The organism is Lysobacter xanthus (assembly GCF_047159895.1).
The window spans coordinates 56,141-111,127 of sequence record NZ_BAAGAB020000002.1 but is presented as its reverse complement, the minus strand read 5'-3'; the positions used below and the strand labels follow the sequence as shown (position 1 = coordinate 111,127).

Below are 54,987 nucleotides of genomic sequence, written 5' to 3'. Positions count from 1 at the left end.
GTCGACACGGTCGGCGCCGGCCGGGATCACGAGGCTGCCGCCCGTGGCGAGGTAATCGCCGTCGGCGACCGTCGCCGTGCCGTCCGCGGTCGACCAGTCGAAGGCCACGCCGCCCGCGCCAGCCGGCGCGGTCAACGCGATCGTGAACGTGGCGAGCGTCGTGCCGGCATCGCCCTCGGTCGCGCTCGCATCGGTGATCGACAGGCTCGGCATGACCGGGCCGGTGCACGAGCTGATCGGGCTCGCGCTCGAGCGCGGCAGCGCCGGTGCTGCGGAGAAGTCCGTGCTGTTGGCGTCGGTGTCGACGCAGTCGTCGACGCGCTTGACGGCCTGCGCGTTACTGGCCGGACTCGGTGCGGCGCCGGCGCCTTCGAAGCAGGTCGTTGTACCGAACCCCACCAGGTCGGCGCGGCCCGCGGGGCACGCGCCCGACAGTGGCGCCGTCGAGTTGACGAGCGCGACCTTGCCCGACGTGCCGGACATGTTGATCGAGCCGGCGACGTCGAAGACGGCGACCGGGGCGCCGACATTGGTCGCCGTATTGTCGAACTGGCGCACCAGCAGGTAGCCGCCCGCGGGGATCGTGCCGCTCAGCGGTGTGACCTGCCACGACGTGCCCGAGGCCGAGGCGTACTGCACCGACCAGCCGGCGACGCTCTGCGGCGACGACGTGACGTTGTGCAGTTCGATGTAGTCCGCGCGATAGGCGGCGTTCGAATTGCCGCCGCCGCCGTAGACCTGGCTGATGACGACCTGGGCCTGCGCGCTTCCGGCCACCAGGGCCAAGAGGCCCAGGCCGAACGCCGCGAGGCGTCGACGACTGCGATGCATGCTGTCTCCCCACAGTGGTGGAGGCCGCGTCCCCCGGGTCCGCCGCGGGCCTCTCCCATGGCGGGGGCGACGCGCGGTCGCCGGGGCCTCCTGCCCATGCGGCGGGCCCGTCCGGGGCCCGTTCCCGGCCAGAGCCGGGCGAAGCGGCCGGAATTGTGCCCCGATTCCGTTGCGAAAGTGTGACGCCTGTCGGGGCCGCTCCGCGCATCGGCTACGCTTCCGCACCGGCTACGAGGTCCGAGATGAGCGTCCACAACAACGAGCGCCCGCTGGAGAGCGGGGTCCACACCGACCTCGAGGGTCGCCTGACCTACGGCGGCTACCTGCGGCTCGACCGCCTGCTGTCGGCCCAGGAACCGCTGTCGGACCCGCCCCAGCACGACGAACTGCTCTTCATCACCCAGCACCAGGTCAGCGAGCTGTGGATGAAGCTCATGATCCACGAGCTGCGTGCGGCGGTCGGCTTCCTGCGTGCGGACGACGTCGGCGCCTGCCAGAAGGTCTTCGCGCGGGTGAAGGCGATCCTCCGCCAGCTCACCGAGATGTGGACGGTGCTGGAAACTCTCACGCCGGCGGACTACATGAAGTTCCGCGACATCCTCGGGCCGTCCTCGGGCTTCCAGTCGCTGCAGTACCGCGCGATCGAGTTCCTGCTGGGCAACAAGAACGCCGCGATGCTGAAGGTCTTCGCGCACGACGCCGAAGCGCACGCGATGCTCGACGCCGCCCTGCATTCGCCGAGCCTCTACGACGAGGCGTTGCGCTTCCTGGCGCGCCACGGGCATCCGGTGCCGGCGCGCAACCTCGAGCGGGACTGGGCCGTCACCCACGTGGCCGATCCCGACCTGCTGCCCGTGATCGAGCGCATCTACGAGGATCCGTCCACGCACTGGGCGGCCTACCAGCTCTGCGAGGACCTCGTGGATCTCGAAACGCAGTTCCAGCTCTGGCGCTTCCGCCATATGCGCACCGTCATGCGGATCATCGGCTTCAAGCGCGGCACCGGCGGCTCGTCCGGCGTGGGCTTCCTCAAGCAGGCGCTCGAGCTGACATTCTTCCCGGAGCTGTTCGAGGTACGCACGCGCATCGGCGTCGACCTGGCGCCGTGAGGCGCTCCATCACGGGCAGCCGACCCGCGGCTGCTAAACACTGCTGCAGTGCAGCACCGTCGCCGGTTTGACGCCCCGCTCGGCGTTCGGACATTCTCGGCCGGTTGCATGCTTCCGCAGCCCCCGATGCGGCGCCATCCCATCTCGTTTCAAGGAATCACCGAATGAGTGCGCAAGTTCCCGACGCCGCCGAACCGATGGGCCCGCCGCTGCACGCGGCGGGCGGCCCCCCGACCGATCCGCCCGAGTTCCCGCAGGTGATGGGCCAGCCCCGTCCGCTGTGGATGCTCTTCATGACCGAGTTCTGGGAGCGGTTCGCGTTCTACGGGATGCGCTGGGCGCTCACGCTCTACATCGTGGCGCAGTTCTTCGACGGCAACCCCGCGGGCGAAGCCCCGGCGGGCCGCCTGTACGGCGCCTACCTCGCGCTGGTCTACGCCGGTGCGATCTTCGGCGGTCTGGTCGCCGACAAGCTGATCGGCTACCAGCGCTCGATCCTGCTGGGTGCCGTGATCATGGCCGCCGGCCTCTTCATGGTGGCGCTGCCCAACGAGACCATCTTCAAGTTCGGCCTCGCGACGATCATCGTCGGCAACGGCCTGTTCAAGCCGATCATCTCGACCCTCGTCGGCAAGCTCTACAGCGCGGGCGACGAGCGCCGCGATTCGGGCTTCACCATCTTCTACATGGGCATCAATGCTGGTGCGTTCATCGCGCCGATCCTGACCGGCATCCTCGCCGACAAGATCTTCGGCACGCCGGACATGCCGGCCTACCGCGTGGTCTTCATCACCGCCGGCATCGGCATGCTGATCAGCCTCGTGTGGTTCTGGTTCGGCCGCCACCAGCTGCGCGGCGTGGGCCTGCCGACGGCGGGCAACGAGGGCATGGGCAAGGTGCTGATGGTCGCGATCGGCGCGCTCGTCGCGATCCCGGTCCTGTATTTCCTCCTCACCATCCCGGCCAAGACGCTGCAGTGGTACGTCCTGATGCCGATGTTCGTCGCGCTCTGCGGCCTGCTGATGGTGGAAGGCATCAAGAACGGCGGCGTCGCGCGCAACAAGGTGATCGCGATGCTGATCATCTTCCTGTTCAACATCGTCTTCTGGATGTTCTTCGAACAGGCCGGTTCGAGCTTCAACTTCCTCGCCGACAAGATCGTCGACCGCCAGTTCGGCAGCTGGGAATTCCCGGTGGGCTGGTTCCAGTCGGTGAACTCGATCGCGATCATCACGCTCGCCCCGATCATCGCCTGGATCTGGATTCGCCTAGGCCGCGCCAACCCGTCGATTCCGCGCAAGTTCGGCCTCGGCATCCTGTTCAACGGCCTGGCCTTCCTGCTGCTGATGTTCGCGCTGTCCTCGCTGGTCGACCCGGCGACGATGAAGATCCCGTTCTGGACGCTGTTCTCGGTCTACGTGATCCAGTCGATCGGCGAGCTCTGCCTGTCCCCGATCGGCCTGTCGATGGTGACCAAGCTGGCCCCGCTGCGCCTCGTCGGCTTCGGCATGGGCGGCTGGTTCCTCTCCACCGGCATCGGCAACAACCTGTCGGGCCTGTTCGCCGCCGAGGCGAGCGGCGAGGGCGGCATGACCACGGCGTCGGCGCTGTCGGCCTACACCCAGGGCTTCTGGATCCTGATGGCCTGCGGCGTGCTGCTGTTCCTGATCGCGCCGCTCGTGCAGAAGCTGATGGCCGGCGTGAAGTAAGTCGCTTCGGCGAGATGAAAAAGGCGGCCTCCGGGCCGCTTTTTTCTTTGAGGTTACCGCGCGCCGAGGTCGGCTTCCGCCTGCAGTTCCAGTTCGTCGAGCCGGTCGAGCAGCCGGAACAGCACGTCGCGCTCGGCGGCCGGAATACCGTCCAGCAGGCGGCGCTCGAAGGCCAGCGCGAGCGGTGCGATCTCCGCGTGCACCGCGCGTCCTGCTTCCGACAGCCGCAGCACCGAGCGGCGGCGGTCGTCGCCGTGCGTCTCGCGTTCCACGCGGCCGGATTCGGCCAGGCTCGCCACGGCGCGGCTCACCGCCACCTTGTCCATCGCGGTTCGCTGGGCGACTTCGCCGGCGGAGAGATCGGGATAACGGCCGAGCACCGCCATCACCCGCCACTCGGTGACGCCCAGGCCGAAGCGCTCGGAATACATGCGCGCGATCGCACCGCTCACCCGGTTGCTCAGCACCGACAGCCGGTAGGGCAGGAAATGCTCGAGGTCGAGGGTCGCGGCGTCACGGTCGGGGCTCATGCTGCGTCGCGCCTTGCAAGTAGTTTCATCTGAAACTATAAAGCCTTGGCCATGCGCCGCAAGTCCGGCGCCTCCCGATCGACTTCCGCGAGAACCCCCATGAGCGCCCAGCCCAACCTCGGCATGCAGGTCACCACGTTCGATAACCCGATGGGCATCAACGGCTTCGAGTTCGTCGAATTCGCCGCCCCGGAAGGCCAGGGGGGCGCGATGCGCGACTACCTCGAGCGCCTCGGCTTCACCGCCGTCGCCAAGCACCGCGACCGCGCGATCACCCTGTTCCGCCAGGGCGGGATCACGTTCCTGCTCAACGAGCAGCCCGACTCCTTCGCATCGAAGTTCGCCGCCGAGCACGGACCGTCGGCCTGCGGCTTCGCCATCCGCTTCCAGAAGCCCACCACCGAAGTCCTCGCGCACGCCACCGCGCACGGCGGCGAGGAAGTGGACTTCGACGGCGCCGTGCGCGCGCTGAAGATCAAGGGCATCGGCGACTGCATGCTCTACCTGGTCGACGACGGCGTGGATCCGTACGGCGACTACGTCTTCGACGAAGGCGTGGAGCGCAACCCGAAGGGTTTCGGCCTCACCTTCATCGACCACCTGACGCACAACCTGTTCCTCGGGAACATGCAGAAGTGGTCCGACTACTACGAGCGCCTGTTCAACTTCCGCGAGATCCGCTACTTCGACATCAAGGGCGCCAAGACCGGCCTGCTGTCCAAGGCGATGACCGCGCCCGACGGCATCGTGCGCATTCCGCTCAACGAATCGTCCGACGAGCGCAGCCAGATCAACGAGTACCTGCGCGCCTACAACGGCGAGGGCATCCAGCACATCGCGCTGTTCACCGACGACATCTATTCGACCGTCGAGGCCATGCGCGAGAAGGGCATCCTGTTCCTCGACACGCCGGACACCTACTTCGACGTCATCGACCATCGCGTGCCGAACCACGGCGAGGACGTCGAGCGCCTGCGCCGCAACGCGATCCTGATCGACGCCGACCTCGAGACGAAGGAACGCAAGCTGCTGCAGATCTTCACCCAGAACGCGTTCGGCCCGATCTTCTTCGAGATCATCCAGCGCAAGGGCAACGAGGGCTTCGGCGAAGGCAACTTCCAGGCGCTGTTCGAATCGATCGAGCGCGACCAAATCAAACGTGGTGTCCTCTGACGCCGACGCAGCCTCTCGAAGCGATTCGAATCGTGCGCCCTCGGCTGCACGAGCAGTGAACTGCTAATGGATCAACACATCGACATGACGATTGAATCCACCGGCTACCAGTCCGGCTTCGGCAACGAATTCGCCACCGAGGCGCTCGCGGGCACGCTGCCGGAGGGCCGCAACTCGCCGCAGCGCGCTCCGCACGGCCTGTATGCCGAACAGATCTCCGGCACTGCCTTCACGGCGCCGCGCCACCAGAACCGGCGCAGCTGGTTCTACCGCATCCGGCCCGCCGCCATGCACGGCCCGTTCGAGCGCTACGAAGGTCGGGCCGCATCGACGCTCCACAACGACTTCGACACCGGCCCGGTCAGCCCCGACCAGATGCGCTGGAACCCGCTGCCGATGCCGGGCGCCGAGGCGGCGGTCGATTTCCTGGACAGCCTGTTCACCATGGCGGGTAATGGCAGCGCGGCATCGCAGTCCGGCGTCGGCGTGCACCTGTACGCCTGCAACCGCGACATGCAGGGCCGCTGGTTCTACGACGCCGACGGCGAACTGCTGATCGTGCCGCAGCAGGGGCGCCTGCACATCGAGACCGAATGCGGCGTGCTCGATGTCGAGCCGCAGGAGATCGCGATCATCCCGCGCGGCATCCGCTTCGCGGTGTCGCTGCCCGATGGCGCCGCGCGCGGCTACGTCTGCGAGAACTTCGGCGCCTTCCTGCGCCTGCCCGACCTCGGCCCGATCGGCAGCAACGGCCTCGCGAACCCGCGCGACTTCCTCACGCCGAACGCCGCGTTCGAGGATGTCGAAGGCGACTTCGAACTCGTCGCCAAGTTCCAGGGCGTTCTTTGGCGCGCGTCGATCGGTCATTCGCCGATCGACGTGGTCGGCTGGCACGGCAGCCACGCACCGTGCAAGTACGACCTGCGTCGCTTCAATACCATCGGCTCGATCAGCTACGACCATCCCGACCCGTCGATCTTCCTCGTGCTGACCAGCCCGAGCGATTCGCCCGGCGTCGGCAACATGGACCTCGCGATCTTCCCGCCGCGCTGGCTCGTCGCCCAGGACACGTTCCGCCCGCCGTGGTTCCACCGCAACATCGCGAGCGAGTTCATGGGCCTGATCCACGGCGTGTACGACGCCAAGGCCGAAGGCTTCGCGCCCGGCGGCTGCTCGCTGCACAACTGCATGACCGGCCACGGCCCGGACGCGGCGACGTTCGAGAAGGCGTCGGCCGCGGACCTGTCAAAGCCGGACGTCATCACGGACACGATGGCCTTCATGTTCGAGACGCGGATGGTGATCCGCCCGACGCAGCAGGCGATCGATGCCGCGCACCGCCAGCGCGACTACCAGGCCTGCTGGGCCGGGCTGCGGAAGCACTTCGTCGCGCGCTGACGCTTCGCGACGGGTTCACGGCCGCCGGCTAGGCTGCCGTGGCCCTTCCGCGGAGCCGCACATGAAGCCGATCGCCCTGTTGACCGTCCTCGTCGCCGTGACCGCGTGCGCCCGTCCCGAGGCCGCGTCCGATGCGCCGACGGCCTCCGGTGCCGACGCGGCGGCAAGCACGCCGGCGACGCCCGCACCCACCGCCGCGCCGGCCACGGACGCCGCGCCGTCCGCGACCCCGTCGACCGCTGGCGAGCCGCGCGGCATCGCGGTCGGCGAGCCGCACCCGTCCGGTAACGCACCGATCGACGCGGGCCCCGCGCGCTTCGACGGCTACGGCGACCTGCGCCTGGGCATGAGCGAGGCCGAAGCGCGCGCCGCGTGGAAGGGCACGCTGCAGGGCGATCCGATCAAGCCCGACAACTGCGCCTACCTGCGTCCGGCGGGCACCGCCGCGGGTCCGTACCTGATGTTCGAGAAAGGCCGGTTCGTGCGCTACGACGTGCGCAGCACCAACACCGATGCCCCGGGCGGCGGCCGCGTCGGCCTCGCCGCGGACGACATCCGGCGCCTGTACGCCGGTCGGGTCAAGGAGTCGCCGCACGAATACGTCGCGGGCGGCAAGAACCTGCGCATCGTCGACACCGCCGCCAGCGACCGCGCGCTGCTGTTCGAGGTGGACGAGCACGGCCGTGTGACAGCATGGCGCGTCGGCCGCGCCCCGCAGGTCGACTACAGCGAAGGCTGCTCCTAGGAGAACGCCATGGCATCGTCGATCGGCTGGTTCCTGCTCGCCCTGCTCCTGCTCGCGCTGGGCGGTGATTCCGTGGTCAAGGGCGCAGCGGGCCTCGCGCGCCGGTTCGGCTGGCCGCCGTATGCGGTCGGCCTCGTGCTGGTGTCGATCGCCACGTCGATCCCCGAGCTCGTCGTCAACTTCCACGCGGTCGCCGTCGGCCAGGCGCCGCTCGCGCTCGGCAACGCGGTGGGCAGCAACGTCGTCAACGTCGGCATGACGCTCGCGTTCGCCGCCATCGCGGCACCGCTCGTCGTGCGCTGGCGCTCGCTCGGCCATCTGCTGCTGGTGCTGCTGGCCGCGACCGCGCTTGTCTGGGCGATGTCGATCGACGGCCGGCTGTCGATGCTCGACGGCGCGATCCTCGTGCTCGCCTTCGTCGCCGTGATCGCCTTCAAGATCCTGCGCGGTCGTGACGAATCCGCCGAGGTGTGCGCCGAGATCGAAGGCTTCACGCAGACCAGTGACCTGCTCGCGCAGAACGTCGTGCGCATCGTGCTCGCCGCGCTGCTGCTCGGCTACGGCGCGTGGCTGCTGGTGCGCCACGCGCCCGCGGTCGGGCAGATGATGGGTCTGCGCCCGCTGCTCACCGGCCTGCTCCCGGTCGCGATCGCCACCGCGCTTCCCGAGATGGTCGCCGCCGTCGGTGCCGCGCGGCGCGGGCAGGGCGACCTCGTCGCCGGGCACGTGATCGGCTCGAGCCTCGTCAACATGCTGCTGGTGCTCGGCGGCATGGCGCTCGTGGGGCAGGGCCTTGCGATCCCCGGCTCCTTCGTGCGCTACGAGCTGCCGGCCGCGTTCGCCTTCGCGGTGATGCTGCTGCCGATCCTGCGCGGCGACATGCGCGTCTCGCGGGGCGAGGGCGCGGTGCTGGCGGTGCTGCTCGCGGCGTGGATCGCCTTCGAGGCCCTGCAGCTGCACGGCTGAGTCCGGATCGCGGCCGATATACTCGGCCGCGATGGAGACCGAGACGACGCCTCGTACGCCACGCGCGCTGCGCGTGCTGATGGATTTCTTCCGCCTCGAGGCGGCGGGCGGGCTCTTGCTGATCGCTGCGGCGGCGCTCGCGATGCTGCTCGCCAATTCGCCGCTCGCCCCGGCTTACGAGTCGATGCGCCAGCTGCCGGTGCAGGTGCGCTTCGGCGACTTCGAGATCCACAAGCCGTTGCTGCTGTGGATCAACGACGGGCTCATGGCGATCTTCTTCCTGCTCGTCGCGCTGGAGATCAAGCGCGAGGCGATCAGCGGGCAACTGGCGCGGCGTGACCAGCTCGTGCTGCCCCTGGTCTGCGCCGCTGCGGGCGTCGCACTGCCGGCGCTGATCTTCGTCGGACTGAACCGGGGCGATGCCACGGCGATGCGCGGCTGGGCGGTGCCGACCGCGACCGATATCGCCTTCGCGCTCGGCGTGCTCGCGCTGCTGGGCTCGCGCGTGCCGGTCGGCATGAAGCTGCTGCTGTCGACGATCGCGGTGGTGGACGACCTGATCGCCATCCTCATCATCGCGATCTTCTATTCGCACGGGATGTCGTTCGTCGCGTTGGGCTGGGCCGCCGTCGCGCTGCTCGCCATGGGCCTGCTCAAGCGCCTGCGGGTGACGTCCCTCGCGCCGTACCTCGTGCTCGGCGTGGTGCTGTGGGCCTGCGTCCTGAAGTCGGGCGTGCACGCGACGCTCGCCGGCGTGGCGACCGGCCTGATGATTCCGCACCTCGATCCGCGCAACGACATCGACGACGAAGTCGAGCATTCGCCGCTCGAGACGCTCGAGCATGCGCTGCATCCGTGGGTGGCCTACGCGATCCTGCCGCTGTTCGCCTTCGCGAACGCCGGGCTCGCGCTGCACGGCCTGGGCCTGTCCGCGTTGGCCGACCCGTTGCCGCTCGGCATCGGCCTCGGGCTCTTGCTCGGCAAGCCGATCGGCATCGCGGGCACCGCGCTGGCGCTGCGTGCGCTGGGTCTTGCCCAGCTACCCGAAGGCATGGATGCGCGGCGCACGCTCGGCCTCGGCCTGCTCTGCGGCATCGGGTTCACGATGAGCCTGTTCATCGCTTCGCTCGCCTACCACGACCCGCTGCGCTACGACGAAGCGGTGCTCGGCGTGCTGCTCGGCTCGCTGGTATCGGCCGTGCTCGGCTATGCATGGCTGCGGCCGGCGCTGGCGAAGCCCGTCGCCTGATGCGGCATGCGCTGCTCTTCGGTGCGACGGGGCAGATCGGCGAGCCGCTGCTCGCGCGGTTGCGGGCCGACGGCTGGCGCGTCACCGCGGTCTCGCGCACCGCGCATCGCGACGAGCCCGGCCTGACGTGGCTGCAGGGCGGCTTCGACGCGATGCCCGCGTTGCCGGCGCATGTCGATGCGGTGCTGAGCTGCGGGCCGCTCGATGCGTTCTCGCACTGGTACGCGCGCGCAGGCATCGATGCGACACGCGTCATCGCGTTCGGCTCGACCAGCGTTCGGGTCAAGGAGCACTCGGTCGACCCGGACGAGCGCGACGTCGCGCAGCGGCTGCGGCTCGCCGAGGACCGCCTGTTCGCCGCCGCGCGCGACCGCGGCGTCGCGGCCACCGTGTTGCGTCCCACGCTCGTTTACGGCGCGGCGCGCGATGCCACGCTGAGCCGCATCGCCACGCTCGCCCAGCGCGTGCGCTGGTTCCCGTTGCCGCGACGTGCGAACGGCCTGCGCCAGCCGGTGCATGTCGCCGACCTCGCCACCGCGGCGGCCGACTGCATCGCTGCGCCCGAGGCGCACCATCGTGCGTTCGACCTGCCCGGCGGCGAGACCCTGCCGTATCGCGAGATGGTGCAGCGGGTGCTGCGTGTGCTCGAGCCGCCGGCGCACCTGCTCGAGCTGCCGCTGCCGGTGTTCGAGCTTGCCATGCGCCTCGCGCGCTCGCGCGGCTTCGCGGACGTGGGCGAGGCCGCGATCGAGCGGATGCGTCGCGACCTCGTCTTCGATGCGGCCCCCGCGCGCGAGGCCTTCGGCTATGCGCCGCGTGCATTCGCGCCGAAGGCGTCCATGTTCCCGCGCGACTGAGTCAGATCTCTTCCGGCTCGACGATGATCGGCACGGCCTTCGCCCGCGCGCGGAGGGCGATGATCAGTACGCCGCCGAGCACCATCGCGCCGCCGACGAGCAACCGCGGGCCCGGGCGGTCGCCCCAGAAGACGATGCCGAGCACGATCGCCAGCACCGGCGACAGCAGCAGCCACGGCGTGACCGTTGCAACGGGATGGCGCCGCACCAGCACGTAGAACAGGCCGTGCCCGAGCAGCGAGGACACGAACGCGGCATAGGCGGCGCCCGCCCACGCGACCCACGATGCCTGCGACAGGCGCGCGATCGCACCGGGCTCGATGAAATGGCTCACCGCGAGCAGGGGCAGCACGCTGATCAGTGCGATGAAGCCCTGCTGGCTGAAGACGTCCAATCCGCGCAGGCGCTTCATGAGCACGGTGGCGAGCGCGAGGAACACCGCGGACACCAGCATCGAAATGAGCGACGCGGGATGTTCCAGCACGATCGGGTCGAAACCGAGCACCAGCACGCCCGCGAAGCTCGTGGCGATCGCGAGCCCGGTGCGCCAGGCGAAGCGCTCGCCGAGCAGGGCCCAGCCGAGCAGCGCGGTCATCGGCACGTAACTCTGCATGACGATCGCGGGCGAGGCGAGGTCGCCGGCCAGCTTGAGCGCGGTGAAGCTCAGGCCGAAGTGCAGCAGGCCCAGGCACAGGGCGATGGTGACCAGCCGGGGCCATTGCCCGGATTCCGGTCGCTTGAGGAACGGCAGGAGCGCCAGGCCGAGGATCGCGAAGCGCAGCGCCGTGAACAGGAACGGCGGGATCTCGCGCAGCGCGAGCGCCGACGTGAGGAAGTTGCCCGCCCACGCGAGGCAGATGAGTAGCACCAACCCGAGGTCACGACCGCCGAGGCCGCCCGCGCGCGTCGTCACCAGGCGATGCCCAAGCGGCGATAGAGCTTGGCGAGCACCCAGGCCGGGCCGATGAGCAGGTAGGTGAGGTCGGTCAGGAAGCTCGGCTTGCGCCCTTCGAACTTGTGGCCGACGAACTGGCCGATCCACGCGACCGCGAACACCGCCGCGGCAAGGACGGCGAGGTCGCGCGGCCCGAGCGTCGCGTACAGCGCGCGGGTGACCAATCCGAACACGAGGAACGTCGCCGCCATGCCGATCGCGATGCGCCGCGACTGGCGCAGGTAGAACATCGCGGCGCCGAACATCGCGAGGCCGGCCCAGATGCCCGGCTCGAACATCGTCGAGGGCGACGGGATGCACCACAGCAGCGCGATCACGCTCCACAGGATCGCAGGCACGCAGGCGACATGGAGGCGCTGGTTGGTGGCGTTCCGGTGGTCGTCGCTGTAGCTCGCGAACCAGCGGTCGATCGGGCGGGCGGTGGCGTTCATGGCGGACGGCGCGGCGGGCGAGCCCTCATGATGCCGCACGCGGCCGGTACCCGGCGTTGCACCGGCGGGACGCCCCGCGGCCGGCGCGACGCCGGGCTCAGCGCGCCGCGTCGGGCAGGAACAGTTCGACCTTGCCGCAGGACGGGCAGGCGTAGACGTCGAACGCCGGACGATCGACGAACCATTCGCCGAGCAGCGCTTCGCGCGCCCAGCTGCCGTCATGGAGGCGGCGTCGCGCGGTAAACCGCATGGGGCCGTGGCAGCGCAGACAATCCAGCCGGCGATCCGCCGGATCGGGCGAAGGCGCGTCCTCCCGGCGGAAGCCGGCGTCGGCAGGCGCGCCGTCGCGGCCGGTGCCGCAGGCATAGCAGAGGTCGAAGGCGTCCTCGTTGTCGGCGCCGCATTCCGGGCAGCGCCACGCCGCCACGTCAGTCGACCCGCAGCCCCGCGAGCTTCTCGAGCGCTTCCGCGTACTTCGCACGCGTCTTCTCGATCACCTCGGGCGGCAGCGACGGGCCCGGCGGCGTCTTGTCCCAGCCGATCGCTTCCAGGTAGTCCCGCACGAACTGCTTGTCGTAGCTCGGCGGACTGGTGCCGACCTCGTAGGAATCGGCCGGCCAGTAGCGCGACGAGTCCGGCGTCAGCATCTCGTCCATGACGTAGAGGCGCCCGTCGGCGTCGGTGCCGAATTCGAACTTGGTGTCGGCGAGCAGGATGCCGCGCTGCGCGGCGTAGTCCGCCGCGAATGCGTAGAGCCGCAGCGTGGCGTCGCGCACGGCTTCGGCGAGTTCGGCGCCGCACAGGCGCACCGCCGCGTCGAAGTCGATGTTCTCGTCGTGGTCGCCCACCGCGGCCTTCGTCGACGGGGTGAAGATCGGCTCGGCCAGCTTCTCCGCCTGGCGCAGGCCATCCGGCAGTGCGATGCCCGAGACCCGACCGGTGCGCTGGTAGTCCTTCCAGCCGCTGCCGATGAGGTAGCCGCGCGCGATGCACTCGATCGGCACCGGCTTCAGCCGCTTGGTCACCACCGCGCGGTCGGCGTACAGCGCCGCGTCGACACCGTCGGGCAGCACGCTCGCCACGTCGATGCCGGTGAGGTGGTTGGGCACGATGTGCGCGGTCTTGCCGAACCAGAAGTTGCTGATGCGGCAGAGCATCTCGCCCTTGCCCGGGATCGGGTCGGGCAGCACCACGTCGAACGCGCTCAGGCGGTCGGTGGCGACGATCAGCAGGCAGTCGCCGTCGGTGTCCGGCGGCAGGCGGTCGGCGGGCACGTCGAAGACGTCGCGCACCTTGCCGCGGTGGCGCAGGGGAAGGCCGGGGAGGTCGGACGTCAGCAGCGAAGGGCGCATCGGCGATCGCGGGCTCGGCCACCGGGCGGCGGCGGGCCGGGCAGTGTACGCCGGCCGCCGGCGCCCTGCAGGTACACTTCCGGCCCCGAATGGCGGTGGACCCGGGCGTGCGCACGAGCCGGTGGCTGGGCAAATCGATCGGCTTCCTGCTGGGCGCGCTGCTGTTCAAGGCCGAGCCGCCGCTGGGTGCGCTGCTGGGCCTGCTGATCGGCCATGCCTTCGATGCGGACTGGCTGCGCCTGCGCGACGATCCCTATCGCAGCTTCGGGCTCGACGAGAGCGCCGCCGACGCCGATATCGATCGCGCCTACCGCCGCCTGATGTCGCAGCACCATCCCGACCGCTTCGCCAACGCCACCCCCGCGCGGCGCGAACGCGCCGAAGCGAAGGCGCGCGAGCTCAATGCCGCCTACGACCGCATCCGCGCGCTGCGCCAGCCGCGCCGCTGACTTCCAGGAGCCGCCATGCAACCGACCGTCATCGCCCCGTCCATCCTGTCCGCCAACTTCGCGAAGCTCGGCGAGGAAGTCGACGCCGTGCTGCGTGCGGGCGCGGACTGGGTCCACTTCGACGTGATGGACAACCACTACGTGCCGAACCTCACGATCGGCCCGCTGGTCTGCGAGGCGCTGCGCAAGCACGGCGTCACCGCGCCGATCGACGTGCACCTGATGGTCGAGCCGGTCGACCGCATCGTTCCGGATTTCGCCACTGCGGGCGCCACGATGATCACGTTCCATCCCGAGGCGAGCCGGCACGTGCACCGCACCGTGCAGCTGATCCGCTCGCACGGCTGCCAGGCGGGCATCGTGCTCAATCCGGCCACGCCGGTCGACGTGCTCGACTACGTGCTCGGCGACATCGACATGGTGCTGCTCATGTCCGTCAATCCGGGCTTCGGCGGGCAGGCCTTCATTCCCACCGCGCTGGACAAGCTGCGCCGCGTGCGTTCGATGATCGATGCGAGCGGCCGCGACGTGCGGCTGGAGATCGACGGCGGCGTGAAGGCGGACAACATCGGCGAGATCGCCGCCGCGGGTGCCGACACGTTCGTCGCGGGCTCGGCGATCTTCAATGCACCGGACTACGCCGACGTCATCGCGCGCATGAAGGCGGCCGTCGACGACGCGCGGCGTCGCTGAAAAAAAGGGCCGGTGCCGTGTGGGCACCGGCCGGGGAGAGTGAGGCGTCCTGCCTCGTCGATCGTCCCTGCGATGGCCTTCGATGCTGCGCGGCCTGCATGACACGGCGATGACCGCCTGCTTCATCGTCGCGCCACCGCCGACGGGCCACACTCGAGGCATGGCGGGCGATCTCCCATGAGCGACTGGCGCCTCATCGTCAACGGCAAGGCCGCGGGCAGCGCGGCGCTGCGCGATGCGGTCGCCGCACACCGGCGCGCGGGACGGCGACTGTCGGTGCGCGTCACCTGGGAATTCGGCGATGCGCAGCGCTACGTCGAGGAAGCGGTGCGCGACGATGTCGAGCGCGTCATCGCCGCGGGTGGAGACGGCACGCTGGGCGAGGTCGCCGGTGCGCTCGCGGAGCTCGGCGATTCGCACGCCCGCATGCCGGATCTCGCGGTGCTGCCGCTCGGCACGGCAAACGACTTCGCCACCGCCGCCGGCATTCCCACGGACCTCGACGAGGCCTTCGCACTGGCGGGTTCGCCGGCCGCGCACGTCGACATGCTGCGCGTTCACAGCGGCCATCGCGTGCGCTGGTGCCTGAACATGGCCACCGGCGGCTTCGGCACGCAGGCCACGGCCGATGCGCACGACGGCCTCAAGAAGTATCTCGGCGGCCTGACGTATCTGCTCGGCGGCCTGCGTGCACTCCGCAGCGCCGAGCCGCATCCACTCGAGGTGCGCGGCCCGGGCTTCCGCTGGCAGGGCGACGTACTCGCGATCGCGATCGGCAATGGCCGCCAGGCCGGCGGCGGGCATCCGCTGTGCCCGGACGCGCTGATCGACGACGGCGAGCTCGACGTGACGGTGGTGCCCGTGCAGGAGGGCGGCGTCGGCGGTCCACTCCGGACGGCACTCACCGACGGGCGCGAAGCGGCGATCGACCAGGCCGGTGAGCGCGCACGGCTGCCTTGGATCGAGCTGTTGGCCACGGCGCCGTTCACGCTCAACCTCGACGGAGAGCCGTTCGAGGGTGAGCGCTTCCGCATCGACTGCAGGCCCGCCGCGCTGCGCCTGCACCTGCCGGTGGACTGCCCCCTGCGCCGCCCGATGCCCCCGCCCGGCAGCGCCGGCGCCAATCGCGCCCTCCCGCGCGAGCGGCTATAGTCGCCGCCCATGGGACGAGGCGATCACATGCGGTTCGAGGCGACGCACGGGTGGCGATGGCGGTCGTGAGCCGCCGCCGTCCCGATTCCGCGTGCCCAGGAAACCGCCGTGACCTCGCTCGAAACGTTCCAGCAGCAGGCCGCTGAAGGCCACACCCGCATCCCCGTCGTCCGCGAAGTGCTCTCCGACCTGGATACGCCGCTTTCGGTGTATCTCAAGCTCGCGGACGGCCCGCACACCTACCTGTTCGAATCCGTCGAAGGCGGCGAACGCTTCGGTCGCTACTCGATCATCGGCCTGCCGGCCAAGCGCGTGTACGCGTTCGCGGGCCACATGCTGGTGGTCAGCGAGGACGGCGAACTCGTCGAGGCACGCGAGGTCGAGGACCCGTTCGCCGAAGTCGAGCGCCTGCGCACGTCGCATTCGGTGCCGAAGATCGACGGACTGCCGGGCTTCACCGGCGGCCTCGTGGGCTGGTTCGGCTTCGAGTGCATCGACTACATCGAGCCGCGCCTCGCGACGGCGGGCCGCGGCAAGCCCGACGAGCTCGGCACGCCCGACATCCTGCTGATGCTCAGCGAGGAAGTCGCGGTCTTCGACAACCTCAAGGGTCGTCTGTATCTCATCGTGCACGCGGATCCGCGCGAGGAGCGCGCGTTCGCGAAAGCCAACCGCCGTCTCGACGAGCTCGTGCACCGACTGCGCCAGGGCGGGCCCGGTTATCCGGAAACGCTGCAGTCCGCCGCGCTCGACGAATCGGACTTCGTCTCCGGCTTCACGCAGGACGGCTTCATCGCCGCGGTGGAGAAGTCGAAGGACTACATCCGCGCCGGCGACATCTTCCAGGTGGTGCTGAGCCAGCGCCTGTCGGTGCCGTTCGCCGCGCGCCCGGTCGACGTCTACCGCGCCCTGCGCGCGCTGAATCCGTCGCCGTACATGTACTTCCTCGACGTCGGCGACATGCAGGTCGTCGGTAGTTCGCCCGAGATCCTGGTGCGCCTGCAGGACGGCGAAGTCACCGTGCGCCCGATCGCCGGCACGCGGCCGCGCGGCGAAACGCCGGAGCAGGACGCCGCGCTCGAGGCGGAGCTGCTCGCCGACCCGAAGGAGCGCGCCGAGCACCTGATGCTGATCGACCTCGGCCGCAACGACGTCGGTCGCGTCAGCGAGGCCGGCACCGTCGAGGTGGGCGAGCAGTTCGTCATCGAGCGCTACAGCCACGTCATGCACATCGTGAGCGAAGTGACGGGGCGCCTGAAGGACGGCTTGAGCTACGCCGACGTGCTGCGCGCCACGTTCCCGGCCGGCACCGTGAGCGGCGCGCCGAAGATCCGTGCGCTCGAGGTGATCCGCGAGCTCGAACCGATCAAGCGCAACGTCTACGCGGGATCGATCGGCTACATCGGCTGGCATGGCGACGCCGACACCGCGATCGCGATCCGCACCGCCGTCATCCAGGACGGCCGCCTGTACGTGCAGGCCGGCGCCGGCATCGTCTACGACTCCGACCCGCAGAAGGAATGGGAAGAGACGATGAACAAGGGCCGCGCGCTGTTCCGCGCGGTCGCGCAGGCAGCGAAGGGGCTGTAGCGCATGACGCCTTCGACGATGAATCGCTTTGTCATTTCGGTCGCATCGGTCGCGTGCGCGGCGCTCTGCATTGCGCCGGCTGTCGCCGATCCGTCCTCGACCGCGACCTTGCCGGGTGGACGCGTCGAAGCGGAAATCAACGTCGAAGGTGCCGTAATCCGCTACGACGGCGTGCTGTCCGAGTCGAACACCGCTCGCTTCGTGCGCGCGTTGAACGCGCAGCCGAACGTGACGACGCTGCAGGTGCGATCGCGTGGCGGCGACGCGATCCCGGCCCTGCGGATGGGCGAGGCCGTCCGCGCGAGAGACCTGACCGTCGTGGTCGACCGTGCCTGCAATTCGGGCTGCGCCAATTACCTGTTCACCCCGGCCCGGCAGCGACGCATTCTGCCCGGTAGCGAAGTCATCTGGCACAACAAGTGCCCGCAGAATACCGGGGCCGATACGCCCTACGAGCGCGTGCTGGCGGGGCAGGTCGGCAACGTCGGGGGCGTGCTCAAGCGCGGCGGTGCCGACGTTTCGCCGGATGAGCGGGACCGCCTGCTGCACGCGCGCGGCGACGAGCTTGCCCGCAAGCTTCGGATATACGTCCAGGAGTGGGCGACCCTGCATCAGCGGTTCTTCGCGGCCAGCGACGTCGATGCGCGCATCGTGTGCCTGGGCGACTACGTCGAGCTTCCGCTGCAGGGGGCATACGGTTACGCGCTATCGCAGCAGGACATGGAAGCGTTCGGTCTGTGTGGCATCGACATGCCGGCTGACTACGAGGCAGGCGTCGCGCGCGCCCTCGAAGAAGAGGGCAAGGCATCCGTGGCCGGCGTGATCCGCTTGGCCGACTTCCCTGCTCTACATCCTTCGCCGCGACGTGCGTGCGCGACGCCGTCCGCTTTGGGAATCCGCTGATGCTGTTGATGATCGACAACTACGACAGCTTCACCTGGAACCTCGTGCAGTACCTGCAGGCGCTGGGGGCCGAGGTGAAGGTGGTGCGCAACGACGAGCTGTCCGTGCCGCAGATCGACGCGCTGGCGCCCGAACGCATCGTGATTTCGCCGGGGCCCTGCACGCCGAACGAGGCCGGCGTCTGCGTCGACGTGATCCGTGAGCTGGGCCCGCGCGTTCCGCTGCTCGGCGTCTGCCTCGGGCACCAGTCGATCGGACAGGCCTACGGGGGCGACGTGGTGCGCGCGAAGACGATCATGCACGGCAAGACATCGCGCATCCGCCACGAAGGCCGGGGCGTCTTCGCCGGCCTGCCGGACGCCTACGAAGCGACGCGTTACCACTCGCTGGTCGTCGCGCGCGACACCCTGCCGGCATCGCTCGAGATGACCGCGTGGACCGAGGACGAGGCCGGTGGCTTCGACGAGATCATGGGCCTGCGCCATCGCGAGCACCCGGTCGAAGGCGTGCAGTTCCATCCCGAGTCGATCCTCACCCAGCACGGCCATGCGCTGCTGAAGAACTTCCTGGAGCGGTGAGCATGTCGATGACCCCGCAGCAGGCGCTGCAGCGCACGATCGAGCATCGCGAGATCTTCCACGACGAGATGGTCGGGCTGATGCGCATGATCATGCGCGGCGAGGTGAGCCCGACGATGACCGCGGCGATCCTCACCGGCCTGCGCGTCAAGAAGGAAACGGTCGGCGAGATCGCGGGCGCGGCGCAGGTGATGCGAGAGTTCGCGCTGCCGGTGCAGATCGCCGACCGCACGCATCTCGTCGACATCGTCGGCACCGGCGGCGACGGTGCGAGCACGTTCAACATCTCGACCGCGAGCATGTTCGTGGTGGCCGCGGCCGGCGCGCAGGTCGCCAAGCACGGCGGCCGCAGCGTCTCGTCGAGTTCCGGCAGTGCCGACGTGCTGGAGTCGCTCGGCGCGTACATCGAACTGCCGCCGGAGAAGGTGTCCGACTGCATCGCGCGCACCGGGATCGGCTTCATGTTCGCGCCGCTGCACCATCCGGCGATGAAGGTCGTCGCGCCCGTGCGCCGCGAGATGGGCGTGCGGACGCTGTTCAACATCCTCGGCCCGCTCACGAACCCGGCGGGCGCGCCCAACATCCTGATGGGCGTGTTCCATCCCGACCTGGTCGGTATCCAGGTGCGGGTACTGCAGGAGCTCGGCGCGGAGCGCGCGATGGTGGTCTGGGGCCGCGACGGCATGGACGAGCTTTCGCTCGGCGCCGGGACGCTCGTCGGCGAGCTGCGCGATGGCGTGGTGCGCGAGTACGAGGTGCACCCGGAAGACTTCGGCATCGCGATGGCCGCGAGCCGCAACCTCAAGGTGGCCGATGCGGCGGAATCGCGCGCCATGCTGATGGCGGCGCTGGACGACGAACCCGGCCTGCCGCGGGAGATCGTCGCGCTCAACGCCGGTGCAGCGCTGTACGTCGCGGGCCGCGCCGAGTCGATCGCCGACGGCATCGCGCTCGCCCGTCGTGCGATCGCCTCCCGCGCCGCGCGCGAGAAGCTCGATGCGTTCGTCGCCACCACGCGCGAGCTCGCGCGGGCATGACGACGGGTTTCGCGGCCACGCCGGCGCCGCCGTACTGGATGGTGTCGTTCACGTCGCGGCGCAGCGCCGTGGACGCCGAGGCCTACGCCGACGCGGCCGCACGCATGGCGACGCTCGCGGCTGCCCAGCCGGGGTTCCTCGGCATGGAATCGGTGCGTGGCGACGACGGCTTCGGCATCACGCTGTCGTACTGGGTGGACGAAGCCTCCATCGCCGCCTGGCGCGACCACGCCGAGCACCGCGCGACCCGCGAGGCCGGTCGCGTGCACTGGTACGACCATTTCGACGTGCGCATCGCCAAGGTCGAGCGCGCCTATTCCCGCAGGGACGATCGATGAGCGACATCCTCAACACCATCCTCGCGCGCAAGGTCGAGGAGATCGCACAGCGCAGCCGCGTGCGCTCGCTCGCCGACCTCAAGGCGCGCGCCGCCGATGCGCCGTCCGCGCGCGGCTTCGTCGATGCGATCCGCGCGAAGCATGCGGCCGGGTTGCCGGCGGTCATCGCCGAAGCGAAGAAGGCGAGCCCGTCGAAAGGCCTGATCCGCCCGGATTTCGATCCCGCGCAGATCGCGCGCAGCTACGAGGGCGGCGGCGCCGCCTGCCTGTCGGTGCTGACCGACGTGGACTTCTTCCAGGGCAGCAACCTCTACCTCGGGCTCGCGCACCGCGCCTGCACGCTGCCGATCATCCGCAAGGATTTCACGATCGATCCGTACCAGGTCTACGAAGCGCGCTTCATCGGTGCCGACGCGATCCTGCTGATCGTCGCCGCGCTCGAGGACGGCCCGCTCGTGGACATGGCGAACCTCGCGATGGAACTCGGCATGGACGTGCTGGTCGAGGTGCACGACATCGACGAGCTCGAACGTGCGCTGCAGACCGACTGTCCGCTGATCGGCGTGAACAACCGCAACCTGCGCACGTTCGAGGTCTCGCTCGACACGACCATCGAGCTCAAGCAGGCGGTGCCGACCGACCGCATCCTCGTCACCGAGAGCGGCATCGCCACGCGGGCGGACGTCGCGAAAATGCGCGAGGCGGGCGTCGAGACGTTCCTCGTGGGCGAGAGCTTCATGCGCGAGCGCGACCCGGGCGCGGCGCTGCAACGCCTGTTCGCATGAGCCTCGAGGGCCCGCGTGCGCCGGCGCAGGCGGCCGATGCGCCGCTCGTGGTCTTCGATTTCGACCACACCCTGTACGACGGCGACTCCGGCAGCCACCTGTTCGCCTCGCTGATCCGCCGCAGCGTCTGGCGGACGCTGCTGGCGCTGCTGATCGCGCCGATCGCCGGGCCGATGGTGGCGTTCCTGCCGACGCGGCGGCGCGGCATCGGTGCCTTCGTCTGGGTGGCGACGATCTTCGAGCGCGACGATTTCGACCGTCTCATCGACCGCTACGTGCGGGACCATGCCGAAGGCATCCAGGCGCGCCTGCTGCCGATCGCACTGGGCGTGCTGCATGCGCATCGTGTCGCCGGCGACCGCGTGGTCGTCGCCACCGGTGCGCCGCCGCGACTGGCGCGCGCGATCCTGGGCTTCGTCGCGCACGAGGACCTGCCCGTGGTGGGCACCGACGTGGCCCGGCGCCTCGGCGCCTACATGGCGGTGCGCCACTGCCACCATGCGATGAAGATGCGCATGCTCGACGACGCGGGCTTCGGCGGGACGGTGGAGCGCGCCTATTCGGACAGCACGGCCGACCTGCCGCTGCTGCTCGCGGCGCGCCATCCCGTGGTCGTGAACCCGAAGGCCAAGTCGGTCGACTTCTTCCGCAAACGCCTGCCGCCCGGCACGCCCGTGCTCAACTGGGGCTGCCCCGGCCGCGCGGGCGATCGCGTCGAGGCCGGCTGAGGCTCAGAACTGCAGGGCGACCCGCAGCCAGCCGGCGACGGGGGTTCCGGCGCGGCGTGCGGGGACGTAACGCCACTGGCTCACTACGGACATCGCGGTTTCCAGCGCGCGCTCCGGGCACGCCTGCTGGACGATGACCAACGCTGTCGCGGCCCCGCTTTCGTCCACCAGCACGTCAAACGTCGCCGATCCTCCGGCCGCGCCGGCGAGCCCCGGCGTCGAGGCCGGGTCGAAACCTGCGCGATAGCCTGCGATTTCCTGGGGTGCCTGGTCGGCGGCGGGTACCTCGACGGCCGTGCGATCGCTGTAGACGACCACACTGATGCCCGCCTCCGGATCGAACTGCCAGAGCGGCGCTTCGGTGGTATCGGCCGTCGCACGGCCACCGGTGCCGTCCGAAGCCGCCGCTGTCGGTGCGGGCTCGACCGCGGGCGGGGGCGTGGGCGCCTTCTCCAGCGGTGACGGTGGCGCGGGCGGCGCGGGTGGTGGGGGAGCGGGCAGGCGGATCACCTGCACCACCGGCGCCTCGTCCAGGAGGACACGGCGGAGTGGAGCAGCGGGGAGGAACAACAGCAGCGCGAGCGCCGCATGCGCGGCGAAGGCGACGGACAGCGCGGCGATGCGCAGCGGATCGGGTCGCGCGCGCACGGCGCGGTCCGGGGCGGTGTCGGCGGGCACGGCAGGTCGGGAACGGTCGAGGCGGCGGATTCTAGGCATCGGGTGCCACAGTGGCGTGCAGCCGCGGGCTTAGTCCCCGAGCAGCTTCGCGAAGTGCAGCGCGACCGCGCCGTAGCCGCAACCGCGGTAGAAGGCCTCCGCGTGCTCGCGGCTCGCCGCCGAGGTCACCTCGATGCGGGTCGCCCCGGTCTGCCGCGCGATCGACTCGACCTCGCGCAGCAGGCGACGCCCCACGCCCTGCCGCTCGCACTCCGGCATCACGACGAGCGCGGTGATCCGCGCCTGCTCATTGCCGCGCACGAGCGAGTAGCGCAGGTCCATGCCGGCAAGCCCACAGGCGTGCCCGCCGATCTCCGCGAGCAGCAGGCGCTGGCGAGGATCGGAGAGCACGAGGGTGATGCGCTCGGCCGCGTCGTCGCGACTGCAGGGATAACCGAGGACTTCGAGGAGCCGCGCCACGTCGTGCGCATCGCCCACCCGCGCGTCGCGGATGCGGATGCCGTCGGGCGCGTCCCCGTAGCCCATGGTCAGCGGGTGCCGTAGAGGACGACCGTCTTCCCGCGTGCGTGGAGCAGCCCGTCGGCCTGCAGCTTCTTCAGCACGCGTCCGGCCATCTCGCGCGAACAGCCGACCAGGCGCGAGAGCTCCTGCCGGGACACGCGGATCTGCGTGCCCTGCGGATGGCTCATCGCCTCCGGCTCCTTCGAGAGGTCGTGGAGCGTGCGCACGATGCGGTCGGTGACGTCGAGGAAGGCCAGGCGGCCGGCCTTGCGGCTGGTGTCGAGCAGGCGACGGGAGATCTGCGCGCCGATCGAGTACAGCAGCTTCGGCGCATCGGTCGACAGCCGGGTCATCAGCAGGTCGTAGAAGCGCTCGTGGCCGATCTCGGCGAGCTCGGTCGCGGTGCGGGTGCGCAGGGTCACCTCGCGGCGGTCGCTCTCGATGAACAGGCCCATCTCGCCGACGAACTGGCCGGGGCCGAAGTAGCCGAGGACCAGCTCGCGGCCGTCCTCCTCCTCGTTGATGATGCTCACCGAGCCGGAGATGACGAAATAGAGGGTGGTGGCCGAATCGCCGGGCCGGAACACGTCGGTCCTGGACGGGTAGCGGCGGCGGTGGCAGTGCGCCAGGAAGCGATCGATCGCCGCGTTGTCGGGCATCAGGGGGCTCGACGGTCGACGCGCCGCGGGCTGGTACGCCAGGTCGGGGGACATGGGCGGGGCTCGAGGGGAACTGAACCGACTATATAGACCATCACGGCTGAAGGGCCAATCCCGTCACTGTTTGCCCGTTGGCGTCCGTTCCGGGCGGGATACGGCGTCGTTCCGCGCCGTTCGTTCCCCCATCACCCCGCATGCCCCATAATCCCGCGCCTGCCTCCAGCCTCCGGGATCCACCCACGTGGTCAAGCCTCTGCCGCGCCTGCGGCTCCAGGGATTCAACAACCTGACCAAGGCGTTGTCGTTCAACATCTACGACATCTCCTACGCCGCGTCCGAGGACGAGCGCCAGCGCTACATCCAGTACATCGACGAGGCGTACAACGCCGACCGGCTGACGCAGATCCTGACGGACGTCGCCGAGATCATCGGTGCGAACATCCTGAACATCGCGCGCCAGGACTACGACCCGCAGGGCGCGTCGGTGACGATCCTGATCTCCGAAGAGCCGGTGATCGACAAGAAGGACGCGGGCAAGGAAATCATTTCCGATGCCGTCGTCGCGCACATGGACAAGTCGCACATCACGGTGCACACGTATCCGGAGACGCATCCGGACAACGGCATCGCGACCTTCCGCGCCGACATCGACGTGGCCACCTGCGGCGTCATCTCGCCGCTGAAGGCGCTCAACTACCTGATCGAGAGTTTCGAGTCCGACATCGTCGTGCTCGACTACCGGGTGCGCGGCTTCACCCGCGACATCAAGGGCAAGAAGCACTACATCGACCACAAGATCAATTCGATCCAGGACTACCTGGCGAAGAACATCAAGAACCGCTACGAGATGCTCGACGTCAACGTCTACCAGGAAAACATCTTCCACACGAAGATGCACCTGAAGGACTTCGACCTCGACACGTACCTGTTCGAGGAGAAGTCCAAGAACCTCTCGTTCAAGGACCGCCTCAAGATCGAGGCGCGCCTGAAGCGCGAGATCGAGGAGCTCTACCACGGCCGCAACCTGATCGACTGATCGGTTCGAGGCACACGCAAAAGCCGGCGCGATGCCGGCTTTTTTCGTTTGCCCCGGCGTCGCTCAGAGCCGGTAGGCGACCGTCTTCATCACCTTGGACGCCGCGGCCATCGCCTGCGGGATCGGCACGGGCAGGACGCGTGCACCGGCGGCCTCGGCATTGTCGGCATGGCGCGCCTCGTCGGCCTTCATCACCTCGAGGATCGCGCGGCTGCGCACGTCGGCCGGCGGCAGCGACTCCAGGTGGTGGTCGATGTGCGCTTCCACCTGGCGTTCGGTCTCGACCACGAAGCCGAGGTTCCAGCCGTCGCCGCGCAGCCCCGCCGCGAGGCCGATCGCATAGCTGCCGGCGTACCACAGCGGATTGAGCAGGCTCGGGCGGCTGTCGAGTTCCCGCAGCCGATCCGCGCACCAGGCGAGGTGGTCGGTCTCCTCCTGCGCCGCGTGCAGCAGCTGCTCGCGCGTGCGCGCATCGCGCGCCACCGAGGCCTGTCCGATGTACAGCGCCTGCGCGCAGACCTCGCCGACGTGGTTGATGCGCATGAGCCCCGCGGCGTGCCGACGCTCGTCGTCGTCCAGCACGATGTCCGGCTGCGCGTCGGCGGGATTGCGGCGGACGGCGGGCGGGTCACCGGCGACGGTCTCCAGCGCGCGCTGCGCGGCGTCGATCCAGCGGTCGAGGGCGGTGAGGCGGCGGGCGTGGCTGTGCATGCCGCCAGTCTAGCGACGGGGCGGTGACGCGTCGTCGAGCTGCGCGGCAAGGAACTCGACCGGATGCACCACCTCGATCCGCAGGCCGTTGCGCAGGTGGAGCCGGCAGCCGAGGTTGGCGCTCAGGACGAGAGCGGGCGCCCGCGCCTCGACCTGCGCGACAAGCGGCGCGCGGAACGTGGCGGCACGGTCCGGATCGACGAGCATCGTGCTGCCGGCGGCGCCGCAGCAGCCGTCGCCTGCGTCGAGGTCGACGATGTCGAGGCCGGGAACCTGCGCGAGCAGGCGGCGCAGCGCCGGCACGCTGCGCGCGACGTTGCGCTGGGTGCAGGGCAGGTGCAGGGCGACGCGGCCTTCGAAGCCGCGGAAGCGCAGCGCGTCGACGTGGCGGGCCAGCACGACCAGCGCGTCCTCTACGCCGGGCGCGCTGGCGACGACCGCTTCATGACAGCCGCTCGCCAACGTGACGACGCACGCCTGGCCATCGAAGGCGGCCGCGTTCGCGTGCTGCAGGCGATCCGCGGTCGAGGCATCGCCCGCGTGGCGATGGAGCGAGCCGCAGCAGCCCTGGCCGGCGGGCTCGACCAGGTCGATGCCGATCGCGTCGAACAGACGGTGCAACGCCCGCCGCGTCGGAGGCTCGTAGGCGTCGGCAACGCAGCCGACGAAGAGCGCGGCCCGCGGGCGGGTCGAGGCCGGTCCGGTCGGAACGGTGCGAACCGGCGCCGGGGGGCGGGGCAGCGGCCGCAGGCGCGCCGGCAGCAGCGGGAAGGCACGGCGGTAGGTGGCGAGCAGCCGACGCAGCAGGCCGGGCCGGGCCGCGAGCGCTTCGATCGTCCGCTGGCGGAGGCCCGCCGGGCGGCGCCGGCGCTGTCGCGCCCGCGCCTCGTGCAGCAGCGCGCCGTAGCGCACGCCGGCGGGACAGACCGCTTCGCAGCTTCTGCAGCCGAGACAGGCATCCAGATGCGCATCGCCGACGGGGCCGGGCTCGAGCGCCTCCAGCGCCCAGCCGCGCGCCAGGGCGATCCGGCCGCGGGGCGATTCGGCCTCGATCCGGCCCTGGCGGTACGTCGGGCACGCGGGCAGGCACAGGCCGCACTGCACGCACTGGTCGGCCAGCGCGACCAGCGGGTCGGCCGAGGGCGGTCGGGGCAGGGGCATGGCGCGATGCTAGCGCGGCCTTGACGCGGCTTGCACGCGGGCACGCCCGCCGGCTATGATTCCGCTTCTGTGTCACCCCGGGACCCCGGTCCCACCACAACGCGTGGCGAAGTTCGGATGCCCCGGCGTCCCAACCAACCCGACCAGGCACCCACCAAGAGTTTTGTCATGAAGACCTTTATCGCCAAGTCCGAGACCGTCCAGCGCGACTGGTATCTCGTCGACGCCTCCGGCAAGACCCTGGGCCGCCTGGCCTCGGAGCTCGCCCGCCGCCTGCGCGGCAAGCACAAGCCCGTGTTCACCCCGCACGTCGACACCGGCGACTACCTGATCGTCGTCAACGCCGACAAGATCGCGGTCACCGGCAACAAGCTGCAGGACAAGAAGTACCACCGCTTCACCGGCTACGTCGGCAACCTGAAGACGGAGTCGCTGGCCCAGGCGCTCGAGCGCCATCCGGAGCGCGTGATCGAGATCGCGGTGAAGGGCATGCTGCCGAAGGGCCCGCTGGGCCGCGCCATGTACCGCAAGCTGAAGGTCTACAAGGGTGCCGAGCACCCGCACGCCGCGCAGCAGCCGCAGACGCTCGACATCTAAGGTCCTAGAACATGGCTACCCAGCAGAATTACGGCACCGGCCGCCGCAAGTCCTCCACCGCCCGCGTGTTCCTGCGCACGGGCTCGGGCAACATCACGATCAACCAGCGTCCGATCGACGAGTTCTTCGGTCGCGAGACGGCGCGCATGATCGTGCGCCAGCCGCTCGAGCTGACCAAGAACGTCGACACGTTCGACGTGGTCGTGACGGTCGCCGGCGGCGGCATCACCGGCCAGGCCGGTGCGATCCGCCTCGGCATCGCCCGCGCGCTCGTCGAGTACGACGAAGGCCTGAAGGGTGACCTGCGCCGCGCCGGCTTCATGACGCGCGACGCCCGCGAGGTCGAGCGCAAGAAGGTCGGCCTGCACAAGGCCCGCCGCGCCACGCAGTTCTCGAAGCGCTAATCGCGCTTCACCGGATGCTGGCGGGCTTGCCGTCAGCATCCGACGCAGTAGAATTCGCTTCATAGCCCCGTCGCCAAGCGGTAAGGCACCTGACTCTGACTCAGGCATTCGGTGGTTCGAATCCATCCGGGGCTGCCATACATCGACCGGTTCGCCGGTCACCCGAAGACCCGCCTCGCGCGGGTCTTCGCGTATCCGGGGTCAGGAGAATCGCGATGGTCGTCCGCTTCCCGCCGCCGGTGGTGCCCGCCGCGCTCGCCGTGCAGCGGCTCGCCGCGAAAGGCTATGCGGTGCTGGCACCGGACGCGGTGGTCCACCTGTGCGGCGCGGCGACCGCCGCCTTGCCCTCGCTCGCGCCGACCTGGAACGACCTCCAGCCCGATGCCTACCTGCGCGACGGTGGCCGCTATCGGCGGCGCCGGCATTCGTGTTTCGTGGTCGAAGGCGACGAGGTGGTGCAGGCGCCGCATCGCGCGCACTGGCAGTCGCTCGACTACAACGCGCTGCACGGCGGCATGCATCGCTGGTTCGAACCGGTCGCCCCGCCAACCGCGACCGCGCCCGCGTTCGTCGAACTCATGCAGGGCCTCGGCCGCGTCTTCTCCGCGGTGCGACCGGCGTCGCGCTGGTTCGTCGAGGCGCACCAGTTCCGCATCGACACGGCGGGCGGTGTCGGCCGGCCCACGCCGGAAGGCGCGCATCGCGACGGCGTCGACTTCGTCGCGGTGCTGCTCGTCGATCGGGCGGGCATCAAGGGCGGCGAGACGCGTGTCTTCGAGGCCGAGGGCCCGGCGGGCGAGCGGTTCACGCTCGAGACGCCGTGGTCGGCGCTGCTGCTCGACGACACGCGCGTCATCCACGAGTCCACGCCCATCCAGCCGGCGGGCGAGGGCGGCGACGGACATCGCGACACGCTGGTGCTGACCTATCGCGCGGGTGGATTCCAGGGCGACGCGCCCGGCGATCGCTGAGCGCGGCGAGCGCCGAGGCTCGGGGTTCGCGTCCAGGCCCGGGGTGCCTGCGTCGGCCCGGTGCTTCGGGTCGCATACGCGTTCCGCCCACCGCAGCCACGCTCGAACGCGGTCGTTACAATTGAAACCATCGCGCCGCCGGGCGCCCGTGACTGGAGCATGCGATGAAGCTGGGATCCCTCAAGGAAGGCGGCCGCGACGGCACGCTGGTCGTGGTCTCGCGCGACCTCGCGCGGGCCGTGCGCGCCGACGGCATCGCGCCGACCCTGCAGCGCGCGCTCGAGGACTGGTCGAACGTCGCGCCGCGCCTGAATGCGCTGTCCGAAGCGCTGGATGCCGGCCGCGCCGAAGGTGCATTCGACCTCGACGTCGCCCAGCTCGCCGCGCCGCTGCCGCGCGCCTATGAATTCGTCGACGGCTCGGCCTACCTGCCGCACGTCGAGCGCGTGCGCCGCGCGCGAGGCGCCGAAGTGCCGCAGAGCTTCTACACCGATCCGCTGATGTACCAGGCAACCAGCGCCGGCTTCCTCGCCCCGCGCGATCCGGTGCGCGTGCCGAGCGAGAGCTACGGCATCGACCTCGAAGCGGAAGTGGTGGTGATCACCGACGACGTGCCGATGGCGGCGACGCCAGCCGAATGCGCCGAACACATCCAGCTCGTCGGGCTCATCAACGATGTCTCGCTGCGCAACCTGATTCCCGACGAGCTCGCCAAGGGCTTCGGCTTCCTGCAGTCCAAGCCGCGGTCGGCGCTGAGCCCGGTGTTCGTCACCCCGGACGAGCTCGGCGACGCATGGCAGGGCAACAAGGTGCACCGGCCGCTGGTCACGCACATCAATGGCGCCTGGTTCGGCGCGCCCGAGGCCGGCGTCGACATGCAGTTCGACTTCGCGCAGCTCATCGCCCATGCCGCGAAGACGCGGCCGCTGTCCGCCGGCACGATCGTCGGCTCGGGCACGGTCGCCAACCAGGACACGTCGCTGGGCGCCTCGTGCTTCGCCGAGAAGCGGACGGTGGAGACGCTCGAGCACGGCAAGCCGTCCACGCCGTTCATGAGCTACGGCGACACGGTGCGCATCGAGATGCTCGACCGCGACGGCCGCAGCCTCTTCGGGGCGATCGAGCAGCGCATCGAGCCGCACGCCGGCTGACCGGCGATGCCCGCCGTCGGACGGCACGCGCCGTCCACGGCGACGCGGTAACGTGAACCGCGCACCCCACTGCCGCCGCCGCCCGTGACCGAATCCCTGCGTCTCTATTCCTACTGGCGCTCGAGCGCCGCCTATCGCGTGCGCATCGGGCTCGCGCTGAAGGGCCTGCGCTACGACATCGTGCCCGTGCACCTCGTGCGCGACGGCGGCGAGCAGCACTCGCCCGCGTTCCAGGAGACCAATCCGCAGGAACTCGTGCCGGTGCTGCAGCACGGCCACCGGCTGTTCCGGCAGTCGATGGCGATCCTGGAATACCTCGACGAGACGTGGCCCGCGCCGGCGCTGCTGCCGGCGCTCGCGCGCGACCGCGCCCGCGTGCGCGCGCTCGCGCAGCTCGTCGCCTGCGACATCCATCCGCTCAACAACCTGCGCGTGCTGCAGTACTTCGAGCACGAATGGAATGCGCCGCAGGCCGAGCGCGACGAATGGGTGCGGCACTGGATCGCGAAGGGTTTCGACGCGATGGAGGCCTCGCTCCTCGACCATCCGGCCACCGGGGAATTCTGCGAGGGCGACCTGCCGACGCTCGCCGACTGCTGCCTCGTGCCGCAGGTCTACAACGCGCGCCGCTTCGGGCTCGACATCGCGCGCTGGCCGACGATCGCGCGGATCGACGCGGCCTGCCTCGCGCTCCCCGCGTTCGACGTCGCGCGGCCGGAGCGCCAGCCCGACTGCCCGGAGGCGCAGCGCGCCGGCTGAGCCTGCGCGCCACCGCACAACGAAAGACGGCGCCCGTGGGCGCCGTCGTCGTTTCTCAGCCTTGCGTCGTCAGACGGGGCTGTAGATGTCGCCGTACGGATCGTGCTCCGCGCCCGCGCCTTCGGAGAGGCGGAACTTGAGCGCCAGGCCGTCGCGCGAGTCGGCGGCACGCAGCGCGGCCTCCATGTCGATGCGGCCTTCCTTCTGCAGCCGGAACAGGCACTGGTCGAAGGTCTCCATGCCTTCCTCCAGCGATTCCTCCATCGCCTGCTTGATCTCGTGCACCTGCCCGCGGCGCATCAGGTCGCGCACGTGCGGCGTGTTGATCAACACCTCGGTGGCCGGCATGCGGCGACCGTCGACGCCCACCACCAGGCGCTGGCTCACCACCGCGCGCAGGTTCAGCGCGAGGTTCATGAGCACGTTCTTGTGCGCGGATTCCGGGAAGAAGTTGAGGATGCGCTCGAGCGTCTGGTCCGCATTGTTCGAGTGCAGCGTCGCGAGGCACAGATGCCCGGTTTCGGCGAACGAGATGGCCGCTTCCATCGTGGTCGCGTCCAGGATCTCGCCGATCAGGATGACGTCCGGCGCCTCGCGCATCGCGTTCTTCAGCGCGTTGTGGAAGCTGTGCGTGTCGAGACCGACCTCGCGCTGGTTCACGATCGACTTCTTGTGGCGGTGCAGGAACTCGATCGGATCCTCGATGGTGAGGATGTGGCCCGACATGTTCGAGTTGCGGTAGTCGATCATCGACGCGAGCGTCGTCGACTTGCCCGAGCCCGTGCTGCCCACGATCAGCACCAGTCCGCGCGGCGAGGTGATGATCTCCTTCAGCACCTGCGGCAGCTGCAGCTCCTCGATCGAGGGAATCACGCTGCGGATCGCGCGGATCACCATGCCGACTTCGCCGCGCTGCTTGAAGACGTTGACGCGGAAGCGACCGGAGTCGGGCAGGGCGTAGGCCATGTTGAGCTCGAGGTTGGTCTCGAACTCCGGCACCTGGCCCTCGTCCATCAGCGAATAGGCGATCTTCTTGACCATGCCCGACGGCAGGCCGGTATTGCCCAACGGCTGGAGCTTGCCTTCGACCTTGATGTAGACGGGCGCGCCGGTGGTCAGAAACATGTCCGACGCGTTCTTCTCCGTCATCAGCTTCAGGAAGTAGCCGATGTCCATGCAGTCTCCTCGTATGGCCTGCGGGTTTGCGCCGGTACAGCCGGCGTGGCCACAATGACCGCGCGTCCCCACGCCACGGTCCGGGTCCCCATGCGTCCAAGCTTCGCACACCTTCGCAGCGCGCTTCTTGCCCTCGTTCTCATTGCGACGGTGCCCGGATGCGCGAGCCTGCCACCCCCGACCGGGGAACTGGCGGCGGCGCAGCAGGCGCTGGCCCGCGCGGCCCAGGCCGATGCCGAGCAGTACGCCGGCGCGGAATTCGCAGGTGCTCGATCGTCCCTGTCGCAGGCGCAGGCCGCGATGTCGGCCGGTCGCGACGAGGAGGCGCGACGCCTCGCGCTGGTCGCCGCCGCCGACGCGGACCTCGCCTATGCGCGCAGCCGCGCCGCGAGCGCCGATGCGACGCACCTGCAGAAGCTGCGCGAGGTCGCCGAGCTGCAGCAGCGCCTGGGTCTCGACGCCGATCCCGCGGTCGCGGTGCCGCCGGCTCCTTCCGATGCCGCGGGCAACCTGGCCGCACGCCTGCAGGCGCTCGCCGCCGATGCGCGCCTGGCGGGGCTCGCGGACTACGAACGCTCCGTCGCAATGCAGTCGGTCACCGCGCTCGACACGCTCAAAGGCCGCAAGCGCGCGGAGGCCGAAGCCGTGGCCGAGCGCCGCGTGCGGGCCGCCGAGCTCGCGGTCTACGCGCAGGCCCTGCAGCGCGACAACGATCGCCTGGAGCGGACCTATTCGGAGCTGCAGCTGGAAGGCTCCCGCCGCGAGGCCGCCGCCGCGCGCGCCGAGGCCGAACGGCTGCGCATGGAAGCCCAGATGCGCGCCGAGGAAGCCGAGCGTCTGCGCGAGCAGGCCGCGGAGCAGGAGCAGGCGCGCCAGCAGGCCGAGCAGGCCCTCGAAGGCGCCACAACCCAGCAGGTCGCACGCGTGTCGGCGGCCCGCGACAAGGAACTCGCGCTCGCCCGCGAGGAAGCCGAACTGGTTGCCGGCGCGAAGCTGCCGCCTGTTCGACGCGACGCGCGCGGCGAGGTCTTCACCCTCGGCGGCGATGCCTTCCCCGCAGGCTCGTCCACGCTGACCGCCGCGGCCACAGCGAGCCTCAAGGCGCTCGCGCATTACGTCGACGTCTCGCGCGCCAGCGCGGTGCGGATCGACGGGTATACGGACAGCCAGGGCGACGCCGCGGCCAACCAGGCCCTTTCACAAAAGCGCGCGGAGGCGGTTCGCCGCGCTCTGGGCGGCAGCGTGCGGGCCGACGTCGCGGGCCGGGGCGCCGCCTCGCCCGTCGCCGACAACGCGACGGCCGCGGGACGTGCGAAGAACCGTCGCGTCGAGATCGTCCTCACGCAGAAATAGCAGGTTTTCCGCGCCCTTAACGCGTTCTTTCCGCCACCTTCAGGCATGTGACGACCGACCGTCGGCCGTGCCGGACCGCTGCTTGCCCGACCCCGGATGCGGGAGTAGGTTCGAGGTGGACGGGGTCGATCGACCCCGCCGGAACGCCGGGTCGCGAGCCGTCGGCACTGCAGGCGGGCACGTCCCGGTCATCACCGTCTCCGGCGGTCGTGCCGCCGGATGCAAGTGCTGAGGAGGTTTGCATGTTCGAAGAACGGTCCGCGAACGAGCTCGACTCGCTGCTGAAGTCCAATCCCGAATTCAAGCAGCTCTACCAGCAACACAAGGAACTCGACCGGCGCGTGATGAACGCCGAGCTCGGCATCAATCCCGTCGACGACCTCGAGCTCACGCGGATGAAGCGCGAGAAACTCGCCGCGAAGGACCGGCTGGTCCGCCTCGCAGGCACCGTGACGCACTGATCCGCCGCATCCCGCGCGCCGCCGCCGCAGCCCTGCGGTGGCGGCCGCCGGGCCACATCCCGGCCCGTAGAATGGCGCGATCTTCCGGCCCCACGGATCCGCCATGCCCGTCCACCAAACCGTCCTCGAGCTGATCGGCCGCACGCCGGTCGTCAAGGCGCAGCGCCTCGACACCGGTGTCTGCGAGCTCTACTTCAAGCTCGAAAGCCAGAACCCGGGCGGCTCCATCAAGGACCGCATCGGCCTCGCCATGATCGAGGCCGCCGAGAAGCGCGGCGAGATCAAGCCGGGCGACACGCTCGTCGAGGGCACCGCCGGCAACACCGGCATCGGCCTCGCGCTCGTCGCGCAGCAGAAGGGCTACCGGCTCATCCTCGTCGTGCCCGACAAGATGAGCCGCGAGAAGATCTTCAACCTCAAGGCGATGGGCGCGCAGGTCGTGCTCACGCGCAGCGACGTCGCCAAGGGCCATCCGGACTACTACCAGGACATGGCCGCGCGCATCGCGAGCGAGACGCCGGGCGCCTACTTCATCAACCAGTTCGGCAATGCCGACAACCCGGCGGCGCACGAGTTCGGCACGGGTCCCGAGATCCTCGCGCAGATGGCGGAGGTAGGCGGACTCGATGCCATCGTCTTCGGCTGCGGCAGCTCCGGCACGATGACCGGCCTGTCGCGCTGCTTCGCCGATAAATCGCCGGGCACCGAGCTGATCCTCGCCGATCCCGTCGGCTCGATCCTCGAGGAATACATCAATCGCGGCACGCTTTCGGAGAAGAGCGGCAGCTGGATGGTCGAAGGCATCGGCGAGGACTTCCTGCCGGGCATCTCCGACTTCTCGCGCGTCAAGAAGGCGTACGCGATCGGCGACAAGGAGAGCTTCCTCACCGCGCGCGAACTGCTGGAGAAGGAGGGCATCCTCGGCGGCTCGTCGACCGGCACGCTGCTCGCCGCCGCGCTGCGCTACTGCCGCGAGCAGACCACGCCGAAAAAGGTGCTCGTCTTCGTCTGCGACACGGGCAACAAGTACCTGTCGAAGATGTACAACGACTACTGGATGCTCGACAACGGCTTCATCGAGCGCGAGCAGCACGGCGACCTGCGCGACCTCATCCTGCGCCCGTACTCGCAGCGCGACACAGTGGTGGTCGGACCGAAAGACCTGCTGGTCACCGCCTACCAGCGCATGAAGCTCTACGACGTCTCCCAGCTGCCGGTCGTGGACGGCGACGACCTCGTCGGCATGGTCGACGAATCGGACGTGCTGCTGCACGTCTACGGCGACGAGCAGCGCTTCCGCGATCCGGTATCGACCGCGATGGTCAGCAAGCTCGACAAGGTCGACGTGCGCTCGCCGATCGAGGCGCTGCTGCCGGTGTTCGACCGCGGCCACGTGGCGATCGTCACCGACGGTGCGCAGTTCCTCGGCCTGATCACGCGCATCGACCTGCTCAACTACCTGCGTCGCCGCGTGCAGTGACGACGTTCGCGCTGCCGCCGACCGCGCAGCCCGGCGATCGGGTGCCGGACGTGCGGCTGCGCTTCGCGGATGGCGAGTCGGTCCGCCTGCACAAGGCCTATGGCGGGCGGCCGATGTTCATCGCGGTACCCGGAGACGGCGCGGAGCCGTTGCCCGACGTCGACGGCGTCGATGCGCTCTGCGTGGCGCCCGTACAACCCGAGGCCCCCGCCGGCTGGCGCACGGCGACCGCCGATGCCGAGTGGTGCGCGCTGTTCGCGCCTGGCGTGGTCGAGCTCGACGCGAACTTCCGCGTAGTGAGGGTGCAAGTCGACCCCCGGCAGCGCCCCGCGCACCCCACTGCTCCATCCTTGGAGGCGGGCGCCACTGCCGCCTGCGCGCCCGTGCTGCAGATCCGCGACGTCCTCGAGCCTGCGTTGTGCCGTGCGTTGATCGCGCACCTCACCGACGCCTGCGGCGGCGGTGAGCCATCGCGCGTGCTCGTTCTCGAGGGCGACCGGGCCATCCCACGCCTGGACGCAGGCATCAAGCAGCGCCGCGAGAGTCCGATCCGCGACCCGGCGCTCGAGGCGGCGGTGCAGGCGCGACTGGCACGTCGGGTGATGCCCGAACTCGCCCGCGTGTTCCAGTTCGCCGCCAGCCGGCGGGATCCGTTCAAGCTGCTGGCGTATGCGGAAGCGGCCGGCTACTTCCGCGCGCATCGCGACAACGACACGCCCGACGTCGCCTACCGACGCTTCGCCATCTCGGTGAACCTCGACACCGAGGCTTACGCCGGCGGCGACTTCCGCTTTCCCGAGTTCGGCCCGCATCGTTATGCGCCGGCGACGGGCGGTGCGCTCGTCTTTTCGTGTTCGCTGCTGCACGAGGTTCTTCCCGTGGAACGCGGTGTCCGGCACGCGTTGACGACGTTCGTGGCGTGACGCGGGGCCCGCGCGGGACGCGGTGCTAGACTCGCCCGCGACGCTTCGAGGCTGGATTCCGCATGCATTCCGACGATTCGCGCACGCCCGGTCTGGGCACGCTCGCCATCCACGCCGGCCAGTCGCCGGATCCCAGCACCGGCGCGGTGATGACGCCGATCTACGCGACGTCGACGTACGTGCAGTCGAGCCCCGGCGAGCACCAGGGCTTCGAGTACTCGCGCAGCCACAATCCGACCCGCTTCGCCTACGAGCGTTGCGTCGCGGCGCTGGAAGGCGGCACCCGCGGCTTCGCGTTCGCCTCGGGCCTGGCGGCGACGTCGACGATCCTCGAGCTGCTCGACACCGGCAGCCACGTCATCGCGATGGACGACGTCTACGGCGGCACCTACCGCCTGTTCGAGCGCGTGCGCCGGCGCAGCGCGGGGCTCGACTTCAGCTGGGTCGACCTGACCAATCCGGCGGCGTTCGAGGCCGCGATCCGCCCCGAGACGAAGATGGTCTGGATCGAGACGCCGACCAATCCGCTGCTCAAGCTGGTCGACATCGCGGCCATCGCCGCGATCGCACGCGCGCGGGGCCTGATCGTCGTCGTCGACAACACCTTCAGCTCCCCGATCCTGCAGCGCCCGCTGTCGCTCGGCGCGCACATCGTCATGCATTCGGCGACCAAGTACCTCAACGGGCATTCCGACATGGTCGGTGGCATGGCGATCGTCGGCGACGACGAGGGCCTCGCCGAGCAGATGACCTTCCTGCAGAACGCCGTCGGCGGCGTGCAGGGCCCGTTCGACAGCTTCCTCGCGCTGCGCGGCCTGAAGACGCTGCACCTGCGGATGAAGGCGCACTGCGAGAACGCCATGGCGCTCGCGGAATGGCTGCAGTCGCATCCGGCGATCGAGCGCGTGATCTACCCGGGCCTTGCGTCGCATCCGCAGCACGACCTCGCCAAGCGCCAGATGGACGGGTTCGGCGGGATGGTGACGATCTTCGTGAAGGGTGGGCTGGACGCCGCGAAGCGCTTCTGCGAGCGGACCGAGCTGTTCGCGCTCGCCGAGTCGCTGGGCGGCGTGGAGAGCCTCGTCAACCACCCGTCGATCATGACGCACGCCTCGGTGCCGCCGGAGCGGCGCGCACAGCTCGGCCTGTTCGACAACCTCGTGCGCCTGAGTGTCGGCGTCGAGGATGTCGAGGATCTCAAGGCGGACCTGTCACGGGCTCTCGGGACCGCTTGAAACGGATGCCGTAGCGACGCGCCAGGCGGCGCGTTGCACGTGTGAGCAGCAGTCGGGCCGACACGCGGGCGAATGCACCGGGGGGCGCGTACTCGCCCGAAAAGACGTGTTCGGGATGGGGCGCGACCGGAGGTGGCGGCACGCCGAGGAAGCTGCAGATCCGCGTCACGACGTCAGCGGGCGAGTGCCTCAGATCCTCGCTTGAAACGACGAGGACCTGCGATGCGGGGAAACGCGCGTACAGCGCGTCCAACTGATCGACATACCGGCCGCGCCGCAGGTAACTGTGCGTGCGCAGTGGGGAGGCGTCGCTGAAGTCGTCACGATGGCCCGCCAATCGCAGGGGTTCCAGCCAGAAGGCCGCAGCCATGGGCCATCGCTCGAGGCCGCGCCGCCGCTCCATGTGGTACTGCGAGATCGCCCGCTCGACGGGATCGCGCAGCAGCACGATCCAGCGCATGTCCGGGTTGTAGCGCGCAACGCGGTCCATGAGCCGGGGATGGAAGACGTAGATCGGCGTGGCGTCCCCGTGCATCGCGTCAGGATCCGCGTCGAAGTGTGCCGCGAAGCGATCGTCGACCTCCCGGGCGCTGCAGGCATCGTCGAAGTCGGGCGCATCGAAGACATGCGCTTCCTTGTCGCGGGGAAGCCGCAATGCCGGATGGCGCGAAAGGTAGCGCGCCAGCGCCGTCGTTCCGGCTTTCTGCACACCTCCGATCAGGAAGCGAACGCGGGGTTTCATCCGCCGGCGATTCCGTTCCGGGCGCCGGCCACGCGAGCAAGCTCGTCGCGGTCGTACCAGCGCGTCCAGGCGCCCTCGTGCTCGAGCAATGCGTCGACCGTGCGCGGGTCCCGTTCGAGCGGGTAGTCCCTACTTGCGTTTCGGCTTTCCAGCTGCGGACAAATTCGCGGCACCAAGCCGGTGGCCGCGTACAGGGCCGCGCCGCTGCTCGCGACGATGTCTTCGTAACGAAGCACGCGCTCGGGGGGCAGCGTCGCGAAGCGGGCGAAAAACCAGTCCATGAGGATCAGCTGCCGCTCGCCTTCGGTAGCGCACGCGTCCAGTCGGGCCTGCAACGAGGGGTCGAGGCGCTCACCCGCCGGCGCGCGCCCGCGGCTCACCGGCAGGTCCAGCGACCACCACGATCCGAGGGCGGCCACGGGATTCCGCACGACCGCATACGTTTCGAAACGGCTTGCGAGTTCCGGAAGCAACGCCGCGAAGGCTGCGTTGTGCTTGACGACCATCGTGAAATCCGGGGACGGTCGTGGCACCTCGATCCAGCCGGGGGCGACCAGCGGCGTGCGGCGTCCGAGCGCATCGGGCGGCCCGAACGGGTTGTCGGGCACGATGCCGCCCGCGTGTTTGCTGGCCGCGCGGCCGTCGCGCAGGAGACCCTCCCGCGTCCGGCTGAAGAACGTCGCGATCTCCACGAGCGCCGGCGCCTCGTCGGTCGGCAGCGTCATGACGTCCATCGGTTCGAAGAGACTCACCGTGTCGACGCAGTCGCCCAGCAGCCGACAGGCCAAGGTGGTCCCGCCCCGTGGCAAACCGGTCAATGCGAGCTGTCGCCCCATCACGACGTCCACAGCTCGTCGAGCCGGTCCAGGACGGCGTGGACGGCGGAACGCTCGCGTGCGACGGAGAATCGCGCCGCGGTCTGGCGCCCTGCACGGGCGAGCTGCGCGCGCCGCTGCGGATCGTCCAGGTCGCGCACGGCATCGACCAGCGCCTCCAGTTCCAGGGCGGGCGCCAGTGCGTTGGTCCCGTGATCCAGGTAATCGCGGTTCCCCACGCAGTCGGGGATCACCGCGGCGACGCCCAGGGCCATTGCCTCCAGGCCCGGCAGGAAGAATCCCTCCGCGTCGAACGGCAGCATGACGGCGCGCTCCGCATCGGCGAGGCGACCGAGGAAGGAGGCCCGGTCGGTCCACGCGATCGCAAGGTCGACATCGCGCCCATCAGCGCGCAACCGTTCCGCGAGCGCAGCGCCGAGTTGCGGTTGTTTGGCCGCCGCGATGAAGATCCGTCCGGGAACCGACGCTTTGCGCGGAAGCCCGGGCAGCTCGAGGCCTGCCTCGATCGTGATGACGGGTCCGTTGACGCGGCCCGTCGCGATGATTGCGTCCGCGACGGGACGACTCACGCAGACGCGGACCGCGCGGCGCGACAGGAAGTTGAAAAGCGGTTCCGCCGGGTCTGCATGACGCACGCCCTGCACCAGGTTCAGCACGGGGCGCCCGGGTCGGTCGTCCGGAACCGAGGACCAGTCCGAGCCGGCGAGCAGGAGCACGTCCGCCTGCTCGGGCCGCCACGCGCTTGCGACATCGACGCCGGTGCGACGCCACGGATTGTCGGCGTCGACGCTGCCTTCGGTGAAGTAGATCCGGGCGGCGAACTCAGGGTGCGCATCGACGTGCCCGAAGTAGTCGAACACCTTTCCGTGGCCGCCGCTGTAACCCCGGAAGTCGCGATGGAACCAGACTTCGCGCATCACTCGACGTCGATGGTCATCGGAACCGGGAACAGGCCGGTGAACATGGCGCGACAGTCATCGACGATTTCGAACGACAGTGAACCCTCCTGGCGCGACAGGACGGTCGTCTGGTCGAGCGTCGGCGCGTCTACGACACGCGTGCGAATGCGATAGATCCCTTGCTGGAAGATGGCGTCCAGGTGCACGCGCACTTTCCGGTCAGCCGCGTCGCCCGTGGTCGCCGGCAAGGCGATGCGTCGGCCGGTCAATTGCAGCCCCTTGCCGTCCATGACGTCCACGATCAGGGCGGGATGCAGCAGCGCGGGGCCGAGGCGCAGTTTGAATTCGATTTCGAGCGGATCCCCGTGGCGCAGCGTCGCGTGGCGCGTGCCGTTGACGCTGGCCTCGCTCACCCGCGCGCTCTCGCTGCCGTACCCGTCCTCGAGGCGTTCGATGCGCGCTTCCCGGTGGTTCTGGGACTGCGCGATCGCGCACCGATGGATCCGCAGGAGGTATTCCGTGATGACCTCGTCGGGTAGGCCTTCCATGACGATTCGACCGCGTTCGAGCAGCATTGCCCGATGGCAGAATGCCTTGACGGCGTTCAGGTCATGCCCGACGAACAGCAGCGTCGTGCCCTGCGCGAGGATCTCTTCGATCTTCGCCATTGCCTTGGCCTGGAAGGCGGCGTCGCCGACCGCGAGTGCCTCGTCGACGATCAGGATGTCGGGCTGGGTGTGCACGAGGACGGCGAAGGCGAGCCTCACCACCATGCCGGAACTGTAGGTCTTCACCGGTTCGTCGACGTAGTCGCCGATGTCCGCGAACGCGATGATGTCGGCAAGGCGCGCTTCGATATAGGCGCGGTCGAGGCCGAGGATGGCCGCGTTGATCTGGATGTTCTCGCGCCCGCTCAACTCCGGATTGAACCCCGAACCGAGCTCGAGCAGGGCGGCCACGCGGCCGTGCACGCGAATGCCTCCGGAAGTCGGCGGCAGCACGCCGGCGACGATCTGAAGCAGGGTGCTCTTGCCGCTGCCGTTGAGGCCGACGATGCCGAGCGCCTCGCCCCGCGCCAGTTCGAAGCTGACGTCCGACAGCGCTTCATGCACGTGCACGCGGTTCCGCGCATGCGCCTGGATCCGTGCGCCAAGTGATGCGGAGAAAAACGAGGTCAGGCGCCCGACGCGGTGCAGCGCGGGCGCGGTGAGGCGGGCCGCGGGACTGGGCCACATGCGGTACGTCTTGCCGATGCGCTCGACCAGGAGTGCGGGAGGCGCGTTCGACATCATTCGTCCGGCGGGGAAAACGGCCGCATTGTAAGCCGTGGGCCGAGGTCGGCGACGGCGGTCGCGGCGCCGGACGTTGGTCCGTGGCGTGCTTCTGCGACACGCATGGCAGCGTTCTTGGGCCTGGATCGGGTGGCGCGTCCACCTGAACATCCCGGCGACGCCCCACGGGGGCGTCAAACAGACAAAAAAAGAGGGCGGCCGAAGCCGCCCTCCCGGTGCTGCTACCGCGACCCGATTACGGGGTCGGCGGGGTGTAGCCTTCGAACGTGTCGTTGATCAGCTGCTCGCCACGGCTGTCGGCGTCGGTCAGGTTGGTGACCGTGCCGTCCGTCGCGTTGCGGTTCAGGCTCTGCACCGCCATGCCGGCGAACTCACCGGTGACGAACAGGCGCCACTTGCCAGCGCCGTCGCCCAGCGAACCCGTCAGACCCTTGGCGGCATTGCCGGCCTCGAGGTCGTCGGAGTTGACCTGCATCGACTTCAGCGCGCCGAGGTTGAAGCTGATCGGACCACGCTTCACGCCGTTGTCGTCGATACCGACGATCGTGACGCGGCCAGCCGTGTTGCTCTGGTTGATCACGCGAACGAACGACTGCGCGGTCGAGTTACCGGCCGGGTTGACGTTGTACACGCGGACGACCGAGCCGTTGTACTGCAGCGGCAGCAGCGAGCAGGCGTTGCCCGTGACAACCGGGGTGCCGGTACGCGTGAACGCGGTGCGGACCGAGACGGCCGTGGCGTCGATCACCGTCGTGTTGCCAGCCGCGACCGTGCCGCAGAGGAACAGCGTGGTGCCAGTGGCGGTGACGCCGGCCTGGGTGCCCGTGTACGTGAACGTCGCGGTGTTGGTCGCGGCGTTGTACGTCTCGGTGGTCGTGATCGGCGTCGCGCAGTTCGAGGTCGACGACAGGAACAGGTCGTTGCCCGCCGCGTAGAAGGCACCGAAGTTGCCCGACACGGTCGAGGTGAACGAGTCCGTACCCGTGTAGCTGAACGAGCCGAACGCCGGGTCCTTCGTGATCTTCACCGAGCCGAGGTTGATCGAGCCCGAATCCAGCAGGCCGATCTCGCCGGTCGAGGAGAAGTACGTCTTCGACGGATGGGTCGGGCTCTGGCCGACGTCGATGCGCTTCGTGGTCTCGCCGACGGTCGCGTCGCAGCCCAGGACGACCGGGTTGCCCGACTCCAGCACGGCGCTCGTATCGGTGCCGATGGAGTTGGCGCCGACCGGGTCGATGAAGTTCATCTGGACGCGGACCTGGTTACCGGCGGTCTGCAGGTTCGTCAGGTTCGTGAGCTTCAGGCCGTCGATACCGACGATTTCGCCCGGCACGATGCCCGGGACCGGCGAGACGCTCGGCGGCTGGACGTTGAAGACGACGAAGGTGTCGCCGGCGTTGCCGCCCGCGGCGATCGTGACGGTCCAGCCGGCCGGCAGGTTGTCACCCGCCAGGTTGGCGTCGCCCGCGAAGGCGCCGGCGGCGAACTTCGCGCCGTCGAGCAGCGAGAGGCGGACGTTGAAGCCGGAGGTGCGGCCGAGGATGAAGTCACCCGGCTCGACGATCGCCTGCACTTCCTGCGTCATCGTCACGACCGAGCTCGCGCTGGTGATGTCGGCGGTCGCGATCTTTTCCGGGGTCTTGTCGCCCGCGGTGTACAGCAGGTAGGCGCCGGCCGTACCGGCCATGCCCAGGCCGGCCACGAGGGCGACGGCGAGGGCGTTCTTCTTGATGGACATTTTTTTGTAGCTCCTGTCAGGAATTTTGAATCGTTCGTACACAGCCCGAACCTGGTTGCCCGCAATCGCCTGGTACCAGGAGGCTATCGCCTGGCAACCAGTTGTCTCAGGCCTGGATGTCAGGTCGAAGACAAGCGGGGGGCCTCTCCCGCTTCTCTCCGCTCCCGGAGACGCTCCAGCTGTGCCGCGCGAAGTTAACCCAGCGTTTAGGTAACGTCAACGCGTTCAGGCTGAACCGTTCCTTGACAACCAAGGTGCATTCGCCGCCATCCCGCGTGACGAATGAGTCGAGGCGAGCAGACTTACACTGTGGATTCACCTTAGCGGAAGGACGCCTTTTTGGAACGGATCACCCTGGCGGCGTCCCCGCCCGCCCGGCGGCCCCCGGGCTTCTGGCGCCATCGCGACCTGATCCTCGTCCTGACCCGGCGCGAACTCTCCGGACGCTACCGCGGCTCGGCGCTCGGCTATTTCTGGGCCGTGGCCACGCCGCTGCTCATGCTGGGGGTGTACACGCTGGTCTTCGGCGTGGTGCTGCCGGCCCGCTGGCCGACTGCCGCGCAGGACGGCGGCATGGCCGGGTTCGCACTCCGGCTGCTCGGTGGCCTGCTCCTGCACAGTTTTCTGGCGGAGTCGCTCAGCCGGGCGCCGCTCGTGGTGGTCTCGCAACCCAATTATGTGACGAAAGTGGTGTTCCCCCTCGAGGTGCTGGGCTGGGTCGACGTCCTAGCCGCCGGTTTCCACACCGCCGTGGGAATCGCCCTTCTCGTCGTGGTGAACGCGATCTGGGGAGCGGGCCTCGACCCGTCGCAGCTTGCGTTGCCCCTCATCCTGCTGCCCCTGGCGGCTGCGGTGCTCGGTCTGGTCTGGATCCTGGCCGCCTTGGGCGTCTACGTGCGCGATCTCGCCCAGGCGATCGGCCCCATGCTGATGATGCTGATGTTCCTGGGCCCCGTCTTCTATCCCCGAAGCGCGATGCCGGCCCGGATGCAGGACTGGCTCTTGCTGAATCCGGTGACGATTCCGATCGAGCAGGCCCGGCGCGTCCTGTTCGACCACGCGTGGCCCGACTGGGGCATGCTGGCGGGCTACATGCTGGCGTCCGTGTTGCTCTTCGTGGCCGGCCGCCGCGTATTCCATGTCCTGAGAAGCGGATTCGCGGATGTCCTCTGAACTCGCCGAGCCTTCCTTCCGTCGACTCGGCGAGCTGCTGCTCGACGGCCAGCTGGCCGCGGAGGCGGACATCGAGCGGGCGTTGGCCTTGCAGGAACAACTCGGAGGCCGGCTCGGCAGCGTGCTGACCCGGCTCGGGGCCCTGAGCGAGGACAATCTGCTCCAGGTGCTGTCCAGCCAGCTGGGCCTGCCGGTCCTCGGGCAGGACGTGCCGCTCCCCGACGTGGCCGCCGTGCGCTCGACCGCCGCCTTGGTCCCGGCCGGCCTGGACTGGTCCCTGGATCAGCAGGTCCTGCTCTGGATCGACGACGCGGGCGTGCTCTGGTGCGGCTCGCGCGATCCGATCCAGCCCTCGCTCGCGGACGGGCTTCGGCATGCCTTTCCCGGGCGGCCGGCCCGGCTCGCGTTGTGCCGCGCGCAGGATCTCGAGCGACTGCTCGATGCGGTGGCCCGGTCGGCGGCCGAGGAGACGTCCGCCGGCACCGACGTGGACCACCTCCGCGAGATGGCGGAGGAGGCGCCCGTCGTCGAATTGGTCAACAACCTGCTTGCCCAAGCGGTCGAACAACGGGCGTCCGATATCCATCTGGAGCCGCAGGAGCGCGAGTTCGCGGTGCGCTTCCGCATCGACGGCGTGCTGCACACCCGGCTGAACCTGCCGCGGCAGCGGTACGATGCGGTCGCATCGCGCCTCAAGCTGATCTCCGGAATGGACATCGCCGAGCGCCGCCTTCCGCAGGACGGCCGCCTGTCGGCCCGCGTCGGCGGGCAGGAGATGGACGTGCGCATGTCCGCGTTGCCGGGGGTCCACGGTGAATCGATCGTGATGCGCCTGCTGCCCAAGGAACGCCGGGAGCTCGGACTGGAGCGGCTCGGTTTCGAGGCGGACCACCTCGCGCTGCTGCAGGAGTGGACGGCGGAGGCGCACGGCATCGTGCTCGTTACGGGTCCGACCGGTTCCGGCAAGTCGACGACGCTCTATGGCGCGCTCGCAGCGGCAAACGATGGACTGAAGAAGATCATCACCGTCGAGGATCCCGTCGAGTTCCAGATCCCGGGCATCACCCAGGTGCAGGCGCACTCGGACATCGGCCTCAGCTTTGCGAACGCGTTGCGATCGATCCTTCGACAGGATCCCGACGTGATCATGATCGGCGAGATCCGCGACCTCGAGACCGCAGAGATCGCCGTGCAAGCGGCGCTCACCGGCCACCTCGTGCTGTCGACGCTGCATACGAACGATGCGATCAGCGCGTTCACGCGCCTGATCGACATGGGGGTCGAGCCGTTCCTCGTCGCGACGCCGGTGCGCGCGGTCCAGGCGCAACGACTCGTGCGTCGCCTGTGCCGGGCATGCGCCCGACCGGCGACGATGGGGCGCGCGATCGAACTCGAGGCCACGGCGCTTGCCGCGAAGGTGCTTCCCGGACTTGCGGCCGACTGGCGCGAGCCCGTGGGCTGTGCGGCCTGCATGGGAACCGGCTACCGGGGCCGAATGGGCATCTATGAAATGGTGCCGGTGACGGAGGCGATGCAGGACCTCATCGTCGGGCGCGCCAGCGTGAACGAGATGAAGGCCCTCGCGCGTTCGCAGGGACATCGTTCGCTGCGGGACGACGGCCTGTTGAAGGCGTGGCGCGGCGAGACCACGCTCGAGGAAGTGTTGAGGGTGACGGGGACCTGACGTGAGGCGTTTCGCGTACCAGGCCATCAACAGCGAAGGCCGCCCCATCGAAGGCGTCCTGCGCGCGCCGAGCGACCGGGCCGCCGCCCGCCAGCTCGAGCGGCGGGGGCTCACCGTGGTGGCGGTCGACGAGGACGGCGCGGCCACCGGCGCTCGCGGGCGACCGCGCGCGCTCGGTCGCGAAGACGTGATGCTCGCGCTGCAGGAACTGGCGACCATGCTGCAGTCGGGCGTGCCGATCGCGGAATCGGTGCAGTCGCAGTCGCTGTCGTCCGCCCACCCGCGTATCCGCGAGGCGTTCGCGGGGATGTCGCGCGAACTGCAGCGGGGCCAGGCTTTCTCGGCGGCGCTCGGGCGCAGCGGATTGCCGCTGCCCGAGTACGTAGGACAGCTGGCGCGTGCCGGCGAGATGACCGGCGAGCTCGGGCGCGCGCTCGCGGACGCGACGGCGCAGATGGACTACGAGCACCGGCTTCGCGCGGAGATGCGCAATGCGATGATCTATCCGACTGTCCTCGTCGGTGCGGGCGCGCTGGCGGTGTCCATCATGTTCGTGTTCGTCGTGCCCAAGTTCGCGATGTTGCTCAAGCGTGCCGACGACCTGCCATTCCTCGCCTGGGCCGTGCTGGGCACGGGCGTCTGGTTCCGTGCGCATTACCTGCTCGCGCTCGGCGGGCTGGCCGTCGCGATCGGCGGCGCCGTGTTCGCCTCGCGCAACGGCGCGGTCCGCGAGCGCGCGCTGGACACCGCGGCGCGCCTGCCCGTGGTCGGGCCATGGATCGTCGAGTCGGACACGGCGCGCTGGGCGAAGGTCCTGGCCGCGCTGCTCGGCAACCGGGTTCCGCTCCTGCGGGCGCTCGAACTCGCGCGTGGTGGCGTCGCGATTCCGGGCCGGCGTGCCCGCTTCGACGAGGTCGCCCGCGCGGTCCGGGGTGGCAGTGGCCTCGCCGACGCGCTGGAGGACCACGAAGTCCTCAACGCGACCGCCTACAACCTCGTGCGCGTGGGTGAAAAGTCCGGGCGCCTGGCCGCCATGCTCGCCTCGCTCGCCAAGCTCTACGAGGAATCCGGCCGCGGTCGGATGAAGCGCGTGCTGATCCTGATGGAGCCGGCCGCGATCCTCGTGATCGGCTCCGTGGTCGGCACCATCATCCTCGGCGTCATCCTCGCCATCACCAGCGCCAACGATCTCGCCATCTGAAGAGGCTTCCATGAAAGTGTCCCGCGCCGCCCGCCAGTCCGGCTTCACCCTGCTCGAGATGATCGTCGTGCTGGTCATCATCGGTTTGATCATGGGCCTCGTCGGGCCGCGCCTGTTCGGGCAGGCCGAAAAAGCCAAGGTGCAGACCGCGAACACGCAGGTGAAGATGCTCGGCGGCGCCGTGCAGACACTGCGGCTCGACATCGGGCGCCTGCCCACCAAGGACGAGGGCCTGAAGCTTCTGGTCGAGCGTCCCGCCGAGCCCAAGGCCGCGCGCATGTGGGCGGGTCCGTACCTGGAGGAAGGGCTGCCGGACGATCCGTGGGGCAATGCCTACCAGTACGAGCCGACCGCGAGCGGGGCCAAGGCCTTTTCCCTGTGGTCGTACGGTGCGGACGCGAAGCCGGGCGGAGAGGGCAACGATGCCGACGTCGGCAACCTGCCCACGCGCTGAGGTTCGCGGGTTCACCCTGCTCGAGCTCGTGGTCGTCCTGACGATCATGGGCCTCGCCGCTGCCATGGCGGCGCCGAGCCTGTTTCGCAGCATCGAAAGCTGGCGCGCGCGCGACGCCGTCGAGGCGCTGCGCGACCAGATGCACGGACTGCCCGCGAAGGCGCGCTCCAGCGGACGGTCCATCGTGCTCGGCGAAACGAAGGACCCGCCTCCGTTCGACGTGCAACCGGGCTGGACCGTCGCGATTCCCCGGCCGTGGACGGTGCGCGCCAACGGCTACTGCGAAGGCGGCGAGGTCGCGTTGTCGCAAGGTGCCCGCACGTGGACGCTCCGGGCCAGCGCGCCATTCTGCGACGTCGAGGCGCTGCCGTGACCCGACGTCGCGCGCACGGCTTCACGCTGCTGGAAGCGATCGTCGCGATGGTGATCTTCAGCCTCGGCGCGGTCGCCCTGTACGGGTGGCTCGCCACCAACATCAGGACCCTGGACCGCGTGCAGGCCAGTCGCGACCGCGCGGCCGTGACCACGGCCGCCCTCGACGTCGTACGGCGCGTCAACCCGATGCAGAACCCCACCGGCGGCCGTGACGCCGGCGACCTGCGCGTGGAGTGGGCGTCCCGCGCCCTCCAGCCGCCGAAGCGGGCCGTGACGCAAGTGGGCGTGGTGACGCCGTTTCTGGTCGGCCTGTACGAGCTGCGGGTCCGCGTGCTGCGCCGGGGCACCGAAGTGGAAGTCTTCGACGTCCGGCAGGTCGGCTATCGCGACGTGGGCGGCAACGTGGAGGACGACGAGTGAATCGTCGCGCCCGCGGGTTCACGCTGATGGAGAGCCTCGTCGTCCTCGTGATCGTCTCGCTCACCACGGCGGCGATGTTCCAGATGCTGGGGACCTACCGGATCGCACGGGAGCGCGTGGCCGCGCAGGCCGCCGGCATCGATCGCGGCGCCCTCGTGCAGGCGTGGTTTACCGACAGCATCCACGGTCTGCTGGCCGTCGAATCCGCTCCCGCGCGCGGCACCTCCGAGAAGCTCGCGGTCACCACGCTCAATCCGCTCTTCGGGACGCCGGGTGCCCCCGCGGACGTCGTCTGGGAGATCGTTCGCGAACGCGACGGCTGGGCGTTGCGCTATACCGAGGACGGGAAGCCGCGCTGGACGGCACCGCTGGAGGCGACGGACGCGCCGCGATTCGCCTACTACGCCGCCGATGGCAGCATGTCCGCGCAGTGGCCTCCGGGGGTCGGCGAGCAGACGCCGCTGCCCGCATCGGTCGCGCTGGTCCGCGACGCGCATGTCGATGTCGCGTCGGTCTTGGGACCGCTCGAGCCGAGGCGCGACATCTCCGAGATGGAACAGGAATGAGGACGCCGACGCGCCGGCCGGAGGGCTTCGTGCTGGTCCTGGTACTCGGGATCCTGGTGATCCTGTCATTGCTGGCATCCGGCGTCGCCTTGACCGCGGGCCGGCTGCGGGACGAGGAATTGGCCCGGCAGGACGAGCTCCGTGACGCGCGCGACATGGCCGACACGCGCGCGACCGTGACCTATCTGATGCTCACGCAGAGGCGCACCTTCGGCGGTCTGACCGTGGACGCGCGCGTCGCACTGAGCGAGGACGAGCGCGTCGGCGCGGGCGACGGCGAGGAGCCGACGTCCCTGATGCCGAACGGAAACGAGATCACGCTGGACGGTACGGCGTATGCCGGGGTCGGCGACGTCCGCTTCGCCCTGCAGGACGATCGCGGGCGCCTGCCCGTGAACTGGGTGCCGGCCCTGTTGATCGGGCGGTATCTCGCCACGAAGGACGCGGCGGACACGTCGGCGACCACGCTGGTGAGCCTGCTCGCCGACTATCAGGACACGGACGACATGTACCGCCTCAACAGCGCCGAAAAGGAAAGGTATCTAAGCGAAGGGCGGCGCCCGCCCACGAATCGCACGCTGCTCACGCCGCTCGAGCTGCGCCGGGTGATCGGCTGGGACAAGGCGCTGGCGGGCCGCGACGATGCCACACTAGTCCGTACGCTCACGACCGTCCGTTCGGCCTCCCTCAACGTGAACACCGCGGCGCCCGAAGCGCTGCAGGCCATCCCGGGCGTCGATGCGGACGCGGCGCGGCGCATCGTGGACGCCCGCCGGCTCCGGCCGTTCACGTCGCTCGCGGCGGTGTACCAGGTGCTGGGCACGGTGCCGGGCGATGAGGGACTGCTGTCCCTGTATCCTATGGACTCCGGCACCCTGGCGCTTTCGTCGCCACGGGGAGGGGCCACCCGTGTACTGCACTGGACGCTGACCCCGTTCGATCGGGGCGGTCGGCCCTGGCGCGAGGACTACGAATTTGCGCTTCCAACAGATGATCGAGCGGGCGAGGGCGTGGTCCGCGCAAGCCCGGCGAAGATTTTCACCCGGTCGGAAGCTCCGGCGCCTTGACGGCGTCGCGTCGCTGCGCCCGGGCAACGGGATCCCGGACTGGGTGGTCGCCCGTGGATGGTGTGCCTACACCGTGCTCGACGGCGGCGGCGTTCCCCCGGCGCGGCGGAAGGCGTTCGCGCTCGGCCAGGCGCGTCGATGGGTGCCGTTTTCCGATCCGGCATTCCACGTCGAATGGATCGGCGATCGCGCGATGGTCTGGGCATGGTCGCTCGCCGCTGTGCTCGCGCCCGCGCGCGACGCCGACGAGCGCGCACCGCGACGCATGCTCCCGGAGTCCCTCTATCGCGGAAGCGCGCTTGCGACCGGCGCCGAGCTCGTCGCGATGGACGAGGGCGTCGAGGCGCGCGCGTGGCGCGACGGCGTGCTGCTGGCCAGCACATGGTGGCCCGCGGCTCCGGACCTCGTCGTCTGGAACGGGTTTCGCCGGGGTGCCGGGCTGCCGGCGACCCACGAAGTACCGACTCCGCAGGCGGCTCCGCTGGACGATGCGGGCTGGGCGCGCCGCGCGGCGGGCGGTTCCGTCGATTTCGGTCGGTATCGCACGACGCTCGTGCCGGTCGCCCTGGGGCTGGCCGTTGCGGTGCTGTGCGCGCCTGTCGGTTCGACCCTGCGCATCCTGGCGGAGCGCGCGCGGATCGACCGCGCCATCGCGCGGCAGGATGCTCTCGTCCACGACATTCGCGTCGCGCGCGAAGCCGCCGAGCGCGATTCCGCCGTCGCCGGCCAGCTGCTCGCCCTGCGCCCTCCCGCCGGCCAGGTCCGGTTGCTGTCGGCGCTCGTGCAGGGTCTGCCCGCGGGCTGGAAGCTGCTCGAATGGCGGATGCCGGACCCGAGCTCGCTTGAGGCCGTGGTCCAGATTCCCTCCGGCGACCCGCGCGCGCTCGTGCGTACCCTCGAAGGCTCGCCGGCACTGGAAGCCGTCAGCGTCAACATCGGGCAGCGGCCCGACGAGATGGTGATCAAGGCGACCGTCGCGGGAGACGGATCGTGAGCGCGTTGTCGGGTCCGTTCGATGGCCTCGTCCGCCAGTTGCGCGCGAACCCGCGCCTGCGCGTTGCCGTCGCATTGATCGGCCTGCTCGTTGGGGTCTACGCGCTGCTCGCGCTCGTCGACCTGCGCGCGCACGTCGCGGCCGACTACGCCGAGCGCGTTGCGGATATGCGCAGCCTGCGTGCCCTCGCCGGACAGCCGGAATGGCTCGATCGCGCACAGGCGGCGTCGCGACTGCGCAAGGGACTCGAGGCCCAGATCGGGCAGGTGGCCACCGTGGGCATCGCGGAAGCCGAGGTCCAGGCGTGGGCGCGCGACCGCGCGGCCGCGGTCGGCGGGCAGGCGCAGGTCAGCGCGCAGGCCCCGGCGGAAGTCGAGGGCACCGCCGGGCTCTGGCGCGTGCCGGTCGTCGTCTCGGGCACGGCCGATCCGGCCCAGGTGGTGCAGCTGATGCATGCGATCGACTCGTCGGCGCGCTTGGCGGTCGTCGAACAGGCCAGCGTCCTCAATCGTGAGAACCGGACGTTCTCGCTGACCGTGGCGTTCTACTACCGCATCCAGGGAGCCTCCGATGTGGCGCCCTGACATCTTCAACCGCCACCGCATGCCCGCCGCCCTCGCGGCGGGTGCGGTGCTTGGCCTCGCAGCCGGTGCGCTGTTTCCACCGCCGGCCGCCACGGCGCGCGTCACCCCGCGCCACGGGTGGCGCGTGCCGGGCGTCGAGGCGGTCGCGCGCGTCGACGAGGCGGAGTTCGCGCGGGTGCGGTCGGCGCCCATCTGGGGGGCGACAGCCGCCGGCGGCGACACCGTTAAGGCGGCGTCGTGGAGACTTGTCGGTATCATGAATATTCCCCAGCCCGTTGCCCTGGTCAGTGCCGGCAGCGGCCCCGAGGTGCTGCAGCTCAAGGTCGGCGATCCCTTGCCCGACGGGAGCGCGCTTCGCTCCGTCGACCCGAACGGCCTGACCTTCGTCCGCGACGGCTGCGCCTTCGAACGAACCCTGTACTCGGCGACGGACTCGCCAATCGACGGCTCGTGTGCCGCCTCCCAGCCCGCGGCAGCGGCCAAGACTCCGGATCAGCCTGCGAAATGAAAACCCTGCGCTATGTTCCCGTCGTAGGCGCGCTCGTGCTCGCCTCCTGCGCCCAGCCCGTGCGCGTCGACGTGCCGCCTCCCGTGGAGTCGCCTCGCAAGGACGTGGCGGCGCCGGCCGACGTCGCCCTGATCGGCGAGCCCGGCCGCCGTCCGACGAGCCTGCAGCAGTCGCAGACGCCCGAGCCGCCCAGTGGCGGCCCGGCAATTTCGGGCGTCACCGCGACCATGGGCACGCCGCCGCTGCGCGGCGATCCGATCAACGTCAACATCGAGGCCGTTCCCGTCCCGACGTTCATCAACGAGTTCTTCGGCAACGTGCTGAAGGTGTCGTTCCAGATGGATCCGGCGGTCGCGAAGATGAGCGACCTCATCACGTTGCGCACCTCGGGACCGCAGTCGCCGCAGAATTTCTACAGGCTCGCCACGCGCGTGCTGCAGACCTACGGCGTCTCCACGTCGTACGAGGGTGGGCGGCTGTTCTTCACCCAGGGCGCCAAGGGCACCGCGTTCGAGCCGCCGCTGGTCATGAGCGGGCGGGCACTGCCCGACGTGCCGGTCTCGCACCGCCCGGTGTTCCAGCTCATCGAGCTGCAGTCGGTGCGCACCTCCGACGTCAACCAGTGGCTGCGCACCGCGTTCAAGACGGATGCGCTCGAGATCCAGGACGACCTCAACCGCAATGCGGTCGTCCTGTACGGTCGGCCCGACATCGTCGCCCAGGCCGCTGCCGCGATCCGCGTTCTCGATCGCCCGTACATGCGAGGGCGTGTCAGCACGCGCCTGGAACCCGCGTTCGTGTCCGCCGACGAACTCGGCCGACGTCTCGTCGACGTCCTCACCGCCGAAGGCTACGGCGCATCGCTGCACACGGGTGCGGGCGTGGTGCAGAGTGCTTCGGTGATCGTGCTGCCGATCGCCTCGGCGAACACCGTGGTGGTCTTCGCCGCGGAGCGTGCGGTGCTCGACCACGCGATCGAATGGGCGCAGACGATCGATCGCCCGAACCCCACGGCCAGCGGCAACAGCCTCTTCTACTACCAGGTACAGAACACGCGTGCCGAGGACATCGTCGCCACGCTGGGCGGCGTGCGCAATGCCGCGAGCAATGCGGCCGCGGCACAGTCGGTGTCCGGACAGACGATCACCGCCGGTGCACCCGCGCCGACCGCGACGACGGCCGTTGCGCCGGGCGCGAGTGGCGGCGCCGCGGTGGCCGGCGCCGCGCAGCTGGTGCTCGACGCGCCGCGTAACGCGATCATCTTCCAGGGGACCGCGGCGGAATGGTCGCGACTTCTGCCGCTCGTCAAGCAGATGGACCGCGCCGCGCGGCAGGTGATGATCGAGGTGACCATCGCCGAGGTCACGCTGAACAACGATCAGGAATTCGGCGTGAGCTGGCTCGCGAGGAATGCCGATCTCGGGCGTTTCAACGGCACGATCACGTCCGGCACGCTCGGAGGCACGAACAGCGGTGGGACCGGAAGCACGTCCAACGCGTTCAGTGGCCTCACCTACCTGCTCGACGTGGCCGGGCAGGCGCGCGCCCAGTTGCGCGCCTACGCGGAGGACAACCGCCTGAGCATCCTGTCCACGCCGCGCCTGATGGTGAAGAGCGGCGAAGAGGCGAGCATCGACGTCGGCACCGAAGTGCCGACCGTGACCACGCAGACCGCGTCGGTCCAGCAGACCAATGGAAACTCCAACCTGCTGCAGTCGATCGAGTACCGCAAGACCGGCATCATCCTGAACATCCAGCCGATCGTGTACTCCGACAACCGGATCGATCTGAAGGTGCGGCAGGAAGTCAGCGAGGCCTTGCCGCTCGGCGCGAACGACGTCGTGAAGTCGCCCTCGATCTTCAATCGTTCCGTCAGCACCAACCTCAGCCTTCGCGACGGCAGCGCGATCCTGATCGGCGGCCTCATGTCGAACCGGCAGAACACGGGCAGCGGTGGCGTCCCGTTTCTGAAGGACGTCCCCGTCGTCGGCAACCTGTTCAAGACGCAGACGCGCGGCAGGACGCGGACCGAGCTCGTCCTGATGATCGTCCCGTACATCGTCGAGTCGGACATGCAGGCCGCGGCGCTCACGCAGTCCATCGGCGATCGCCTCGACCTGATCGAACTGCCGACGCGCCCCGGCGCGCCCGTGGTGCCCAAGCCGCTGCCGGCGCGGCCGAAGGGGCAATGAACTCGCGCGCCGAGGCGTCGGGGCGCCGCCCCGCTGTCGTGGCGTCGCGCGCGCTGCTCGTGCTGGGCATGCACCGGTCGGGCACTTCGGCCGTGGCCGGGGCGCTCGCGCGCTGCGGCGTTGCGCTCGGGGACCGGCTGATCGAAGGCGCGCCGGACAATCCGGGCGGCTACTTCGAACACGCCGATGCCGTGCTGGCCGACGAACGCGTGCTGCTCGAACTGGGCCGCGCGTGGGACGACGTCCGCCCGATGCCGATCGACTGGCTCGACTCCGCGCCGGCGCAGGCGGCGGCTGCAGCGATCCGGTCGACGGTGGTGTCGCCCCTGTGCCGCGAGCGCCTGTGGGCGCTCAAGGATCCGCGCATGTGCCGGCTGTTGCCGCTGTGGCGACGCACGCTCGAAGCAGAGGGTGTCGAACCCCTCGGGCTTCTGGTCCTGCGCCATCCGGACGAGGTCGCGCAGTCGCTGCGGACGCGCGATGCCATGCATGCGCGAACCGCGAACATGCTGTGGCTTCGCCACGTCCTCGAAGCGGCCCGTGACGCCCCGGAGCGCACCGAGACGCTGACCTACGACGCGTTCCTCGTCGACCCCGCGGCGTGTCTGGGCCGCGTCACGCGGGGCCTGGGGCTCGACCTTACCGTCGACCCCAACGCCCTCGGCGCGTTCGTCGATCGTGGTGCGCGGCACCACACGGTCGAGGGCGCCACCGCGCGCGATGCGATCCATGCGCTCGCGCTGGACACGCACCGGGCACTGGCGGAATCGTCGTGGCGCGAATCCCTGCCCGGCTTGCTCGAGCGGTTGGAGGCCGTCGTGGATGCAGACGCCCCGTGGGTCGACGCGCTCGGCGCCGCCGCCTTCGGCGCGGAACGCCGTCGCGGTGCGGCGATCGATGCACGATTGAGCGCGGAGCGCCGTGCGGAACAGCTGCAGGCCGCCGTGGATCGCGCATCGGCGATTGCGATCGAGCGCGCCGGCGAACTCGCCGCGCTCGACCTGCGAAACCGCGATCTGCAGGACGCCCTCGGACGTGCGGAGTCTCTGGTCACCCAGCAGTCGCAGGCATCGAAGGAGCTCGACAGGCGCCTCGGCGACGCGCTCGCCGGCCTCGCACGCGCCGAGTCGCTCGTCGCTCGGGAGTCGGAGGTATCGGCGGAGCTCGACAGGCGCCTCGGCGACGCTCTCGCCGGCCTCGCACGCGCCGAGTCGCTCGTCGCTCGGGAGTCGGAGGTATCGGCGGAGCTCGACAGGCGCCTCGGCGACGCTCTCGCCGGCCTCGCACGCGCCGAGTCGCTCGTCGCTCGGGAGTCGGAGGCATCGGCGGAGCTCGACAGGCGACTGGGCGACGCGCTCGCCGGCCTCGCCCGCGCCGAGTCACTGGTGGCCGCGCAGGGGCTGGAGCTCCGCGTCGCGGAGGACCGCCTGAAAGCTGCCGACGCCGGG

At 69.8% G+C, this 54,987-nt stretch carries 59 protein-coding genes and 1 tRNA gene (2 of these 60 only partly in view); 43 read left to right on the top strand and 17 right to left on the bottom strand.

Features of this window, described 5'->3' with window-relative positions; genetic code table 11:
- Positions 1–831: the beginning of a lamin tail domain-containing protein gene (locus ACY35P_RS01860; RefSeq protein ID WP_462114119.1), read on the bottom strand. It extends 2,727 nt beyond the left edge of the window; only the first 831 of its 3,558 coding nucleotides appear in the window; the start codon lies at positions 829–831; its stop codon lies off the left edge, out of view.
- Positions 832–1,073: 242 nt separating this feature from the next.
- On the opposite strand from ACY35P_RS01860, the gene ACY35P_RS01855 reads away from it, so the two are divergent.
- Both ACY35P_RS01855 and ACY35P_RS01850 read left to right on the top strand, forming a co-directional pair.
- A complete protein-coding gene (locus ACY35P_RS01855; RefSeq protein ID WP_462114118.1) occupies positions 1,074–1,940 on the top strand; it encodes a tryptophan 2,3-dioxygenase in 867 nt (288 codons plus the stop codon).
- A 197-nt stretch (positions 1,941–2,137) separates the two neighbouring features.
- On the top strand, positions 2,138–3,649 hold the full coding sequence (locus tag ACY35P_RS01850; protein ID WP_462114133.1) for a peptide MFS transporter: 1,512 nt from the start codon (positions 2,138–2,140) through the stop codon (positions 3,647–3,649).
- A 53-nt stretch (positions 3,650–3,702) separates the two neighbouring features.
- Here ACY35P_RS01850 and ACY35P_RS01845 read toward each other — a convergent pair whose 3' ends face one another.
- Complete coding sequence (locus ACY35P_RS01845) at positions 3,703–4,179, bottom strand: MarR family winged helix-turn-helix transcriptional regulator (protein ID WP_462114117.1); 477 nt, start codon at positions 4,177–4,179, stop codon at positions 3,703–3,705.
- 99 nt (positions 4,180–4,278) lie between these two features.
- Here ACY35P_RS01845 and hppD point away from each other — a divergent pair, with 99 nt between their 5' ends.
- The 6 genes from hppD to ACY35P_RS01815 all read left to right on the top strand — a co-directional run bounded on the left by hppD (position 4,279) and on the right by ACY35P_RS01815 (position 10,567).
- On the top strand, positions 4,279–5,352 hold the full coding sequence (hppD, locus tag ACY35P_RS01840) for a 4-hydroxyphenylpyruvate dioxygenase (protein WP_462114116.1): 1,074 nt from the start codon (positions 4,279–4,281) through the stop codon (positions 5,350–5,352).
- A gap of 84 nt (positions 5,353–5,436) precedes the next feature.
- The gene (hmgA, locus tag ACY35P_RS01835) at positions 5,437–6,750 is read left to right on the top strand and encodes a homogentisate 1,2-dioxygenase (protein WP_462114115.1); all 1,314 of its coding nucleotides are present in this window, start codon (positions 5,437–5,439) and stop codon (positions 6,748–6,750) included.
- Positions 6,751–6,811: 61 nt separating this feature from the next.
- Positions 6,812–7,495 carry a lectin gene (locus ACY35P_RS01830; protein WP_462114114.1) on the top strand — a complete coding sequence of 228 codons (684 nt, stop codon included), beginning with the start codon at positions 6,812–6,814 and terminating at the stop codon, positions 7,493–7,495.
- 9 nt (positions 7,496–7,504) lie between these two features.
- A complete protein-coding gene (locus ACY35P_RS01825) occupies positions 7,505–8,461 on the top strand; it encodes a sodium:calcium antiporter (RefSeq protein ID WP_462114113.1) in 957 nt (318 codons plus the stop codon).
- A 31-nt stretch (positions 8,462–8,492) separates the two neighbouring features.
- A complete protein-coding gene (nhaA, locus tag ACY35P_RS01820; protein WP_462114112.1) occupies positions 8,493–9,710 on the top strand; it encodes a Na+/H+ antiporter NhaA in 1,218 nt (405 codons plus the stop codon).
- Positions 9,710–10,567 (top strand): NAD-dependent epimerase/dehydratase family protein, encoded by an 858-nt coding sequence (locus ACY35P_RS01815; RefSeq protein ID WP_462114111.1) that lies wholly within the window; start codon positions 9,710–9,712, stop codon positions 10,565–10,567. The genes nhaA and ACY35P_RS01815 overlap by 1 nt, the downstream gene beginning before the upstream one ends.
- 1 nt (position 10,568) lies before the next feature.
- On the opposite strand, the gene ACY35P_RS01810 is transcribed toward ACY35P_RS01815, so the two are convergent.
- The 4 genes from ACY35P_RS01810 to ACY35P_RS01795 all read right to left on the bottom strand — a co-directional run bounded on the left by ACY35P_RS01810 (position 10,569) and on the right by ACY35P_RS01795 (position 13,305).
- Positions 10,569–11,480: a DMT family transporter gene (locus tag ACY35P_RS01810; protein ID WP_462114110.1), complete on the bottom strand. Its 912-nt coding sequence runs from the start codon at positions 11,478–11,480 to the stop codon at positions 10,569–10,571.
- On the bottom strand, positions 11,477–11,953 hold the full coding sequence (locus ACY35P_RS01805) for an Mpo1 family 2-hydroxy fatty acid dioxygenase (RefSeq protein WP_462114109.1): 477 nt from the start codon (positions 11,951–11,953) through the stop codon (positions 11,477–11,479). The genes ACY35P_RS01810 and ACY35P_RS01805 overlap by 4 nt, the downstream gene beginning before the upstream one ends.
- Before the next feature lie 97 nt (positions 11,954–12,050).
- Positions 12,051–12,380, bottom strand: a complete 330-nt coding sequence (locus ACY35P_RS01800; protein ID WP_462114108.1) for a DUF7577 domain-containing protein — start codon at positions 12,378–12,380, stop codon at positions 12,051–12,053.
- Between the two features lies 1 nt (position 12,381).
- Positions 12,382–13,305, bottom strand: coding sequence for a phosphoribosylaminoimidazolesuccinocarboxamide synthase (locus tag ACY35P_RS01795; RefSeq protein ID WP_462114107.1), 924 nt, complete (start codon positions 13,303–13,305; stop codon positions 12,382–12,384).
- Between the two features lie 107 nt (positions 13,306–13,412).
- On the opposite strand from ACY35P_RS01795, the gene ACY35P_RS01790 reads away from it, so the two are divergent.
- From ACY35P_RS01790 to ACY35P_RS01745, 10 genes are all read left to right on the top strand, one after another.
- Positions 13,413–13,754 carry a J domain-containing protein gene (locus ACY35P_RS01790; RefSeq protein WP_462114106.1) on the top strand — a complete coding sequence of 114 codons (342 nt, stop codon included), beginning with the start codon at positions 13,413–13,415 and terminating at the stop codon, positions 13,752–13,754.
- Between the two features lie 15 nt (positions 13,755–13,769).
- A complete protein-coding gene (gene rpe, locus ACY35P_RS01785) occupies positions 13,770–14,447 on the top strand; it encodes a ribulose-phosphate 3-epimerase (RefSeq protein WP_462114105.1) in 678 nt (225 codons plus the stop codon).
- A 177-nt stretch (positions 14,448–14,624) separates the two neighbouring features.
- On the top strand, positions 14,625–15,599 hold the full coding sequence (gene yegS / locus ACY35P_RS01780) for a lipid kinase YegS (RefSeq protein WP_462114104.1): 975 nt from the start codon (positions 14,625–14,627) through the stop codon (positions 15,597–15,599).
- Positions 15,600–15,707: 108 nt separating this feature from the next.
- Entirely contained in the window at positions 15,708–17,189 is a 1,482-nt protein-coding gene (trpE, locus tag ACY35P_RS01775) for an anthranilate synthase component I (RefSeq protein WP_462114103.1), read from the top strand.
- A gap of 3 nt (positions 17,190–17,192) precedes the next feature.
- Positions 17,193–18,092 (top strand): hypothetical protein, encoded by a 900-nt coding sequence (locus ACY35P_RS01770; RefSeq protein ID WP_462114102.1) that lies wholly within the window; start codon positions 17,193–17,195, stop codon positions 18,090–18,092.
- Positions 18,092–18,670 (top strand): anthranilate synthase component II, encoded by a 579-nt coding sequence (locus tag ACY35P_RS01765; RefSeq protein WP_462114101.1) that lies wholly within the window; start codon positions 18,092–18,094, stop codon positions 18,668–18,670. Before ACY35P_RS01770 ends, ACY35P_RS01765 begins: the two co-directional genes overlap by 1 nt.
- 2 nt (positions 18,671–18,672) lie before the next feature.
- Positions 18,673–19,707, top strand: a complete 1,035-nt coding sequence (gene trpD / locus ACY35P_RS01760; protein ID WP_462114100.1) for an anthranilate phosphoribosyltransferase — start codon at positions 18,673–18,675, stop codon at positions 19,705–19,707.
- On the top strand, positions 19,704–20,045 hold the full coding sequence (locus ACY35P_RS01755; protein WP_462114099.1) for an antibiotic biosynthesis monooxygenase family protein: 342 nt from the start codon (positions 19,704–19,706) through the stop codon (positions 20,043–20,045). Before trpD ends, ACY35P_RS01755 begins: the two co-directional genes overlap by 4 nt.
- Positions 20,042–20,830 carry an indole-3-glycerol phosphate synthase TrpC gene (gene trpC, locus ACY35P_RS01750; RefSeq protein ID WP_462114098.1) on the top strand — a complete coding sequence of 263 codons (789 nt, stop codon included), beginning with the start codon at positions 20,042–20,044 and terminating at the stop codon, positions 20,828–20,830. Before ACY35P_RS01755 ends, trpC begins: the two co-directional genes overlap by 4 nt.
- Positions 20,827–21,558, top strand: a complete 732-nt coding sequence (locus ACY35P_RS01745; RefSeq protein WP_462114097.1) for a haloacid dehalogenase-like hydrolase — start codon at positions 20,827–20,829, stop codon at positions 21,556–21,558. The genes trpC and ACY35P_RS01745 overlap by 4 nt, the downstream gene beginning before the upstream one ends.
- A gap of 3 nt (positions 21,559–21,561) precedes the next feature.
- Here ACY35P_RS01745 and ACY35P_RS01740 read toward each other — a convergent pair whose 3' ends face one another.
- The 3 genes from ACY35P_RS01740 to crp form a co-directional block, all read right to left on the bottom strand.
- Positions 21,562–22,236, bottom strand: coding sequence for an energy transducer TonB (locus ACY35P_RS01740; protein WP_462114096.1), 675 nt, complete (start codon positions 22,234–22,236; stop codon positions 21,562–21,564).
- Positions 22,237–22,305: 69 nt separating this feature from the next.
- Positions 22,306–22,761, bottom strand: a complete 456-nt coding sequence (locus ACY35P_RS01735) for a GNAT family N-acetyltransferase (RefSeq protein ID WP_462114095.1) — start codon at positions 22,759–22,761, stop codon at positions 22,306–22,308.
- Positions 22,762–22,763: 2 nt separating this feature from the next.
- Positions 22,764–23,396 carry a cAMP-activated global transcriptional regulator CRP gene (crp, locus tag ACY35P_RS01730; RefSeq protein ID WP_462114132.1) on the bottom strand — a complete coding sequence of 211 codons (633 nt, stop codon included), beginning with the start codon at positions 23,394–23,396 and terminating at the stop codon, positions 22,764–22,766.
- A gap of 241 nt (positions 23,397–23,637) precedes the next feature.
- On the opposite strand from crp, the gene speD reads away from it, so the two are divergent.
- Positions 23,638–24,432, top strand: a complete 795-nt coding sequence (gene speD / locus ACY35P_RS01725; RefSeq protein ID WP_462114094.1) for an adenosylmethionine decarboxylase — start codon at positions 23,638–23,640, stop codon at positions 24,430–24,432.
- 63 nt (positions 24,433–24,495) lie between these two features.
- Here the strand turns inward: speD and coq7 are convergent, their stop codons facing one another.
- Positions 24,496–25,143, bottom strand: a complete 648-nt coding sequence (gene coq7 / locus ACY35P_RS01720) for a 2-polyprenyl-3-methyl-6-methoxy-1,4-benzoquinone monooxygenase (RefSeq protein WP_462114093.1) — start codon at positions 25,141–25,143, stop codon at positions 24,496–24,498.
- A 9-nt stretch (positions 25,144–25,152) separates the two neighbouring features.
- Positions 25,153–26,304, bottom strand: a complete 1,152-nt coding sequence (locus ACY35P_RS01715; RefSeq protein WP_462114092.1) for a (Fe-S)-binding protein — start codon at positions 26,302–26,304, stop codon at positions 25,153–25,155.
- A 168-nt stretch (positions 26,305–26,472) separates the two neighbouring features.
- Between ACY35P_RS01715 and rplM the strand changes: the two genes are divergently transcribed.
- The 6 genes from rplM (at position 26,473) to maiA (ending at position 30,186) form a co-directional block, all read left to right on the top strand.
- Positions 26,473–26,901 carry a 50S ribosomal protein L13 gene (rplM, locus tag ACY35P_RS01710; protein ID WP_462114091.1) on the top strand — a complete coding sequence of 143 codons (429 nt, stop codon included), beginning with the start codon at positions 26,473–26,475 and terminating at the stop codon, positions 26,899–26,901.
- 11 nt (positions 26,902–26,912) lie between these two features.
- Entirely contained in the window at positions 26,913–27,305 is a 393-nt protein-coding gene (gene rpsI, locus ACY35P_RS01705; protein ID WP_462114090.1) for a 30S ribosomal protein S9, read from the top strand.
- Positions 27,306–27,368: 63 nt separating this feature from the next.
- Positions 27,369–27,443 (top strand) — tRNA-Gln (locus ACY35P_RS01700).
- Between the two features lie 77 nt (positions 27,444–27,520).
- Positions 27,521–28,276 (top strand): 2OG-Fe dioxygenase family protein, encoded by a 756-nt coding sequence (locus tag ACY35P_RS01695; RefSeq protein WP_462114089.1) that lies wholly within the window; start codon positions 27,521–27,523, stop codon positions 28,274–28,276.
- Positions 28,277–28,440: 164 nt separating this feature from the next.
- Positions 28,441–29,427, top strand: a complete 987-nt coding sequence (locus ACY35P_RS01690) for a fumarylacetoacetate hydrolase family protein (protein ID WP_462114088.1) — start codon at positions 28,441–28,443, stop codon at positions 29,425–29,427.
- Positions 29,428–29,511: 84 nt separating this feature from the next.
- On the top strand, positions 29,512–30,186 hold the full coding sequence (maiA, locus tag ACY35P_RS01685) for a maleylacetoacetate isomerase (protein ID WP_462114087.1): 675 nt from the start codon (positions 29,512–29,514) through the stop codon (positions 30,184–30,186).
- A gap of 69 nt (positions 30,187–30,255) precedes the next feature.
- Here the strand turns inward: maiA and ACY35P_RS01680 are convergent, their stop codons facing one another.
- Positions 30,256–31,362: a PilT/PilU family type 4a pilus ATPase gene (locus tag ACY35P_RS01680; RefSeq protein ID WP_462114086.1), complete on the bottom strand. Its 1,107-nt coding sequence runs from the start codon at positions 31,360–31,362 to the stop codon at positions 30,256–30,258.
- A 90-nt stretch (positions 31,363–31,452) separates the two neighbouring features.
- On the opposite strand from ACY35P_RS01680, the gene ACY35P_RS01675 reads away from it, so the two are divergent.
- The 5 genes from ACY35P_RS01675 (at position 31,453) to ACY35P_RS01655 (ending at position 36,814) form a co-directional block, all read left to right on the top strand.
- Positions 31,453–32,715, top strand: coding sequence for an OmpA family protein (locus ACY35P_RS01675; RefSeq protein ID WP_462114085.1), 1,263 nt, complete (start codon positions 31,453–31,455; stop codon positions 32,713–32,715).
- Positions 32,716–32,957: 242 nt separating this feature from the next.
- Positions 32,958–33,176, top strand: a complete 219-nt coding sequence (locus tag ACY35P_RS01670) for a YdcH family protein (protein WP_462114084.1) — start codon at positions 32,958–32,960, stop codon at positions 33,174–33,176.
- A gap of 103 nt (positions 33,177–33,279) precedes the next feature.
- Entirely contained in the window at positions 33,280–34,656 is a 1,377-nt protein-coding gene (locus ACY35P_RS01665) for a pyridoxal-phosphate dependent enzyme (RefSeq protein ID WP_462114083.1), read from the top strand.
- Positions 34,653–35,579, top strand: a complete 927-nt coding sequence (locus ACY35P_RS01660) for a 2OG-Fe(II) oxygenase family protein (RefSeq protein ID WP_462114082.1) — start codon at positions 34,653–34,655, stop codon at positions 35,577–35,579. The genes ACY35P_RS01665 and ACY35P_RS01660 overlap by 4 nt, the downstream gene beginning before the upstream one ends.
- 62 nt (positions 35,580–35,641) lie before the next feature.
- On the top strand, positions 35,642–36,814 hold the full coding sequence (locus ACY35P_RS01655) for a cystathionine gamma-synthase (RefSeq protein WP_462114081.1): 1,173 nt from the start codon (positions 35,642–35,644) through the stop codon (positions 36,812–36,814).
- Here the strand turns inward: ACY35P_RS01655 and ACY35P_RS01650 are convergent.
- The 5 genes from ACY35P_RS01650 to ACY35P_RS01630 all read right to left on the bottom strand — a co-directional run bounded on the left by ACY35P_RS01650 (position 36,777) and on the right by ACY35P_RS01630 (position 42,321).
- Positions 36,777–37,556: a sulfotransferase family protein gene (locus ACY35P_RS01650; RefSeq protein ID WP_462114080.1), complete on the bottom strand. Its 780-nt coding sequence runs from the start codon at positions 37,554–37,556 to the stop codon at positions 36,777–36,779. The two genes, ACY35P_RS01655 and ACY35P_RS01650, sit on opposite strands and share 38 nt — an antisense overlap.
- Positions 37,553–38,281 (bottom strand): hypothetical protein, encoded by a 729-nt coding sequence (locus ACY35P_RS01645; protein ID WP_462114079.1) that lies wholly within the window; start codon positions 38,279–38,281, stop codon positions 37,553–37,555. The genes ACY35P_RS01650 and ACY35P_RS01645 overlap by 4 nt, the downstream gene beginning before the upstream one ends.
- 110 nt (positions 38,282–38,391) lie before the next feature.
- The gene (locus ACY35P_RS01640; protein WP_462114078.1) at positions 38,392–39,309 is read right to left on the bottom strand and encodes a glycosyltransferase; all 918 of its coding nucleotides are present in this window, start codon (positions 39,307–39,309) and stop codon (positions 38,392–38,394) included.
- A complete protein-coding gene (locus tag ACY35P_RS01635) occupies positions 39,309–40,580 on the bottom strand; it encodes an ABC transporter ATP-binding protein (protein ID WP_462114077.1) in 1,272 nt (423 codons plus the stop codon). Before ACY35P_RS01635 ends, ACY35P_RS01640 begins: the two co-directional genes overlap by 1 nt.
- Positions 40,581–40,818: 238 nt before the next feature.
- A complete protein-coding gene (locus ACY35P_RS01630) occupies positions 40,819–42,321 on the bottom strand; it encodes a hypothetical protein (RefSeq protein ID WP_462114076.1) in 1,503 nt (500 codons plus the stop codon).
- A gap of 339 nt (positions 42,322–42,660) precedes the next feature.
- Here ACY35P_RS01630 and ACY35P_RS01625 point away from each other — a divergent pair, with 339 nt between their 5' ends.
- The 13 genes in view from ACY35P_RS01625 to ACY35P_RS01565 are tightly spaced (at most 29 nt apart) and all read left to right on the top strand, a layout consistent with a single transcriptional unit that may run on beyond the window.
- The gene (locus ACY35P_RS01625; RefSeq protein WP_462114075.1) at positions 42,661–43,494 is read left to right on the top strand and encodes an ABC transporter permease; all 834 of its coding nucleotides are present in this window, start codon (positions 42,661–42,663) and stop codon (positions 43,492–43,494) included.
- The gene (locus ACY35P_RS01620) at positions 43,484–45,178 is read left to right on the top strand and encodes a GspE/PulE family protein (RefSeq protein WP_462114074.1); all 1,695 of its coding nucleotides are present in this window, start codon (positions 43,484–43,486) and stop codon (positions 45,176–45,178) included. The genes ACY35P_RS01625 and ACY35P_RS01620 overlap by 11 nt, the downstream gene beginning before the upstream one ends.
- 1 nt (position 45,179) lies before the next feature.
- Positions 45,180–46,379: a type II secretion system F family protein gene (locus ACY35P_RS01615; protein ID WP_462114073.1), complete on the top strand. Its 1,200-nt coding sequence runs from the start codon at positions 45,180–45,182 to the stop codon at positions 46,377–46,379.
- A 10-nt stretch (positions 46,380–46,389) separates the two neighbouring features.
- Complete coding sequence (gene gspG, locus ACY35P_RS01610) at positions 46,390–46,833, top strand: type II secretion system major pseudopilin GspG (protein ID WP_462114072.1); 444 nt, start codon at positions 46,390–46,392, stop codon at positions 46,831–46,833.
- On the top strand, positions 46,802–47,206 hold the full coding sequence (locus ACY35P_RS01605) for a pilus assembly FimT family protein (protein ID WP_462114071.1): 405 nt from the start codon (positions 46,802–46,804) through the stop codon (positions 47,204–47,206). Before gspG ends, ACY35P_RS01605 begins: the two co-directional genes overlap by 32 nt.
- Positions 47,203–47,628 (top strand): PulJ/GspJ family protein, encoded by a 426-nt coding sequence (locus ACY35P_RS01600; protein WP_462114070.1) that lies wholly within the window; start codon positions 47,203–47,205, stop codon positions 47,626–47,628. The genes ACY35P_RS01605 and ACY35P_RS01600 overlap by 4 nt, the downstream gene beginning before the upstream one ends.
- The gene (locus ACY35P_RS01595; protein ID WP_462114069.1) at positions 47,625–48,194 is read left to right on the top strand and encodes a type II secretion system protein; all 570 of its coding nucleotides are present in this window, start codon (positions 47,625–47,627) and stop codon (positions 48,192–48,194) included. The genes ACY35P_RS01600 and ACY35P_RS01595 overlap by 4 nt, the downstream gene beginning before the upstream one ends.
- Positions 48,195–48,223: 29 nt before the next feature.
- On the top strand, positions 48,224–49,261 hold the full coding sequence (locus ACY35P_RS01590) for a type II secretion system protein GspK (protein WP_462114068.1): 1,038 nt from the start codon (positions 48,224–48,226) through the stop codon (positions 49,259–49,261).
- Positions 49,185–50,255, top strand: a complete 1,071-nt coding sequence (locus ACY35P_RS01585; protein ID WP_462114067.1) for a hypothetical protein — start codon at positions 49,185–49,187, stop codon at positions 50,253–50,255. The genes ACY35P_RS01590 and ACY35P_RS01585 overlap by 77 nt, the downstream gene beginning before the upstream one ends.
- A complete protein-coding gene (locus ACY35P_RS01580) occupies positions 50,252–50,839 on the top strand; it encodes a hypothetical protein (protein ID WP_462114066.1) in 588 nt (195 codons plus the stop codon). Before ACY35P_RS01585 ends, ACY35P_RS01580 begins: the two co-directional genes overlap by 4 nt.
- Entirely contained in the window at positions 50,826–51,347 is a 522-nt protein-coding gene (locus tag ACY35P_RS01575; protein ID WP_462114065.1) for a hypothetical protein, read from the top strand. The genes ACY35P_RS01580 and ACY35P_RS01575 overlap by 14 nt, the downstream gene beginning before the upstream one ends.
- A complete protein-coding gene (locus ACY35P_RS01570; RefSeq protein ID WP_462114064.1) occupies positions 51,344–53,539 on the top strand; it encodes a secretin N-terminal domain-containing protein in 2,196 nt (731 codons plus the stop codon). Before ACY35P_RS01575 ends, ACY35P_RS01570 begins: the two co-directional genes overlap by 4 nt.
- Positions 53,536–54,987 carry the 5' portion of a hypothetical protein gene (locus tag ACY35P_RS01565; protein WP_462114063.1) on the top strand. 483 nt of this gene lie beyond the right edge of the window, so the window shows 1,452 of its 1,935 coding nt (coding positions 1–1,452); the start codon lies at positions 53,536–53,538; the stop codon falls past the right edge of the window. Before ACY35P_RS01570 ends, ACY35P_RS01565 begins: the two co-directional genes overlap by 4 nt.

What these genes read in the sequence shown, in the direction of transcription:
- ACY35P_RS01855 (WP_462114118.1), top strand. Translation starts at nt 1,074, where the DNA reads ATGAGCGTCCACAACAACGAGCGCCCGCTGGAGAGCGGGGTCCACACC.
- ACY35P_RS01850 (WP_462114133.1), top strand. Translation starts at nt 2,138, where the DNA reads ATGGGCCCGCCGCTGCACGCGGCGGGCGGCCCCCCGACCGATCCGCCC.
- ACY35P_RS01845 (WP_462114117.1), bottom strand. Translation starts at nt 4,179, where the DNA reads ATGAGCCCCGACCGTGACGCCGCGACCCTCGACCTCGAGCATTTCCTG.
- hppD (WP_462114116.1), top strand. Translation starts at nt 4,279, where the DNA reads ATGAGCGCCCAGCCCAACCTCGGCATGCAGGTCACCACGTTCGATAAC.
- hmgA (WP_462114115.1), top strand. Translation starts at nt 5,437, where the DNA reads ATGACGATTGAATCCACCGGCTACCAGTCCGGCTTCGGCAACGAATTC.
- ACY35P_RS01830 (WP_462114114.1), top strand. Translation starts at nt 6,812, where the DNA reads ATGAAGCCGATCGCCCTGTTGACCGTCCTCGTCGCCGTGACCGCGTGC.
- ACY35P_RS01825 (WP_462114113.1), top strand. Translation starts at nt 7,505, where the DNA reads ATGGCATCGTCGATCGGCTGGTTCCTGCTCGCCCTGCTCCTGCTCGCG.
- nhaA (WP_462114112.1), top strand. Translation starts at nt 8,493, where the DNA reads ATGGAGACCGAGACGACGCCTCGTACGCCACGCGCGCTGCGCGTGCTG.
- ACY35P_RS01815 (WP_462114111.1), top strand. Translation starts at nt 9,710, where the DNA reads ATGCGGCATGCGCTGCTCTTCGGTGCGACGGGGCAGATCGGCGAGCCG.
- ACY35P_RS01805 (WP_462114109.1), bottom strand. Translation starts at nt 11,953, where the DNA reads ATGAACGCCACCGCCCGCCCGATCGACCGCTGGTTCGCGAGCTACAGC.
- ACY35P_RS01795 (WP_462114107.1), bottom strand. Translation starts at nt 13,305, where the DNA reads ATGCGCCCTTCGCTGCTGACGTCCGACCTCCCCGGCCTTCCCCTGCGC.
- rpe (WP_462114105.1), top strand. Translation starts at nt 13,770, where the DNA reads ATGCAACCGACCGTCATCGCCCCGTCCATCCTGTCCGCCAACTTCGCG.
- yegS (WP_462114104.1), top strand. Translation starts at nt 14,625, where the DNA reads ATGAGCGACTGGCGCCTCATCGTCAACGGCAAGGCCGCGGGCAGCGCG.
- ACY35P_RS01770 (WP_462114102.1), top strand. Translation starts at nt 17,193, where the DNA reads ATGACGCCTTCGACGATGAATCGCTTTGTCATTTCGGTCGCATCGGTC.
- ACY35P_RS01765 (WP_462114101.1), top strand. Translation starts at nt 18,092, where the DNA reads ATGCTGTTGATGATCGACAACTACGACAGCTTCACCTGGAACCTCGTG.
- trpD (WP_462114100.1), top strand. Translation starts at nt 18,673, where the DNA reads ATGTCGATGACCCCGCAGCAGGCGCTGCAGCGCACGATCGAGCATCGC.
- ACY35P_RS01755 (WP_462114099.1), top strand. Translation starts at nt 19,704, where the DNA reads ATGACGACGGGTTTCGCGGCCACGCCGGCGCCGCCGTACTGGATGGTG.
- trpC (WP_462114098.1), top strand. Translation starts at nt 20,042, where the DNA reads ATGAGCGACATCCTCAACACCATCCTCGCGCGCAAGGTCGAGGAGATC.
- ACY35P_RS01745 (WP_462114097.1), top strand. Translation starts at nt 20,827, where the DNA reads ATGAGCCTCGAGGGCCCGCGTGCGCCGGCGCAGGCGGCCGATGCGCCG.
- ACY35P_RS01735 (WP_462114095.1), bottom strand. Translation starts at nt 22,761, where the DNA reads ATGGGCTACGGGGACGCGCCCGACGGCATCCGCATCCGCGACGCGCGG.
- crp (WP_462114132.1), bottom strand. Translation starts at nt 23,396, where the DNA reads ATGCCCGACAACGCGGCGATCGATCGCTTCCTGGCGCACTGCCACCGC.
- coq7 (WP_462114093.1), bottom strand. Translation starts at nt 25,143, where the DNA reads ATGCACAGCCACGCCCGCCGCCTCACCGCCCTCGACCGCTGGATCGAC.
- ACY35P_RS01715 (WP_462114092.1), bottom strand. Translation starts at nt 26,304, where the DNA reads ATGCCCCTGCCCCGACCGCCCTCGGCCGACCCGCTGGTCGCGCTGGCC.
- rplM (WP_462114091.1), top strand. Translation starts at nt 26,473, where the DNA reads ATGAAGACCTTTATCGCCAAGTCCGAGACCGTCCAGCGCGACTGGTAT.
- rpsI (WP_462114090.1), top strand. Translation starts at nt 26,913, where the DNA reads ATGGCTACCCAGCAGAATTACGGCACCGGCCGCCGCAAGTCCTCCACC.
- ACY35P_RS01695 (WP_462114089.1), top strand. Translation starts at nt 27,521, where the DNA reads ATGGTCGTCCGCTTCCCGCCGCCGGTGGTGCCCGCCGCGCTCGCCGTG.
- ACY35P_RS01690 (WP_462114088.1), top strand. Translation starts at nt 28,441, where the DNA reads ATGAAGCTGGGATCCCTCAAGGAAGGCGGCCGCGACGGCACGCTGGTC.
- ACY35P_RS01680 (WP_462114086.1), bottom strand. Translation starts at nt 31,362, where the DNA reads ATGGACATCGGCTACTTCCTGAAGCTGATGACGGAGAAGAACGCGTCG.
- ACY35P_RS01675 (WP_462114085.1), top strand. Translation starts at nt 31,453, where the DNA reads ATGCGTCCAAGCTTCGCACACCTTCGCAGCGCGCTTCTTGCCCTCGTT.
- ACY35P_RS01670 (WP_462114084.1), top strand. Translation starts at nt 32,958, where the DNA reads ATGTTCGAAGAACGGTCCGCGAACGAGCTCGACTCGCTGCTGAAGTCC.
- ACY35P_RS01665 (WP_462114083.1), top strand. Translation starts at nt 33,280, where the DNA reads ATGCCCGTCCACCAAACCGTCCTCGAGCTGATCGGCCGCACGCCGGTC.
- ACY35P_RS01655 (WP_462114081.1), top strand. Translation starts at nt 35,642, where the DNA reads ATGCATTCCGACGATTCGCGCACGCCCGGTCTGGGCACGCTCGCCATC.
- ACY35P_RS01650 (WP_462114080.1), bottom strand. Translation starts at nt 37,556, where the DNA reads ATGAAACCCCGCGTTCGCTTCCTGATCGGAGGTGTGCAGAAAGCCGGA.
- ACY35P_RS01645 (WP_462114079.1), bottom strand. Translation starts at nt 38,281, where the DNA reads ATGACGCTGCCGACCGACGAGGCGCCGGCGCTCGTGGAGATCGCGACG.
- ACY35P_RS01640 (WP_462114078.1), bottom strand. Translation starts at nt 39,309, where the DNA reads ATGCGCGAAGTCTGGTTCCATCGCGACTTCCGGGGTTACAGCGGCGGC.
- ACY35P_RS01635 (WP_462114077.1), bottom strand. Translation starts at nt 40,580, where the DNA reads ATGTCGAACGCGCCTCCCGCACTCCTGGTCGAGCGCATCGGCAAGACG.
- ACY35P_RS01630 (WP_462114076.1), bottom strand. Translation starts at nt 42,321, where the DNA reads ATGTCCATCAAGAAGAACGCCCTCGCCGTCGCCCTCGTGGCCGGCCTG.
- ACY35P_RS01620 (WP_462114074.1), top strand. Translation starts at nt 43,484, where the DNA reads ATGTCCTCTGAACTCGCCGAGCCTTCCTTCCGTCGACTCGGCGAGCTG.
- gspG (WP_462114072.1), top strand. Translation starts at nt 46,390, where the DNA reads ATGAAAGTGTCCCGCGCCGCCCGCCAGTCCGGCTTCACCCTGCTCGAG.
- ACY35P_RS01605 (WP_462114071.1), top strand. Translation starts at nt 46,802, where the DNA reads ATGCCGACGTCGGCAACCTGCCCACGCGCTGAGGTTCGCGGGTTCACC.
- ACY35P_RS01585 (WP_462114067.1), top strand. Translation starts at nt 49,185, where the DNA reads ATGATCGAGCGGGCGAGGGCGTGGTCCGCGCAAGCCCGGCGAAGATTT.
- ACY35P_RS01575 (WP_462114065.1), top strand. Translation starts at nt 50,826, where the DNA reads ATGTGGCGCCCTGACATCTTCAACCGCCACCGCATGCCCGCCGCCCTC.
- ACY35P_RS01570 (WP_462114064.1), top strand. Translation starts at nt 51,344, where the DNA reads ATGAAAACCCTGCGCTATGTTCCCGTCGTAGGCGCGCTCGTGCTCGCC.